Source organism: Streptomyces rhizosphaerihabitans, assembly GCF_025399795.1.
Classification (GTDB): domain Bacteria; phylum Actinomycetota; class Actinomycetes; order Streptomycetales; family Streptomycetaceae; genus Streptomyces; species Streptomyces rhizosphaerihabitans.
This window is the reverse complement of record NZ_JAODTZ010000062.1, coordinates 1-44,516: the sequence shown is the minus strand read 5'-3', so window position 1 is coordinate 44,516 and position 44,516 is coordinate 1. Positions and strand designations below refer to the sequence as shown.

Genomic DNA, 44,516 nt, shown 5'->3' with positions numbered 1-44,516 from the left:
GTACCTCGAACTGGGTGTACAGGTAGGCCTGCTGGTCGACGGGGTCGACGAACCGGTGGAGGCCCTCACCGGTGTTGGTGTAGGCGCAGTCGGCCACGACTCGGACGACGTTGCGCCCCTGAAGGAGCCCGGGGAGCGCGATCCGCGAGTCCTTGAAGACCTCGGCCGTATCGAGCGGGTCACCGTTGAGGGTGACTTCGTGGACGGTCGGGGCCACCAGGTCGATGAACGACTCCGCGCCGGTCTCGGCGGAGTCGAAGCGCACCGTGGTCACGGACCGGTAGGTGCCGCCCTCCTGCGCGCCGGAAAGGTCGAGATCGACCTCGTACGAGTCAACGGTGAGCAGCTTCGCCCGCTGCTGCGCCTCTTCGCGGGTCAGGTTTGTGCCAGGCACGCGGTCATCTCCTCGTTATGTGTGGGTTGCGCCATCCTTCCACGGGACCCACACGGAACGCGATGTCCGTTTCCCGCCGGTGCCGGGCCGTCGCGGGCACGAGCCTGGACGTATGACGACGTACACCGCACACCCCATCGGCCCGGCCGCCCTGAAGGAACTCCGCGACACCGACGACGCGGGCCGCCGGCTCGCCCCGCTGACCGACGAGGAGGGCGGCGCCCCGCTGCGCTGCTGTCTGCGCCGCAGTGAGCCCGGCGAGCGCATCGCCCTGGTCTCCTACGCCCCGCTGCGCCGCTGGGCCGCGGAAACGGGCGCCGAACCGGGCGCGTACGACGAACAGGGCCCGGTCTTCATCCACGCGGACGCCTGCGCGGGCCCGGCCACGGACGCCCTCCCGTTCACGAACGCCCACCGCACGGTCCGCCGTTACTCGGCCGAGGGCCACATCCTGGGCGGGTATCTGGTCGAGACACCGACCACGTTCGACGAGGCCCTCACAGCGGCGTTCACCGACCCGGAGGTGGCACTGCTCCACGTACGGGCGGTGGAGTACGGCTGCTTCCTGTACGAGGTGCGGCGGGGCTAGGACCTCCGCTCGGCCCGGGGTATCGCTGTTGTTCAGCCTCAGAACTGTTCAGCCCTCGGAGCAGGGTGCGAGCGCGGAGGCTGTGGGGCCGACGGGGGTGGGGCCACTGGCAACGGGGGTGGGGCCGACGTCCTGGCCGGGGCCGACGGCTGTCGGGGCGGGGCCGACGGCGGTCGTACGCGCTCTCAGCTGGCCGAACACGGTCGCCCCGAACGCCAGCGTCATGCCCGCCGACTGCACCGGTGTCAGCGCCTGCCCCAGCGCCGCCCAGCCGATGACCGCCGCGGTCAACGGCGAGAGCGGGCCGAGGAACGTCACCTGTGTGGCGGTGAGCCGACCGATGCCCCGGAACCACAGCCAGTACGCGACCGCCGTGTTCGCCAGCGCGAGGTACAGGTAGCCGCCGATCGCCCGGCCGTCCAGTGGGGGCGGCCCGCCCTCGGCCACGAGGGCGACCGGCGCGATCAGCAGTCCTCCGGCGGTCAGCTGCCAGGCGGTCAGCGCCAGCGGACCCACTCCGTCCGGCCGCCCCCACCGTTTGGTGAGCACCGTGCCGGTGGACATCGAAGCGGTGGAGGCAAGCGCCGCGAGAACACCGACGAGGTCGAGGGCGCCCGCCGCCTTCAGGACGACGAGGCTGACGCCGAGGGCCGCGGTGATACCGGTGAGGAGCGTGCGGAGGGTCGGCCGGTCGCCGAGCAGCGCCACCGAGAGGCCCGCTACGAACAGTGGACCGGTCGACCCGACCACGGCCGCCATTCCGCCGGGCAGCCGGTACGCGGAGAGGAAGAGCAGCGGGAAGAACGCGCCGATGTTCAGCGCGCCCAGCACGGCCGCCTTCCCCCACCACACGCCGCGCGGCAGCACTCGCGCGAGCGCGAGGAGCAGCAGCCCGGCGGGCAGGGCGCGCAGCAAGGCCGTGAACAGCGGCCGGTCGGGCGGGAGGAACTCGGTGGTGACGGCATAGGTGCTGCCCCAGGAGATGGGGGCGAGCGCGGTGAGGGCTGTCAGGGCGGGTCGTTTCGCGTCCACGGGACACCCGGTTTCGGGGAGGCCGAACAGAAAGTAGGTCAGCAATAAGTAGCTTAGGTCTAAGCTACTTATTGTCAAGCCACTCTCTGGTGACCTGCTTCCCGGCGACCCACTTGCTTCCGATCCACTTGCTTGCGACCGACCTGCGACGCGGCGGATACTCGCCCCATGAGCACCCCCAAGGACCCGGTCGACGCGATCATCGAGCAGTGGGCCGCCGTCCGGCCGGACCTCGACACCGCGGCGATGGAGGTCTTCGGCCGCGTCTTCCGGCTCTCGCGCACCATGGGCGACCGGATGGAGAAGGCGTACGCGCGGTACGGGATCTCGCGCGGGGAGTTCGACGTGCTGGCGACACTGCGCCGCTCCGACGCCCCGTACACGCTCCCGCCGCGCCAACTCTCGGCCACGCTCATGCTGACCACGGGTGGGATGACCGGGCGCCTGGACAAACTGGAGCGCGCCGGACTGCTTCGCCGATCCCCCGATCCGCACGACCGGCGCGGCCTCCAAGTCACCCTGACGGACGAGGGCTTGAGGCTGATCGACGAGGCGGTCGGGGCGGGGCTGGCGGTCCAGACGGCCGCGCTCTCGGCCCTCGACAGCGGGCAGGCCGCCCAACTGGCCGACCTGCTGCGCCCGCTGCTGGCCGCCACCACCTCCTAGGACCTGTCCGGAGCGCCGACGGCCGCTGCGGGAGCCGGTCCGGCTCCGCGCGCAGCGACAGACGGCTCAGGACGGACCGGCGGCCGGGGCAGTCGGGTGAAACGCGGCGAGGGAGTCCCCGCACGCAATGGTGCGGAAACTCCCTCGGCGGAGAGTTGGTGCGAAGGGCGGGGCTCAGCCCTGCTTCGGCTGCTTGTGGGACTTGTCCAGGACCATCACGAGGCCGGCGATGGCCAGGAAAAGTGCGATCGGCAGCACGACGTAGAGGCCGAGCGTCTCGATCACGCTCAGGCCGGAGCCGGGGTCGTCGCCGTCGTCGCGGGTCAGCGCGAGCGCGGGGGACGACATGAGCAGCATCATCAGCGTCGTACCGGCGGCCAGGGCACCGGCGCGCAGAGCGTTCTTCTTGTCCACGGTGCAAACGTAGCGAACACCCGACGGGGCCGCGCGCCCGGGGTGCCGTACGGAGGTCACGGGGCACGGCGCGGGGGCCCCGGGGGGCTCCCGGGTGGGCCGGCCCGGCCGCTCTCGGCCCTCACCACGTCGATCAGGGCGTGCAGCCGGGGTGACGCGGCCAGTTCCTCCAGGGTCACCGGGCGGCCCTCGGCGTCGGCGATGGGCAGGCGCCAGTTGGGGTACTCGTCCGAGGTGCCGGGGAGGTTCTGCGGGCGGCGGTCACCGACCCCGTCCGGGAGCCAGACGCCGATCAGGTGGGCCGGGGTACGCAGCAGGAAGCGGTGCACGGCCTGGATCTCGGCCTCCTCCGCCGAGGCGGGGCCCCCGCCGTTCGCGCCACGCAGCAGCCCGAGCCGGGAGAGCAGCGCCAGCCACTCCCGGGTGTCCGCGGCGGCGGCCGCCCGTTCCTCGTCGAGGGATCCGGTCAACAGGCCGAGCCGGTCGCGGAGTTCGACGTGTTCACCGGTGAGCCGGGCCGCGGTGGGCGGCAGGTCGTGGGTGGTGGCGGTGGCCAGGCAGTCGGCACGCCAGCTGTCGGGCGGCAGGGGCAGGCCATCGCCGTCCCAGTCGCGTTCGAACCACATCACCGACGTCCCCAGCACTCCGCGTTCCTGGAGCGTCTCGCGCACCCCGGGTTCGACCGTCCCGAGGTCCTCGCCGATCACCAGTGCGCCGGCCCGCGAGGCCTCCAGTACCAGGATCGCGAGCATCGCCTCGGCGTCGTAGCGGACGTACGAGCCCTCGGTGGGCGGCTGTCCCTGGGGGATCCACCAGAGCCGGAACAGGCCCATGACGTGGTCGATGCGCAGGGCGCCGGCATGCCGCAGGAGTGCGCGCAGCAGGCGGCGGTAGGGGGCGTATCCGGAGGCGGCGAGCCGGTCGGGCCGCCAGGGCGGCAGGCCCCAGTCCTGGCCGCGCGCGTTGAAGGCGTCCGGGGGCGCGCCGACGGACATACCGGCCGCGAAGTGCTCCTGCTGGGCCCAGGCGTCGGCTCCGTCGGGGTGGACGCCGACGGCGAGGTCGTGCACGAGTCCGACGACCATGCCCGCGTCGCGCGCGGAGCGCTGGGCGCGCGCGAGCTGGGCGTCGGTGAGCCAGGCGAGCCGGCTGTGGAAGTCGACGCGGTCCATCAGTTCGCCCCGCGCGCGGGCGGTTCCGGACGAGCGGGGGTCGCGCAGGGCCGCGGGCCAGTTCCGCCAGTCGGAGCCGTACACCTCGGCGAGCGCGCACCAGGTGGCGTGGTCCTCCAGCGCCTGGCCCTCCTCGGCGAGGAAGTCGGCGTACGCCGCCTGCCGGCCGGGCCCGAGGGGCACCGCGCGGACGGATTCGAGCGCCTCGCGCTTGAGGTCCCACACGGCGTCGCGGTCGATCAGCGCGCCCTTGCGCAGAACGGACTCGCGCAGCTGTTCGGCGCGGTCCAGCACCGTACGCAGCCGGTCGCGGTCCTCGGCGTACGGGTACTCGGGGATGTCCTCGACGCGCAGGTGCACCGGGTCGGGGAAGCGGCGGGAGGACGGCCGGTACGGGGAGGGGTCGGCGGGTTCGCCGGGCACTGCCGCGTGCAACGGGTTGACCTGGACGAATCCGGCGCCGAGCGCGCGCCCGGCCCAGGCGGTCAGCTCGGCGAGGTCACCCAGGTCGCCCATGCCCCAGGAGCGGCGGGAGAGCAGGGAGTAGAGCTGGACGAGCAGACCGTACGTGCGTCCGGGCGGCGCGGGCAGCCGGGTGGGGGCGACGACGAGGTGGGCGTCGGCGGTGCGGCCGTCGGGGGCGGTGGCGTGCAGCGTGTGGACGCCGGGCGGGAGGCGGTCCGGTGAGGTTCGGGTCTCGCCCTGTTCGGTGGTGATCCGCAGCCGGGTGGCGTCCGGCAGTCCGGCGAGCTCGGCGGGGGCGAGGCCGCCCCAGCACACCAGCGTCGGCGGCAGCAGCCGGCCCGCCGTCTCGGCCTCGTGGAGCGCGAGGGCGGCGCGTACGGCGTCCGGGGTGCTCGCGTCGACGCCGAGCGCCGCCAGGATCGCGACGAGTGCCGTGTCCGGGGCCGCGACCGTGCGGTCCGGGGAGGGGTTGTGGAAGGGGGCGACACCGTGCAGTTCGGCGAGCCGGGACAGGGGCGTCCGCGGCGCCGGCTCCGGTGCCGTCCGCGGCGGGTCGGCGGGCCCACTGGGTGCCATCAGACCCCCGACGCGGCGCCGGTCGAGGTGGGCTCGCTCGTCAGATGCGCGGCGTCCGCGAGCGGCGGCTCACTGGTCAGCGGCTCGGCGTCGGGCAGCGGCGGCTCACTGGTCAGCGGCGCCTCGGCGCAGGATCCTTCCGAGCTGAGCGGACACACCTGGGCGCCCTCGGGTTCGGCGGACGCCCGGCCCGCGCGCGGGCCGGGGACGGACGGCTCCGCTCCGCGTTTGGACAGGGCCGAGAGGAGAAGGTGTGCCGATGCGGCCACGGGGGCCTCCTTGTCGAGGTCGGGTACGGCGGCCGAGGGCATTCCGGCGGATCGTGCCGGAAACGGATGCCCTGGCGGTCACCGCAGCCCTACCCCGTGGGCGCGACGACAGACGCACACGGACGGACAACGTGCTTCTGGTCACATTCTGTCGCCGTCCCGCATGTCCGGGCCGCCCCTCCAGGCTGGGGTAATCCCGGCACATCGGCCACTCTCGTTGACACCTTCACCACCCGGATGGTGGGCTCGACGTCACTCCGACGCCGCAGCCGGGGTGGCGGGCTACGAGGGGGAACCGTGCGACTCGGGCGTGGAAGAGGAGCGACCGCACTCGCGTTCGCGGTGGTCGCGAGCGCGTTCGGCACGGCTCCCGCGGCTGTCGCGGCGACCCACGGCCCGGCAGCCTCCGCGGACGACCGGAAGCCTGTCGGGAGCGGTGTGCCCGCCGTCTGGCCCCGCCCCCAGTCCCTGCGCGCGAACGGCACCCCGGTCGGGGTCACGGACGAGGTCGTCCTGGTCAGCGGTACGACGAACCCGGCGGCGTCCGGCTCGTTCGGCAGCGCGCGCTCCGGCTCGTACTCTCCTGGCGCACCTCTCACCCCGTACGCCCCCGGCGTGAGCATCGACGCGAACACAACGGACAGCGCACTCGACCCGTACGCCCTCGAAGCGTTGCGCGACCTGCTGCGGCAAGCCGGCGCCCGCACGATCACGACGGCGCGCGACGGTGACGCGCTCCCGGCGCACGCCCTGGTGGTGCGGGTGGGCACGGACTCCGCGAACACCGGTCGGCAGGGTGCGGGTTCCTTCGCCGGCGCGCCCGCCGCGTCGGGCTCCCTGGAGCGGGCGCTCACATCGCTCGGCGCCGCCCCCCGCGCCGATCTCCCCTCCGGCGGCTACCGGCTGGCCGTCGGCCGCACCGACGGCCGCGACACCGTCGCCCTCGCGGGGGTCGGCGAGGACGGGCTGTACCACGCGGTGCAGACGCTGCGTCAATTCCTCGGCGCCGACGGCAGGATCGCCGGTGCCGTCGTCCGGGACTGGCCCGGCACCGCCGTGCGCGGCACCACCGAGGGGTTCTACGGCAGCCCCTGGACCCCCGAACAGCGCCTGGCGCAGCTGGACTTCATGGGTCGGACCAAGCAGAACCGCTATGTCTACGCGCCCGGCGACGACCTCTTCCGGCAGGCGCGCTGGCGCGAGCCGTACCCGGCCGGAGAGCGCGCCCACTTCCGGGACCTCGCGGAGCGGGCGCGCCGCAATCACGTCACACTGACCTGGACGGTGGCCCCCGGGCAGGCGATGTGCTTCTCCTCGGACGCCGACGTGAAGGCGCTGACGCGCAAGCTGGACGCCATGTGGGCACTCGGGTTCCGGGCCTTCCAGCTGCAGTTCCAGGACGTCAGTTACACCGAGTGGCACTGCGGGGCGGACGCGGACACGTTCGGCTCCGGCTCCGAGGCGGCGGCGAAGGCGCAGGCGCGGGTGGCGAACGCCGTGGCCCGGCATCTCGCCGCCCGGCACCCGGAGGTGGCCGCGTTGTCCCTGATGCCGACGGAGTACTACGAGGACGGTTCGACCGACTACCGCCGGCAGCTGGCGAGCGCCCTGGACGAGGGCGTCGAAGTCGCTTGGACGGGTGTCGGTGTCGTGCCCAAGACCATCACGGGCGGCGAACTGGCGCGTACCCGCGAGGTGTTCGGCAGCCACCCGCTCGTCACCATGGACAACTACCCCGTCAACGACTACGCGCAGGACCGGGTGTTCCTCGGCCCCTACCAGGGGCGCGAGCCGGCGGTGGCCACGGGCTCGGCGGCTCTGCTGGCGAACGCGATGCCGCAGGCCGAGGCCTCCCGCATCCCGCTCTTCACCGCGGCCGACTACGCCTGGAACCCCCGGGACTACCGGCCCCAGGAGTCCTGGGGGGCCGCGATCGAGGACCTCGCGGGCGGTGACGCCCGCGGCGCGGACGCGCTCCGCGCGTTGGCCGGGAACGACGCGTCCTCCGTCCTGGGCGGCGAGGAGTCGGCGTATCTGCGCCCGCTCATGGAGGCGCTCTGGCAGGCGCGGACGACCACGGACCGGGCCGCGAACGAGAGCGCGGCCGAGCGGCTGCGCGCCGCGTTCACCGTGATGCGCGAGACGCCGAAGCGGCTGGCGGGGCTCTCGATCGCCACCGAAGTACAGCCCTGGACCGAGCAGTTGGCGCGCTACGGCGAGGCCGGCGAGACGGCCGTCGCGCTGCTGAGCGCCCAGTCGAGCGGCGACGCGACGGCGGCGTGGACGGCGTACCGCACGCTGAACCGGCTGCGCGCCGAGCTCGCGGCGAGCGGGGTGACGGTCGGCAAGGGCGTGCTCGACCCGTTCCTGACGCGGGCCCGCACGGCGTACGAGAAGTGGGCGGGCCTCGACAACGAGCCCTCCACCGGCCGCGACACCCCGAAGGACTCCGGAACGACGGGGGGCGGCGGCACGGGGACCGGCGACGACGGACGCGCGGACGGCGGCGGTCCTGCGGACAACGGCGGGACCGCCCAGGACGGCCGGCCACAGGACGACGGCACACCGGAGGCCGGCACCGGGCAGGACCCGCGCACCCTCCGCCTCCCGCACCCCCGCACCCTCACCGCGCTGAGCGTGCTCACCGACCCCGGCACGACGGGTTTCGTCGAGGCGCATGTCCCGGGCGGGGGCTGGCGGTACCTCGGCGCGCTCGCGGCCGGGGGCGCGACGGAGGTCGGCGCGGCGGAGGTCGGCACGGCGGGCGTGCGCGCGGACGCGCTCCGGGTCACCGGTCCGGAACGCTCACAGGTCCGCCATCTCGTGCCGTGGTTCGCCGACTCCCCCGCCGTGGCACTGGAGTTGGCCCGATCCGCGACGGACGTGGAGATCGGCGGCACACAGCGGATCACGGCCCGGCTGACGTCGCTGCGCCCCACCGGCATCAGCGGTGAACTGACCGCGCGGGCCCCGAAGGGCATCGAGGTCAAGGTCTCGCGCCCTGCGCCGACCCTTCCACGCGGCGCCGTCGTCGACAGCATCGTCGAGGTCACGGTCCCGCCGGGAACGCCGTCGGGCACGTACGAGGTCACGGTCACCTTCGGCTCGCAGACCCGCGCTCTGACCGTCCGCGCCTTCCCACGCACCGCGGGCCCCGACCTGGCCCGCACCGGCACGGCCTCCTCGTCCGGCGACGAGACCCCCGACTTCCCGGCGTCGGCGGCCAACGACGGTGATCCGGCGACCCGCTGGTCCTCCTCCGTCGACAACGGCGCCTGGTGGCAGGTTCAGTTCGCCGAGCCGGTGCGCCTCGGTCGGCTCGTGCTGAGCTGGCAGGACGCGTACCCCTCCGCGTACCGCGTCCAGGTCTCCGCCGACGGACGCGTCTGGCGCACCGCGACGACCGTGGACGACGGCCGCGGCGGCCAGGAATCCCTCCGCTTCGACGAACGCGACGTCCGCTACGTGCGCGTCCAGGGGATCAAACGGGCCACGCAGTACGGGTACTCGCTGTGGTCGGCGGAGGCGTACGCGGTCGCGGACTGACGCCCGGTCAGGACCACGCAGCGGCTCGCCCGAGCGACCGGAACACCTGATCGGCACGGCGGTGCGACACGGCGGGTCGGCACGGCGACGCGACACAGCGGGGCGACACAGCGGGGCGGCACAGCGGGGCGGCACAGCGGGGCGGCACCTTCCCACGATCGACCATCGGTGATCTTCAGCCATCTTCCATCACCTATTCACTCAGTACATATCTTGAGTACATACTGATCTCCATGAGCACCCGTCACATCCTGTTGGGGCTGCTCGCCGGAGGCCCCAGCCATGGGTACGACCTCAAGCGACGGCACGACGAACGCTTCCCGCAGGCCCGGCCACTGGCCTACGGGCAGGTCTACACCACCTTGCAGCGCCTGGTCCGCGACGGTCTCGCCGCGATCGACGGCACCGCCTCGGACGGCGGTCCGGAGCGGACCCTGTACCGCTCGACCGACGACGGATCGCGTGAACTCACCCAGTGGGCGGGCGAGATCGCACCGCCCGCGCCCTTCGTGACGAACGAGATCTTCGCCAAGGTCGTCGTCTCGATCCTCGCCTCGGCGGACCCGGCCGGCTATCTGCTGGCCCAGCGCGCCGCCCACATGGCGCGGATGCGCGAGCTCACGGCGGTGAAGACGGCGCCCGGCGCCGATCTCGCGACCGTCCTCTCGGCCGACTACGCCCTCAACCACCTCGACGCCGACCTCCGCTGGATGACCACCACGGCGGACCGGCTCACCAACCTCACCGCGGAGGTCCACACAGCATGAGCACCCCCCTTCTGACCGCCCGGGACCTGGTCAAGGCGCACGGTCCCACCCCGGCGCTGCGCGGCGCCTCGCTGGAGCTGGCCGCGGGCGAGGTTCTCGCCGTCACCGGGGCCAGCGGCAGCGGGAAGTCCACCCTGCTCCACTGCCTGGCGGGCATCGTCAAACCCGACAGCGGCACGGTGGAGTACGCGGGCGAGCGTCTCGACCTGCTGCCCGAGAAGCGGCTCAGCGAGCTGCGCCGTACGGACTTCGGGGTGGTGTTCCAGTTCGGCCAGCTGATCCCGGAACTGACCGCCGCCGACAACGTTGCGCTGCCCCTGCTGCTCGCGGGCACTTCCCGGGCGGCGGCGCGGGAGCGGGCCGGCGAGTGGCTGGAGCGGTTCGGCGTACGGGGCCAGGAGGCGCTGAGGCCCGGCGAGCTGAGCGGCGGGCAGGCCCAGCGGGTGGCGCTGGCGCGGGCCCTGGTGACGGATCCGAAGGCCGTCTTCGCGGACGAGCCGACCGGCGCGCTCGACTCCCTCGCCGGGGAGCAGGTGATGACCGCCCTGATCCACACCGCCCGGGAGTCCGGCACGGCGGTCCTGCTGATCACGCACGACGCCCAGGTGGCGGCGTACGCGGACCGGGAGGTGTCGTTGCGGGACGGCACCGTGGCCGACCCCGGCGCCCTGCCGGCGGGCTCCGCGACCTCGGCCGCGGCGGAGGTGTCCCGGTGAGAACCGACCTTCGGCTCGCGCTGCTCCTGACCCGCGGTTCCGACCGGCGGGAGGGGTGGCGGGTCACGCTCACGGCCGTGGGAGCGGCACTCGCCACGGCGCTCTGCCTGGCCACCGTCGCCGTCGCCTCGCTCCAGGGGCAGTACCACTCGGCCCTCGCCGCCGGCCTGCTCGAGCAGCCCGGCGAACGCGCGGGCGTGGTGCTCACCCTGCTGCTCCTGCTGGTGCCGGTGCTCGGCTTCCTCGGGCAGTGCGCCCGCATCGGCGCCGTGCACCGCGACCGGCGGCTGGCCGGGCTGCGCCTGGCGGGGGCCTCCCCGGCTCAGGTGCGGCGGATCGCCGCACTGGAGGCGGGCCTCGCCTGCCTCATCGGCTCGGCAGTCGCCACCATCGTCTGCACACCGGTCCTGCTGCGCCAGTGGCAGAACCCGCCTGTCACCGTCTGGGCCGACTGCGCGGGGGTCGCGCTCGCCGTGCCCGTGGTGGGCGCGCTGGTGAGCACGCTCGCCCTGCGCCGGGTGGTGGCCTCGCCGCTGGGCCTGGTGCGCCGGGTGCGCCCGAGCGGCGGGCGGCCGGGTCCTGGCCTCGCCGTCCTCACAACCGCTCTCGTGATGCTTCTCACCGGGCTCGCCATCGCTCCGCGCAGCTTCGGCGGGTTCCAGACGGCCCCCGTGCCCGTCTTCACCGTGGTGATTCTCACCGGCCTCGGAGCCGTCTGGGCGGTGGGCGCGAGCGCCCGTCCGACCGGCCGGCTGCTCGCCGGGCGGACCGGGAACCCGGCGACCCTGATCGCGGCCGAGCGGCTGCGGGACGATCCGTGGGCGGGCGCCCGCACGCACGCGGCGGTGCTCCTGGTGACCGTCGTGGGGACGGGCTTCGTCGGCGTACGCCAGGTGCTGCTCGACGACCTCACCGGTCGCGACGCCGACTCGTTCCCCACGAACCTGTCCTTCTACACCACCGGTATCGACCTCACGGGTGCCGCGATCCTGCTGGCCCTCGCGATCACGCTCTCCGGGCTGGCCGTTGGGACCGCCGAATCGCTGGCCACCCGCCGCCGCGGCCTCGCCGCACAGGCCGCCGCCGGGGTGCCGCAGGCCGTGCTCGGCAGGGCCCTGCTCCTGGAGACGGCCCTGCCGCTCGCCCCGGCGGTCGCGCTGGCCGGTGCGGGAGGCCTCGGGATCGGCGTCTGGTACGGGCAGCTCGCGGGCGGCGGAACGGTACCGGTGCTGCCGGTGGTCGTCCCGGTGGCCGTCTACGCGGCCTGTCTGCTGGCCGCGGCCACCTCGCTGCCCCTGCTGCGCCGCTCGGTGCGCCCCGCGGAGCTGCGTCACCAGTGACCCCGCCCCGTCCTGCCCACGGGCAGGACGGGCTCCCCGGGAGGCACGGGGGTCCTTCTGGGGAGCCGGAACTGGCGGCGGCCAAGAGTGCCGCCGCCAACACAAAAGCCCGGATCGTCAGGCTGAAATGCCGTCGATCCGGGCCATGGCATCGTCCGCGCCGTACGGTTGCAGGTAGGGCATCCAGCGTGGGTCCCTGTGCCCTGTTCCGATGATGCGCCATGCGAGCCCCGTCGGCGGGGCGGGTTTGTGGCGCAGGCGCCAGCCGATCTCGACCAGGTGGCGGTCGGCCTTGGTGTGGTTGCAGCGGCGGCAGGACGCCACCACGTTGTCCCAGGCGTGCTGACCCCCGCGGGAACGCGGGATGACGTGGTCGACGCTGGTTGCGACGCCACCGCAGTACATGCACCGGCCGCCGTCGCGGGCGAACAGAGCTCGCCTGGTCAGCGGGACGGGCCCTCGGTAGGGAACCCGTACGAACCTCTTCAGCCGGACCACGCTGGGTGCGGGGACAGTAACGGTCGCGCTGTGCATGAAGGCGCCGGACTCCTCGAGAGAAACGGCTTTGTTCTCAAGGACGAGGACGAGCGCGCGGCGGAGCGGTACGACGCCGAGCGGCTCGTACGACGCGTTGAGGACCAAAACGTGCGGCACGGATGCCTCCTTGTACGCCGGCGGCGCGTGGCTCGCGCCGGGACGATCTGCAGTCAGTCTCCCCTCATGCCTGGTGGAAGCGCCACCATGTCCCGGTAACGGGCTGGGAGTGTTTTCGACCACATCCCCTTCATCCCCAGGTGAGCACGGTCTCTCCCCTGAGCATGGCAACGAGCCTCGCGCTTTGCCCCGTTAGGGTTGTGGTTCTGCCCGAACGGCGCCCCTCTTGTGTCCGGCCGCGGGCAGACCGCTACGCCTGGAGGTACCTGCCGTGTCCCTGCCCGTCCTATTGGCCCTGGCCGCCGGTTCGACCCCGTCGCCGTCTCCCTCGACGTCGACCGGTCCGGTGACCCCAACGCTTCAGGACGCCCAGGAAAGTGCGACCCACGCGGCCAGCTGGGTCGAGGAGAACTGGTCGACCTGGCTGGCCATAGGTCTGCGCGTCCTGCTGATCCTGGTGGTCGCCGCCGTACTGAGAGTGTTCGTACGGCGGGCGATCACCAAGCTCATCGATCGCATGACCCGCACCGTCCAGGCCGTCGACGGTACCGCGCTCGGCGGTCTGCTGGTGAACGTGGAGCGCCGCCGGCAGCGCTCCCAGGCCATAGGGTCGGTGCTGCGCTCGGTCGCGTCCTTCCTGATCATGGGTACGGCCGCGCTGATGATCCTCGGCACGTTCGAGATCAATCTGGCCCCGCTGCTCGCCTCGGCGGGTGTGGCCGGTGTCGCGATCGGTTTCGGTGCCCGCAACCTGGTCACCGACTTCCTCTCCGGCGTCTTCATGATCCTTGAGGACCAGTACGGCGTCGGTGACGTGATCGACGCGGGCGTCGCCTCCGGCGAGGTCATAGAGGTGGGCCTGCGCGTGACCAAGCTGCGCGGCGACAACGGCGAGATCTGGTACGTCCGCAACGGCGAGGTCAAGCGGATCGGCAACCTCTCCCAGGGCTGGGCCACGGCCGGAGTGGACGTCACGGTCCGCGCCTCGGAGGACCTGGACCACGTCCGGGCCGTCATCGACGACGTCGCCCAGACCATCAGCAAGGAAGAGCCCTGGAACGAGCGTCTGTGGGGCCCGATCGAGATCCTGGGCCTGGACAGCGTCCTGCTCGACTCCATGGTGGTCCGCGTCTCGGCCAAGACCATGCCCGGCAAGGCCCGGTCCGTGGAGCGCGAGCTCCGCTGGCGCATCAAGCGCGCCTTCGACGCGGCCGACATCCGTATCGTGGGCGGCCCCACGGTGCCCCCGGAGGAGGAGCCCCTCGACCCGACGTCCGCGGTGGCGGCCCCGTCGGCCCTGGGCAACCCGGCTTCTCCCCAGTCGGAGGCAACGGCCCCCATCCCGGCCCCCGGCTCGGTCCCGGCTCCGTCGGGCGCACCGAAGTAGGACGGCTGCAGTCAAGAGGCCGGGATCGCTCCGGCTGTACGTGAGAAGGGGCGGGCGCCCGGGTGTTCGGGGCGCCCGCCCCTTCGTCCATGCGAGCGGGCCCGCAACCCTCGGCGGAAGGCACCGCCGGTGACGACGTAGGGGAAACACAAGCCCGAGGAACGGTTTCAGCACTCTCGTTCGAGTGAACGGTCGGGGGCATCCGGCGCCGTGGGGGCGCCGGATGCCCCATCGTCCTGCCGGGGCACCCGACGCGGGCTTAGCCTGGCACCAGCGTGACAAGGAGACCGAGCGATGAGCGCGGAACCGATCATGGAGCCGGTGATGACGCACGTGGACCCCATCGACCTGTTGATCGCGATCGAAGAGGCGTCGCCCATGCCGATTCGACCCGAGTACGTCGAGGGGATGGCCATCGTGCCGCCGCAACCGAACGACAACCACAACGACGGTGCATTCGAGTTGAGTTTCCAGTTCCGCGCGGCTGGATTCCGTCTCGTGGGCATGGGCAACGGTTACCGTGCCGCTCACAAGGACGGCACGACCATGGCCCTGATCATTCCGGACTTCTACATCCGCCGGCGCAGGCCGACCGACCTCGACGAGTCCTACCGCAGAACCCACAAGGGCTGGTACCCCATCGACGTGATCGCCCTCGTGGGCGAAGTCACTTCCACCAACCACGAAACGGACACCGGCCCCAAACTCCGCACGTACGCCGCCGCCGGCGTCCCCGTCCACGTCCTGATCGACCGCCACACCGGGACGGCCCACTGCTACGCGGACCCCGTCCTCCCCGGCGACGACCCCACCGAGGCCTACTACGGCGCCGACACCAAGGTGGACCTGGGCGACCCGCTCCCCCTCCCGGCCCCGTACCCCGCCCTGGACACGAGGCCCTTCCTCAGCGACTGAGCGGACCACACGTCAGCCGGTACGCCTCCTGGATCCAGGGCTCGTTGACGGGGTTCACGCCACAGGCCAGGGAGTCACTTGTGTGGCCCCGGAGTCAGGTGGTCACGCTGCCGAAGACGTCATGGCCGGAGCAGGTCGCAGTGAAGCCCGCGTCGACGACCTGGATGCCCTCGGCCCCGACGAAACGCCCCGCGTGCCCAAGGGAGTCGACCTTGACGGGATGGCGCTCGCGGTCGGCGGACTTCTCCCCCGGAGCGGCCAGTTCCTCGGTGTCCCACCGCTTGAGGCGCTTGGCGAGAGCGTCGAGGACGAGGACGAGGTGGGCGGACACGCGGAGTAACCGCCCCCACATCAGGGGGAACACCCGCGCATCGTCCGGCACAGCACGACGCGCGGACAGGGTGACGCGCCTGTGCCCGCATCCGCACGCGGGCACAGGCGCGGGCGCGGAACAGATCCTCTTCACACACCCCCCGCATTTCAGCCACATCCGGCGGCCGTCTACTGTCGCCCCAACAGCGGGCCCTTGTTCTGGAGCTCAACGCCCGGGGGCCCGCCTCGAATGTGGGGAATCCATGCGCAAGTACGCCATAGGTGCCGTCGTTTCCGGTGCCCTGGCCCTGTCCGCCCTGGCCGTGCCGTCCGCGTCGGCCGCCACTCCGGACCTCACCTTCTCCAACGTGGTGGTCAACAACGGCAAGGCGATCGTCGTCGGCACCGCCGCCACGGTGAACGTCCCGGTCAAGTACACCCTGGTCCGCCCGGCCGGCCTCGTCCTCGACGGCTTGACGAACGACGCGGGCATCGCGCTGTACCGCGGAACGTCGCTCTCGAGGCTGCAGAACGAGATGGAGTCGGACGACGCCGCGAGGTGCACCACGACGGCCACGACCGCCACGACGGTCACCGCGTCCTGCACCGAGGTCATCTCCATCGCGCCCCAGGACTACTTCTTCGACGCGGCGGACGCCGGTACCTGGAAGGTGGCCGGCTTCTACGGCCGCTCCACCTCGACCACCGAGGACTCCGGCAACCACATCAGTTTCAGCTTCGGCTACGACATGTGGGGCCTCCCCGGCACCGCCCAGGTCAAGCGCGCCGCCAAGCTCACCACCAATGCCACCCCCGAGCCGGTGAAGAAGGGCAGCACCCTCACCGTCAAGGGCACGCTGACCCGCGCCGACTGGGCGACCACCAAGTACGCCGGCTACAAGGGCCAGCCGGCCGCCCTCCAGTTCAGGGCCAAGGGCGCGACCGCCTACAAGACCGTCAAGACGGTGACCTCCGGCACGGCGGGCGCCCTGACCACCACGGTCAAGGCCGCCGCCGACGGCACGTACCGCTACACGTTCGCGGGCACGACCACCACGGGCACCGCCACGGCCACGGGCGACTACGTCGACGTGAAGTAACCGAGTCCGCCCCCCCGGGCCGACCCCTCCCCAGGTCGGCCCCGAGCCGCCCCCGCAGCAGACGAGTCCGTCAGCGGCGGGGGCGGCTTCGCGACTTCTTCGGCCGGGTAGGACCGCAGCGTTCCCCGCCGCCCGGCTCCCTCACCCGACTCGACCGCCCCAACCCCAACCCCCGCCCCCCAGGTAACGACTCTGTTGCCCAGGGGGCGGTTTCTCTTGACGCCTCCGACCAGTCCGGCCTACCTTCCTCGCACAGCAATAGGAAACTTTCCTAACAATGATCTTGCGGTGGACTTCCGAAGGCACCTCGGGGGAAGCTGGTCGGCCAAGAAGGGCAGGTGGCGACAGACATGACAGGAACCGCCGGTACGCCGGGCACCCCTCGCGTCCTGCGCGCGATGAACGACCGCGCCGCCCTCGATCTGCTGCTCGCGCACGGACCGCTCTCGCGCACCCGGATCGGGAAGCTCACCGGGCTGTCCAAGCCCACCGCCTCGCAGCTCCTGGCCCGGCTGGAGGCCGCCGGGCTCGTCCTGGCCACCGGCACCAGCGAGGGGCGGCCGGGCCCCAGCGCCCAGCTGTACGAGGTCAATCCGGGCGCCGCCCACGCGGCGGGCCTGGACGTCACCCCCGAGCGCGTCCTCGCCGCCGTCGCCGACATCACCGGCCGGACGGTCGGCGAGTACGAGCTGCCCGCTCCGGGCCGCCGCCGGTCCCAGCCCGTCGTACGCCAGGTCACCGACGCCCTCGACGGCGCGGTGAAGGCGGCCGGGCTCGCCCGGGACGACGTCCGCCGCCTCGTCATCGGCACCCCCGGCGCCTTCGACCCCAACACCGGCCGGCTGCGCTACGCCTCGCACCTGCCCGGCTGGCACTCGCCCACCCTCCTCGACGAGCTGGCGGCCGCGCTGCCGATGCCCGTCGAGTACGAGAACGACGTCAACCTCGTCGCCATCGCGGAGCAGCGGCTCGGTGCCGCCCGGGGGCACGAGGACTTCGTCCTGCTGTGGAACGAGGGCGGTCTCGGCGCCGCGCTCGTCCTCGGCGGCCGGCTGCACCGCGGCTGGACCGGCGGCGCGGGCGAGGTCGGCTTCCTGCCGGTGCCCGGCGCGCCCCTGGTGCGCCAGGTGACCCGGGCCAACAGCGGCGGCTACCAGGAGCTGGCCGGTTCGCAGGCCATCCCCAAGCTGGCGCGTGAGCTCGGCATCGAGGACCTGCCCGCGGGCCCCTACGCCGAGGTCGCGGCCACCGTCGTCGAACGGGCCGCCGCCGTCGACGAGGGCCCCTACCGGCAGCTCCTGGAGACGTACGCGACCGGACTCGCCACCGGTCTGGCCTCCCTCGTCTCCGTGCTCGACCCCGAACTCGTCGTCCTCAGCGGATCGTCGCTCACCGCGGGCGGGGAACCGCTGCGCGCCCTGGTCCAGGCCGAGTTGGAGGAGCTGGCCGCGTCCCGGCCGCGCCTCGTTGTCGGCGACGTACACGAACACCCCGTACTGCGCGGCGCGTTGGAGAGCGCCCTGGCAGCCACCCGCGACGAGGTCTTCGACACCTCCCGCTGACCCCGCCCTCAAGCCCGCAACTCCCCCGTCCGACCCGTCCCTCACAGGGAGATCTCGCCATGCCCGGAATGTCCCGAAAGGCGGCCGTCGCGCTCGCCGCCTCCGCCTCGATAGCCCTCCTCGCCACCGCCTGTACCGGCCAGTCCGACGCGGGCGGAAGCGACGACGCGTCCAAGGAGCAGACGATCAACTTCTGGCACGCCTGGAGCTCGGAGAACGAGGTCAAGGCCGTGAAGTCGCTGGTCGCGGGCTTCGAGAAGGCGCACCCCAACATCCACGTGAACGTCGTCGGCAACATGACCGACGACAAGATCAACCAGGCGCTGCGCGCGGGCGGCGACAAGGCCCCCGACGTGGTCTCCTCCTTCACCACGAACAATGTGGGCAAGTTCTGCTCGTCCGGCGCCTTCATCGATCTGAACCCCTTCTTCAAGAAGGCGCACATCGACCCGCAGACGACGTTCCCGAAGGCGATGAACGAGTACACCCAGTTCGAAGGCAACCGCTGCACGGTGCCGCTGCTCGGTGACGCGTACGGGCTCTACTACAACAAGGACGCGTTCAAGAAAGCCGGGATCAGCAGCCCTCCGAAGACCTGGTCGGAGTTCGAGACGGACGCCAAGAAACTCACGATCTCCAAGGGCGACTCCTACTCCCAGCTCGGCTTCATGCCGGACTACCACGGCTGGGAGTCCACCACCGAGCACTACTTCGGGCAGTTCTCGCCGACGTACTTCGACAGCAGCGGCAAGTCGAACATCGCCAAGGACCCCGCTTTCACCGCCGGGTTCACCCTTCAGAAGAAGCTGGTCGACGAACTCGGCGGCTTCAAGAAGCTGGAGACCTACCGTTCCAAGCTCGGTGACGAGTGGGGTATCAAGCACCCCTTCCACACCGGTCAGGTCGCCATGCAGCTCGACGGCGAGTGGCGGCTCGGGATGGCCGAGGAGGCCAAGCCGGACTTCGAGATCGGCGTCGCCCCGCTGCCCGTCCCCGACGACCGGGCGGACCAGTACGGCAAGGGCTACATCACCGGCACCATCGCGGGCATCGCGGCCACCAGCAAGAAGCAGAACGCGGCCTGGGAGCTGGTCAAATACATGACCACGGACACGGACGCGGTGGTCGGCTTCGCCAACGACATCCACAACGTGCCCTCGACGCTCGCGGCCCTCAAGTCGCCGAAGCTGAAGTACGACCCGCGGTTCAAGACGTTCCTGGACATCGCCTCGAACCCGAACTCGACGACGACCCCGGCGTCCATCAACGGCGGCACCTACCTCGTGACGATCCAGCAGTTCGGATACGACTACGAGAGCGGCAAGTCCACGGATCTGAAGGCGGGTCTGGAATCCACCGCCCAGCAGATCGACACGGACATCGCGCAGGCGAAGTAGCCGCACGCCGATGAGTACTGTCACGCTCACCTCCAAGCGCCGCCGTTCGGCGCTGCGGACCCTCGCCTTCATGTCGCCCTGGCTGATCGGGTTCGCGGTCTTCTTCGCCTATCCGCTGATCTCGACCGTCTACTTCTCCTTCATGCACTACGACGGCTTCAAGCCGCCGACGTGGAGCGGAACGAAGAACTGGAAGTACGTCTTCGAGAACTACCCGCTGTTCTGGCCCGCGTTGCGCAACACCCTGTGGCTGGTCCTCGTCATGGTGACCCTGCGGGTGCTGTTCGGACTCGGTGTCGGACTGCTGATCACGAAGATCAAGACAGGTACGGGTGTCTTCCGCACCCTCTTCTATCTGCCCTACCTCGCCCCGCCGGTGGCGGCCACCATGGCCTTCGCCTTCCTCCTCAACCCCGGTACGGGGCCGGTCAACTCGCTCCTGGACAAGGCCGGCATCTCGGCTCCGGGCTGGTTCAACGACCCCTCCTGGTCCAAGCCGGCCCTGACCCTGCTGGCCCTGTGGGGCATCGGCGACCTGATGGTCATCTTCATGGCCGCGCTGCTCGACGTGCCGACCGAGCAGTACGAGGCCGCCGAGCTGGACGGCGCCTCGGCCTGGCAGCGCTTCCGTTACGTCACCCTGCCGAACATCTCGCCGATCGTGATGTTCGCCGTGGTGACCGGCGTGATCCAGACCATGCAGTACTACACGCAGCCGCTGATCGCGGGGAAGGTCGCCTCGGGCGTCATCCAGGGCGCCGGCACGCAGTTCGAGCCCGGCTATCCCGACAAGTCGACGCTCACCCTGCCCCAGCTCGTCTACAACCTCGGCTTCCAGCGCTTCGACTACGGCTCCGCCTGTGTGGTCGCGCTCGTGCTGTTCGCCCTGTCCATGGTGTTCACCGCGTTCCTGATGCGGCGCCGGGGCGGTCTCATCCAGGCAGGTGACTGACCGATGACTCAAGTACTCGACAAGCCGGTGGAGTTGACCGCGCCCGTCTCTCCAGCCGAGCGCACCGCACGCCGCAGGGCCCTCCTGGAGTGGGTCGCGATCCACTCCCTCGGCGTCGCGGCCGCCCTGTTCTTCGTGCTGCCCTTCGTGTTCGTGTTCCTGACCTCGCTGATGAGCGACAGCCAGGCGCTCAGCCGCGATCTGATCCCGCACACCTGGGAGTGGGGCAACTACAAGAAGGTCTTCGAGACCCCGGGCTTCCTCACCTGGTGGAAGAACACCCTGCTGTACGCGGGCTTCGGCACCGTACTGACCGTCGTCTCGTCGATCCCGGTCGCCTACGCCCTCGCCAAGTTCCGCTTCCGCGGCCGGAATCTGTCACTGATGCTGGTCATCTCGATGATGATGCTGCCGCCGCAGGTCGTGATCATCCCGATGTACCTGTTCTGGGCGAAGCAGCTGGACCTGTCCGGCACGCTGTGGCCGCTGATCATCCCGATGGCGTTCGGGGACGCGTTCTCCATCTTCCTGCTGCGCCAGTTCCTGATGACCATCCCGAACGAGTACCTGGACGCGGCCAAGGTGGACGGGTGCGGGGATCTGAGGACCCTGCTGAAGGTCGTCCTGCCGATGGCGAAGCCCGGCATCGCGGCCGTCGCGCTCTTCCAGTTCTTCTACGCCTGGAACGACTACTTCGGCCCGCAGATCTACGCCTCCGAGAACCAGAACGCCTGGACCCTCTCGTACGGCCTGGAGTCGTTCAAGGGCGCGCACCACACCGACTGGAATCTCACCATGGCCGCGACCGTGCTGGTCATGGCCCCCGTGATCCTCGTGTTCTTCTTCGCGCAGAAGGCGTTCGTCGAGGGTGTCACGCTCACCGGAGTGAAGGGCTAACCATGAAGCTCACCGTGGTCGGCGGAGGGTCGACCTACACCCCCGAACTCATCGACGGTTTCGCGCGGCTCAGGGACACCCTGCCCGTCGAGGAGCTGGTCCTCGTCGACCCGGCCGCCGAACGCCTGGAACTGGTGGGGGGCCTGGCCCGCCGGATCTTCGCCAAGCAGGGCCACCCGGGCCGGATCGTCACGACGTCCGACCTGGACGCGGGGGTCGAGGGCGCCGACGCGGTGCTCCTCCAGCTGCGCGTCGGCGGCCAGGCTGCCCGCGAGCAGGACGAGACCTGGCCGCTGGAGTGCGGCTGCGTCGGGCAGGAGACGACGGGCGCGGGCGGCCTGGCCAAGGCGCTGCGGACCGTTCCGGTGGTGCTGGACATCGCCGAGCGGGTCCGCCGGACCAACCCGGACGCGTGGATCATCGACTTCACCAACCCGGTGGGCATCGTGACGCGCGCCCTTCTCCAGGCCGGCCACAAGACGGTCGGCCTGTGCAACGTGGCGATCGGCTTCCAGCGGAAGTTCGCCGGACTGCTCGGGGTCTCCCCCGCCGATGTGCATCTCGACCATGTGGGCCTCAACCACCTCACCTGGGAGACCGGTGTGCGCCTGGGCGGTCCCGAGGGCGAGAACGTGCTGCCCAGGCTGCTCGCCGAGCACGGCGGCGCCGTCGCCGAGGACCTGCGCCTGCCGCGCGCCCTGGTCGAGAGCCTCGGCGTCGTCCCCTCGTACTACCTGCGCTACTTCTACGCGCACGACGAGGTCGTCCGGGAGCTGCGCACCAAGCCCTCCCGGGCCGCCGAAGTGGCCGAGATGGAGCGGCAGTTGCTGACGATGTACGGCGACCCGGCGCTCGACGAGAAGCCGGAGCTGCTGGCGAAACGGGGCGGCGCCTACTACTCCGAGGCGGCCGTCGACCTCGCCGCCTCGCTGCTCGGCGGGGGCGGCAGCCCCTACCAGGTGGTGAACACGTACAACCGGGGAACCCTGCCGTTCCTGCCGGACGACGCAGTGATCGAGGTGCAGGCCGCGGTCAACGCCAAGGGGCCCTCGCCGCTGCCGGTGCCGGCCGTGGACCCGCTGTACGCGGGACTCATGGCGAACGTGACCGCGTACGAGGACCTCGCGCTGGAGGCCGCCCTGCGCGGCGGGCGCGACCGGGTCTTCCGGGCACTGCTCGCGCACCCCCTGGTGGGCCAGTACGCCTACGCCGACACCCTGACCGACCAGCTGATCGCGCACAACCGGGAGCACCTCGCGTGGGCATGACCTCGACGGAATCCGGCGCCGGGACGGCCGCCGGGTCCGGCCCCGCCGGCCTCGTGCTGGCCATCGACGCGGGGAACAGCAAGACCGACGTCGCCGTGGTGGCCGCGGACGGCCGGGTGACCGGCACCGCGCGCGGGGGCGGGTTCCGCCCCCCTGCGGTCGGCGTCGAGACGGCGGTGGACGCGGTCGCCGACGCCGTGCGGCGGGCCTTCGCCGAGGCGGGCGTCACCGCGGTCGACCATGTCTCCGCCTGCCTCGCCAACGCCGATCTGCCGGTGGAGGAGGAGCAGTTGGCGGCCGCGCTGCGCGCACGGGCATGGGGCGCGGGAGTGGAGGTGCGCAACGACACCTTCGCGATCCTGCGGGCCGGGATCGCCGAACCGCGCGGTGTCGCCGTCGTCTGCGGGGCCGGCATCAACTGCGTCGGCATGCGGCCCGACGGCCGCACCGCCCGCTTCCCCGCCATCGGCCGTATCTCCGGTGACTGGGGCGGCGGCTGGGGTCTGGCGGAGGAGGCCCTGTGGCACGCGGCGCGGGCCGAGGACGGCCGGGGCGGACCGACCGCGCTGGCCCGCACGCTGCCCGCGCACTTCGGCCTGGACTCCATGTACGCGCTCATCGAGGCGCTCCACCTGGAGCACATCGGCAACGCGCGGCGGCACGAGCTGACCCCGGTGCTGTTCGCCACGGCGGTGGACGGCGATCCGGTGGCCCGCGGACTCGTCGACCGGCTCGCGGACGAGGTGGTCGCGATGTCCACGGTGGCCCTGACCCGCCTCGGCCTGCTCGACGAGGAGACTCCGGTCCTGCTCGGCGGCAGCATCCTCGCCGCCCGCCATCCTCAGCTCGACGACCGCATCCACGAACTCCTGGCCGCCCGCGCGCCCAAGGCGGTCCCCCGGGTGGTCACGGCCCCGCCGGTGCTGGGGGCGGCGCTGCTGGGCCTGGACCACGTACGGGCCCAGGACGAGATCCACGCGCGCGTGCGGGCCTTCTACGAACGGGGCTGAGGAGGCCGGCGGGGAACGGGACCGACGAGGCGCCCGGGGCGGGTGGTTCCGGTGCCGGCGCACGCCGGCCCCCGGACCGCCCATGACCTGGCGTGAAGGGGCGGGAACCAAACAGAACCGGAACACGTGTTCATGGGAGGGGGTGGCGCGGGGGAATCGTGCTGCGCCGTGATCCGAACAAGATCCAGGCAAGGCCTGTGCGGATGCCGGTCCCGGCGGCGATACTTGCCGCCGTGCACGTACGCCGGTGGGCCGCGCTTCCCGCGTCCGCGGCGAGCGCGACCGACCGGATGACCATGGGGGAGGTCAACAGTGACACACCCGCCGAAGGGCAGCGCGGCGCCACCGGAGCGAGGTGCGCCCACGATGCCGGCCGTGCCGGCGCAGTCCGGGCCTCCCGGGCCGCCGGGCGGATTTCCCCTGCCGCAGGCCGGGTTCGGCGCCCCGCAGAGCGTCCCCCCGGCTCCCGGCGCCCCGCCGCGGCGTACGGCGTGGGCCGAGGGTGTGGACCGGCTGCGTACCGCGGCGACGACGGAGCCGGGGCGGCTGCGGATCATCGGCGCAGTCCTCGCCCTGCTGGTCGTCGCGTTCGGCGCCGTCACCGCCTGGCAGATGACGGAACGTTCGGCCGCCGCGGACAACGTGCTGCACAGCAGCCAGCCGCTGAGCGCGAGCGCGGCGGACATCTACCGCTCCCTCGCCGACGCCAACACCGCGGCCTCCAGCGGCTTCCTCGCGGGCGGCCAGGAGACGAAGGCCTCCCGCGACCGCTACGAGGGGGACATCAGGACGGCGGCCGCGAAGCTGATCACCGCGGCCAACAGCGCGGATCCCGGCTCCCCTTCGGCCAGGACCATCTCCCAGCTGAACGAACTGCTGCCCGAGTACAAGGGTCTGATCGAGCGGGCCCGCGCCAACAACCGGCAGGGCTACCCGCTGGGCGGCGCGTATCTGCGGTACGCGAACGACAAGATGCAGCACGACATGCTCCCGAAGGCCGGACAGCTCTACGACAGGGAGAACCAGCGGCTGAGCGCCGACTACGCCGACGCGAAGCCCTACCCGTGGGCCGCGATCGCCCTCGGTCTCGTCGTGCTCGGCGCCCTCGCCTGGGCCCAGCGGCGCAACTACCGCCGTACGAACCGGGTTCTGAACCAGGGCATGGCCGCCGCCACCGCGGCGTCCCTCGTCGTGCTGCTGTGGCTCACCGTCGGGCACACGGTCGCCCGGTCCGGGCTGAACGAGTCCTACGACCACGGGGTCCGTTCCCTGAACATGCTGCACGCCGCCCAGATCGCGTCCCTGAAGGCCCGCGGCAACGAGAACCTCACCCTGGTCAGCCGGGGCGCCCAGACCAAGACCCTGGCCGACGGCAAGACGACCGTGGACCTGTACGACTACAGCTTCGACCAGGACATGAAGACGCTCACCAAGAGCCTCTCGGTGGCCGCGGGCCTCGCGGACGACCAGGCGGGCGAGAAGCCCGTACAGGCCGCGACGGCCAACATGAAGGTCTGGGTGCAACGGCACAAGGAAGCCCGTAGGGCCGACAACGACGGCAAGTACCAGCTCGCGCTGGACCGGGTCATCGGCTCCGCCGACAAGAAGCCCACGGGCGACTGCTTCGACGGCGTCGACAAGAACCTGAAGCTCGCGCTGACGCACGAGGAGAGCGAGTTCCAGCGGGCGGCGAGCAACGGCCTGGGTGCCATGACCGGTCTCCCGGTCGGCGCCGCGGTCCTCGCCGTGCTGGCCGCGGCGGGCGCCGTGTTCGGCATCGGGCGCAGGCTTTCGGAGTACCGGTGAGAGGGGGAGCGGCGATGATCGCACGACGCCTGAGGGCGAGCCTGAGGGGCTGGGGCGGCGTGGGCGCGATGGCCGTCGCCTGTGCGACGGCCCTGGTCCTCGCGCTGCTGCTGCCGGACTCCGCGCGCGGGGACGGCGACACGGGCGTCGGCGGGCAGGGCCTGGTCCGGGGCACCCAGGCCAGGGCCACCCGGTGCACCGACCCGCAGAACCTGAGTCCCGCCCCGTCGGACGCGGACGGGACGACGATCGAGGCCATCAAGAACCGCAAGGACCGGCGGCTGATCGTCGGCGTCGACCAGAACAGCTACCACTGGGGCTACCGCGACCCGAACAACCCGGAGGCCGGCAGCGACCTGGAGGGCTTCGACATCGACCTGGTCCACGCGATCGCCAAGGACATCCTGGGCGACGAGAACGCCGTCCAGTTCCGGGCCGTCCCGACCAGCCAGCGCATCCCCGCGATCCAGAGCGGCAAGGTCGACATGGTGGTCCGCACCATGACGATCACCTGTGACCGTCTGAAGCAGGTCGCTTTCTCCGCGCCCTACTTCAAGACCGGCCAGCAGGTGCTGGCCCCGGCGAAGTCCGGAATCACGGGGTACGACAAGACCCTCGCCAAGAAGAGGATCTGCTCCGCGAAGACCTCCACCGCGTACGACCGGCTCACGGCTGACCGGAAAACGGGCAGGCTGGTCTCCTCCGCAGACATCGCCCCTCCCGTGCCCAACCAGCTCGACTGTCTGGTGCGTCTCCAACTGGGCGAGGCCGACGCGGTGGTGACGGACGGCGCGCTCGCCGCGAGCCAGGCCGCCCAGGACCCCACGGTCGAGCTCAAGGGCCACACGTTCACCACCGAGTACTACGGCGTGGCGATGAAACAGGGCTCCGAGGATCTGGTACGCCGGGTCAACCGGATCCTCGCGGACTACCGCAAGGACGGCTGGCAGCAGTCGTACGACAAGTGGCTCGCTCCGACCCTCGGGGCGAACGCCCCCTCGGAGAACCCGCCCGTCGCCCAGTACAAGTGACCGACCTGATACGACTGGAGAGTTGCCCGGCCGCTCGCACCGAGCGCGCGGGGAACGCACGAGAACGAGAGGTGATCGATGGGCGTCACGGGACCCCCCGGGCCGGTGATGGACCGGGACGAGGCGGACCGTGCGCTGGCGCGCCTCGGCGCGGAGCACGAGGCCATCGAGACCTCGCTCCTCGCCCTGCAGGACCACGCGGGCCGCAGACTCCTGGAAGGCGCCGAACTCACCGGCACGACCAAGGAGCGCTGGGCGTCCGCGGAGGCGTCGATCACCTTGCTGTGGGCGTACTTCGACGCGTACGCGGACGCGCTGCGCTCCGCGCGCGAGATCCGTTCCCGCAGACGCTGGTCCAGCCGTGAGGACCTGGTCGAACTGACCGAGCTGCTGCGCGGTTCGGGCATCACGGTCGCCGGTTCCACCACGGCCACCGCGAACGCGCCCACCCTGGCCGGCACCGGCAAGCTCAGCGAGCGGTTCTCGCTGGCCGCGCTGGTGGACCGGATGAACGAGCTGTACGCGACCTCGCTCGACATGGTCGTGACCGCGGACGCGGTGTGGTCCGCGCTGCCCGCCCGGATCGATTTACTGGCCGCGGAGCTCCAGCGCACCCGCACGCTCGCGCACTCCGTGGGCGTACGCCCCGGGGAGCACCCTTCGGGCGACGACCTGGAGCGGATCACGCGGACGCTGACCACCTTGCGCGAGCGGGTGGTCTCCGATCCGCTGGCCTTCTGGGTTCCCGCGCAGGGGAGTTCGGCCCCGGGCGGCGGACGCCCGGACACGACGGTGTACGACCGTGAGGCGCGCGCTCTGGAGGAGGTGCGCCGGGAGATCGACGCGGTGCTCACCGTGCGGCAGGACGCGGAGGCACGGCTGGTGAAGCTGCGGGACGTGCTCAGCCGCGCGGACCGCACGCTCGCCGAGGCGCGCAGTGCCCGCGGTGAGGTGCTCGCGAAGATCGCCGCGTCCGAGGTACCGGCCGTCAGCGGTCCGCCGACGGCTTTGCAGGAACAGCTGGCCACGGCCGCGGAGTACCGCAGGCACGCGCAGTGGCACCGCCTCTCGCCCCTTCTGGAGGCGCTGGAGGAGAAGGCCGAGGACGAACTCCTGCGCGCCCGCGAGTCGTTGGGCGCGGTCACCCAGCCACTGGCGGTCCGCGCGGAGCTGCGCGGCCGGCTGGACGCGTACAAGGCGAAGGTCGCCCGGCACGGCTTCGCCGAGGACCCGTTCCTGGTGGAGCGCTACGACGCGGCCCGGCGCATGCTGTGGAGCGCTCCCTGTGATCTGCGGGTGGCGGAGGAGGCGGTGCTGCGCTACCAGCGGGCGGCCGCCGAGCTGCTGAGCCCGCAGGTGCCCGAGCAGGGCGGGCCTCATGACCGTGCGGACCGGAGGGGGCCCGACGCGTGAGCGTTGAAGGGGATACGGCGTGAGTGAGCAGCCGGTGAGTGAACAGAAGTGCGCGCGGCCCGGTTGTGAGGGGTCGTACGAGGACATGGGCGGCGGCGAGCTGTACTGCGACACGTGCGGGCTCGCCCCGGTCGTACCGGCATCGGGGTCCACCCGGTCCGGAAGCGTGCCCGCGCCGGGTGCGGGCGAGCAGCCGGTGAGTGAGCGGACGTGCGGTCGGCCCGGTTGCGAGGGGTCGTACGAGGACATGGGCGGCGGCGAGCTGTACTGCGACACGTGCGGGCTCGCCCCGGTCGTACCGGCATCGGGGTCCTCCCGGTCCGGGAGCGGCCAAAAATCCGGCGAGGGCATGGTGAGTTCGCCGCCGACCGGTTCGTCCGGGGGCGGCCGTGGTTCGCGCGGCTCCGACAGCAGCAGCGCGCGCGGCGGTTCACGCGCCAGCGCGCGCACGTCGTCGCGCTCCTCGCAGTCGCGGCGCTCGGTCTCCGGGCGGCTGTCGCGGTCCCTGTCGTTGTCGGGCGGTTCGACGGGCCGTTCCGTGTCGGTGCGCAGCTCCGGCTCGACGGCGGCCTCCTCCGGGCGGGGCCGGCTCGGTGCCGGGCTCGTGGAGGTACCGGGGGTGCCGCGGCCCGACCCGCGCGAGATGGTCCTGGAGAACCCGGAGGTGCCCGAGCGCAAACGGTTCTGTTCGCGCTCCGACTGCGGTGCCCCGGTGGGGCGTTCACGCGGAGAGCAGCCCGGTCGCACCGAGGGGTTCTGCACGAAGTGCGGCCACCCGTACTCGTTCGTGCCGAAGCTGCGCACCGGTGACATCGTGCACGGCCAGTACGAGGTGATGGGCTGTCTGGCGCACGGCGGGCTCGGCTGGGTGTACCTCGCCGTCGACCGCGCGGTGTCCGACCGCTGGGTGGTCCTCAAGGGTCTGCTCGACACGGGCGACCAGGACGCGATGGCGGCCGCGATCTCCGAGCGGCGCTTCCTCGCGGAGATCGAGCACGCCAACATCGTGCGGATCTACAACTTCGTCGAGCACCTCGACCAGCGGACGGGTTCGCTGGACGGGTACATCGTCATGGAGTACGTGGGCGGCAAGTCGCTCAAGGAGCTCGCCAACGGGCGCCGTACGGCGGACGGCAAGCGCGACCCGCTACCGGTGGAGCAGGCCTGCGCGTACGGTATCGAGGCCCTGGAGGCCCTCGGTCATCTGCACAGCCGCAACCTGCTGTACTGCGACTTCAAGGTCGACAACGCGATCCAGACCGAGGACCAGCTCAAGCTGATCGACATGGGCGCGGTGCGCAGGATGGACGACGAGGAGTCGGCCATCTACGGCACGGTGGGCTACCAGGCCCCCGAGGTGGCCGAGGTGGGTCCCTCGGTCGCCTCCGACCTCTACACCGTCGCCCGTACGCTCGCCGTCCTCGCCTTCGACTTCCAGGGCTACACGAACGTCTTCGTGGACTCCCTGCCCGACCCCGACAACATCGAGGTCTTCCGCCAGTACGAGTCCTTCTACCGGCTTCTCGTCCGGGCCACCGACCCGGACCCGGCCCGCCGTTTCGCCTCCGCGCAGGAGATGTCCGAGCAGCTGACCGGCGTGCTGCGCGAGGTGGTCTCGCTCCAGACGGGGCGTGCCAGACCGGCGCTGTCGACGCTGTTCGGACCCGAGACCAAGGTCACGGACACGGAGCTGTTCGGGAAGGCGGCCGAGGACGTGTCGCGACTGGGGGCCCGCGTGGTCCCCGTACGGGTGAGAAAGGGCGCGCCTTCGCTGCCCGCGGGGACGAACGGGACCCGTCCGCTGCCTCCTGGGCCGGCCTCCACCGCCGTGGTCAAGTCCGTTCAGGCGGTGGCCACCGCGCTCGCGCTGCCCGTCCCCCGGGTGGACCCGGGCGACCCGAACGCCGGTTTCCTCGCGGGGCTCATCGCGTCCGCGCCCGCGGAGCTGATCGCCGCGCTGCGGGCGGCGCCGGCCGGTTCACCGGAGCTGCGGCTGCGGGAGCTGCGGGCCCGCCTGGAGATGGGTGAACTGAGCGGCGCGGGCGCGGCCGTCGAGGCGCTGGAGACGGATCACCCGGACGACTGGCGGGTGGTCTGGTACCGCGGTGTCACGGCGCTGGCGACCGGCCAGAACGAGATCGCGGCGCTGTCCTTCGACGCGGTCTACGACGCCTTCCCCGGCGAGCCCGCGCCCAAGCTGGCGCTGGGCGTCTGCGCGGAGGTGCTCGGTCAACTGGACAACGCCGCCGAGTACTACCGTTTGGTGTGGACGACCGACCCCAGCTATGTGAGCGCCGCGTTCGGGCTGGCCCGGGTGCAGCTCGCGGCGGGGGACCGCCGTGGCGCCGTACGCACCCTGGAATCCGTACCGGAGTCGTCGATCCACTACACGGCGGCCCGAGTCGCCGCCGTGCGGGCACGGCTGCGGCAGCGGCCGGCCGCGGAGACGGCGGCGCCGCCCTTCCTGAACGATCTGACGGCGGCCGCCGGGCAGGTGGAGGCGCTCGACGGATTCGGTCTGGACGCCGTACGGCGCGAGCAGTTGTCGACGGAGGTCCTCGGCTGCGCGCTGGACTGGGTACTCTCCGGTAGCCAGGGTTCCGCTCCGGCCTCCGGCGGTGGACCTGCGCTGCTCGGCAGCGCGTTGGACGAGCGCGGCCTCCGTTTCGGCCTCGAACGTTCGTACCGGACGCTGGCCCGGCTCGCGCGGGGCGGCGAGGAGAGGATCGACCTGGTGGAACGTGCCAACCGTTACCGCCCCCGGACGTGGGTGTGATTGATGTCCCAGATGCCCCAGCCGACGGCCCTTTCGCGGTGCCCCAGTTGCGAGGAGCCGCTGGAGGCGGCCGACCGTTTCTGCGGTGCGTGCGGCTACGACCTTTCGGCGGTGTCCGCACCGCCGCAGGACCACCCCACGATCACCATGAACGGAACCTCGGCCGGCCTTCCGCCGGCCGCCCCGTCCGTGGACTGGCCCCTGGCGCCCGAGGTCGACAGCGCGGACGTGTCCGCGCCGGTGCACCGCGCCGCCGATATCCGGGGCACCGATTCGGGTGGTTCCGAACTGCCGCATCCTGAGCACCCGGAACACCCGCACGGGGATCCGGCGGGGGTCCGGCCGTCCGTCGCCAAGCGACCCGCCGGACAGCCCTCGGGCGTACGGTTCGACCGGCCGTCGGAGCCCGACGAGTACCCGCTCGCTCCGCCGGCCGGCGAAGTCCGGACCGCTGAGGGCCACCCGGCCGACGGCCCGGACCGCGAGGTCCCCGCCGATCCCCGGACCGCCGACCTCCCGGCGCCCCCCGCGGGCGCCAAGGTGTGCGTGGCCTGCCGTTCGGGCCAGGTGGACACCGACGGCTACTGCGAGAACTGCGGACACGCGCAGCCACGGGAACGGGACCACATGGAACAGGAGTTGGGCGCCGTCGCCGCGGTCAGCGACCGGGGTCTGCGCCACCACCGCAACGAGGACGCGTTCGCGATCTCCTCGACCGCGCTGCCCGACGGCTCCCCCGCGGTCGTCGCGGTCGTCTGCGACGGGGTCTCCTCCGCGACCCGCCCGGACGAGGCCTCGCTCGCCGCGTCCCGTGCGGCCAACGAGTCGCTCCTGGCGGCTCTTCCGCTGGGCACGCACCCCCAGCAGGCCATGCACGAGGCGATCGTCGCGGCCTCGGAGGCCGTCAACGCGCTGGCGGATCCGTCCACCGCGCAGGGCGAGCACGCTCCGCATGTGAACGCGCCCGCCTGCACCATCGTCAGCGCCGTCGTCACGTCCGCCCTGCTGATCGTCGGCTGGGTCGGCGACAGCCGCGTCTACTGGATCCCCGTCGACCGCTCCTCACTGCCGGCCCGGCTCACCGAGGACGACTCGTGGGCCGCGCAGATGGTCGCCGCGGGCCTGATGAACGAGGCGGAGGCGTACGCCGACGAGCGCGCCCACGCGATCACCGGCTGGCTCGGCGCCGACGCCTACGAACTGGAGCCGCACACCGTCTCGTTCAAGCCGGACCGGCCGGGTGTGGTCGTGGTGTGCACCGACGGTCTGTGGAACTACGCGGAGGCGGCCGAGGACATGGCCGAGGTCGTCCCCCTCGACGCCGCCGAAAGGCCGCTGCACAGCGCCCAGGTTCTGGTCGGCCACGCCCTGGACGGCGGGGGCCACGACAACGTAACAGTGGCCGTCATGCCGTTCCCCGCCCCCTCGCAGGGGGCAGGATCGGCCTGAGGCCGCGAACGAACGGGGGCGGCCGCGGACCGGAGGGGACCGGTCCGCACACAGTCAGCACCTCCGCCAGAGCCGGAGGCCCGAGGGGGACAGAGAAGGCATGGCCAATTTCTCGAAGTCGAACGTGCCGCAGTTCTCGGTCGACGTGTACCAGAACGAATACCTGCCGGAGGGCGGTCGCGAGGTCAACGCGATCGTCACCGTGAGCGCGACCGGCGGCGGCACCATCGGAAGCGCGGTCGCCGCGCCGCACCTGTACACGGCGGGGCAGGGCCCGGACGCCGCCGTGGCGATCATGGTCGACTGTTCGGGCTCGATGGACTACCCGCCGGCCAAGATGCGCAACGCCCGTGACGCGACGGCCGCCGCGATCGACACCCTGCGCGACGGAGTCCACTTCGCGGTGATCGGCGGCACACACGTCGCCAAGGAGGTCTATCCGGGCAACGGACGGCTCGCGGTGGCGGACACCGCCACCCGCGACCAGGCCAAACAGGCACTGCGCAAGCTGAGCGCGGGCGGCGGGACGGCGATCGGCACCTGGCTGCGGCTCGCCGACCGGCTGCTGTCCTCGGCGGAGGTGTCGATCCGGCACGGCATCGTGCTCACCGACGGCCGCAACGAACACGAGTCCCCCGAGGACCTGCGGGCCGCGCTCGACTCCTGTGCCGGACGTTTCACCTGTGACGCGCGTGGAGTCGGCACGGACTGGGAGGTCAAGGAGGTCACCGGGATCGCCTCGGCGCTGCTCGGCACCGCCGACATCGTCGCCGACCCGGCCGCCCTCGCCGCCGACTTCACGCACATGATGGAGACGGCCATGGGCAAGGAGGTCGCCGACGTGGCTCTGCGACTGTGGACGCCGGTCGGCACCGAGATCAAGTTCGTCAAGCAAGTGGCGCCCACGGTCGAGGAATTGACGGCCCGTCGCGCCGAGGCCGGCCCCCGCGCGGGCGACTACCCGACGGGCTCCTGGGGCGACGAGTCCCGCGACTACCACGTGTGCGTCCAGGTCCCGACGGCCGCGGTCGGCCAGGAGATGCTCGCCGCCCGGGTCTCGCTGGTGATCCCGCAGGGCGACGGCAGTGTGCAGAACCTCGGCGCGCAGGGGCTCGTACGGGCCGTATGGACCGACGACATGGTCGCCTCGACGTCCATCAACCCACAGGTCGCGCACTACACAGGTCAGGCCGAACTGGCACAAGTCATCCAACAAGGTCTGGATCTTCGCAAAGCGGGAGATGTGGACGGAGCAACGGCCAAGCTGGGACGGGCCGTTCAGCTCGCCGGAGCCTCCGGAAACGCCGATACCGCGAAACTGCTCGCGAAGGTGGTGGACGTGGTCGACGCCGCGGCAGGTACTGTGCGATTGAAAGCAAGGGTCGCAGAAGCTGACGAGATGACCCTCGAGACACGGTCCACAAAGACTGTTCGTGTAAAGAAGTAGCGAGCCCGGTTCCCATGGGGAGCCGGAGAAACCCGGTCACAACGGCCGGAAAAGGAAAGGGGGAAGCGCCGACATGCCGACATGCCCGAACGGACACCAGTCGGGTTCCGACGACTGGTGCGAGGTCTGCGGTCACCGCATGGCCGGTACCGTGCCCCCGCTCCCGCCGCCGCCCGGCGCCGGTTACGGCTATCCGACGCCCGGTTCGCCGCAGCCCGGCCCCGGCGGCCACCCCCACCTGTCCGGCATGCCGGGCGCCGACCCGGAGCTCTGCCCGCAGTGCCGTACGCCCCGTGAGGGCGCGGCGCCGTTCTGCGAGGAGTGCCGGTGGAACTTCCTGACCAACACCGCGACGTCGTACACACCGGCGGCACCGCGTCCGCCCGCCGGCGGGCCGGGCGGTCCTGGTGGGCAGTCACCGTACGGCGGTCCTGGTGGTCCGGGCGGTCCCGGTGGCCAGAATCCCGCGCCGCGGTACCAGCAGCCGGGACCGGGACAGCCGGGCGGTCCGGGTGCCGGTGGCCCCGGTCACGACCCGTTCGAGTACCAGAGCTCGCGGCCCTCGCAGATGAACCGGCCCGCCGAACCGATCCCGCCGGGCCCGCAGGCCCAGCCGTACGGCGGCCCCCAGGGCTTCGGCGGCGACCCGTCGCGTCAGGCGGCACCGCCCGCTCCCGGCGGCCCCGGCGCCCAGCAGCAGGCCTACACCCAGCAGCCCGGCTCGCCCTTCACCCAGGGCGGACCGCCGCAGCAGGGCGGACCGCAGCCCGGCGGCCCGGCCTTCGGCGGCGGTGACGACGACTGGGTGATCCCCCCGCCGTCGTCCGGTCAGCCCGGCGGCCCGGGCGGCCAGGGCGGTCCGAACGGCCCCGGTCAGGGCGGCTACGGCTACCCGCAGCCCGGCGCCACCCAGGCCCCGCCCGGTCCCGGCTACCAGCAGCAACAGCAGCAGTCGCGGTCCTGGAGCGCGACGATCGCGCCGGACCGCGAGTACTTCATGGCGATGATGCAGCGCTCCGGGCCCGAGGCCGCGGGCCTGAACCTGCCCGCGTACTCGCCGGAGCTGCAGCGCCCGCTCCTGGGCAACCAGATCACCATCGGCCGCCGCCGGCACTCCACCGGCGAATCCCCGGACATCGACCTGTCGGTGCCCCCGGAGGACCCGGGCGTCTCGCATCAGCACGCGGTCCTGGTCCAGCAGCCGGACGGAACCTGGGCGGTCGTCGACCAGAACTCGACGAACGGGACCACGGTCAACGGCGGCGAGGAGCCCATCCAGCCGTTCGTGCCGGTGCAGCTGCAGGACGGCGACCGGGTGCACGTCGGCGCCTGGACGACGATCACCATCCGCCGGGGCTGAGCACCACCCGGGCACCCCGGCACCCCGGCGCCCCGGGGGCCGGATCGCCGCGGCTGCCACCCCGGGGCCGAATCGTCAGCCCTGCGATCACCGCAGGGCTGAATCGTCCTGCGATCGTCCCGGGGGCTGAATCGCCGCGGCGGCCTCCCCTGGGCTGGAATACGTCCTTGCGGTCACCCCGGGGGCCGGATCGTCCCTGCGGCGCCCTCAAGGGGTGAATCGTCCCTGCCGATCGCCCAGGAGCTGAAACCGCCTCCCGGGGGCCCAGCACGGCTTTCACGGCGGCTCCGGGCGGATTCCTCCGCCAGGGGCCGCTCCCGGCCGCCGCACGGAACCCCGGTCGCGGACGGCTCACGGCAGCGGCCAGGTGTACGGCCCCTCGGGATCGTCCAGCCAGGCCCGGGCACCCTCTTCGCCGACCGTGATCCCGTACCGCTCGCGCTGCGGCCGCCCCTCGCGCTCCCACAGCGCGTAGGCGTCGGACGGGTCCAGGCTGCCCGCTGTCAGGGCCAGCAGGAACCGGAACAGATCGTGGCCGCGGGCCCGGCGCGGCAGGTCGCCGAGCCGCGCCGGCTCCGGCTCCGGCCCGGACCGGGTGGCACCGCGCAGCGGTACGAAGAAGGCGGACGTGTGCAGGAAGCGTCCCTCGGCGTGCTCGGAGTCCTGGACCTGCAGCGCGATCAGGCCGGTGGCCAGCGGCGCGAGGATGCGGGCGCCTGGGACGCATTGGGGCAGCCAGGGGCGCGGGATCGTGGTCAGCGTGCAGGTGGCGATGATCCGATCGAAGGGAGCGCGTTCTGGGACCCCGCGGGCGCCGTCGCCGGTGACGACGGTCGGGTGGTACCCGGCGACGGCCAGATGCCTTCGCGCGGCCTCGGTGATCTCCACCTCGAGGTCGACCGTGGTCACCAGGCCGTCGCCGAGACGGTACGCGAGCAGGGCCGCGTTGTAGCCGGTCCCGGCGCCGATCTCCAGGACGGCGTCCCCGTCCCGTATCGCCAGCTCGGTCAGCATCGTCGCCATCAGGGACGGCTGGCTGCTGGAGGAGACCAGTTCCCCGTCCCGCACCCGGGTCGCCAGCGGAGTGTCCGCGTAGGCGCCGCGCAGCCAGCGGTCCCTGGCCCGCGGGTCCGGGTCCTCACCCCACACGCGCTCGAAACCGCCGGCGGCGCCGATGTAGTAGTAGGGAACGAAGAGGTGGCGAGGGACGGCCTCGAAGGCCTCCCGCCAGACCGGGTCGTTCTCCCAGGCCCCGCTCCGGTCGATCCCGCGCACCATGGACGCCCGCGCCGCATCGGCGAGGTCCTCGGGGCCCGGGTCGGGGCCGGTGTCGAGAGCGTGTGCGCCCATACCTCCACTGTGCTGCCGGACGGGCCGTGAGGCGAGCGCCGGACCGGCCGGACCGGCACGGACGCGTCCGCTGCGCCGCGTGAGTGGTCCTAAGCCTTGAGTCCTCGGTCACCCCGTCTGAGAGCATGGGGGCGTGAAAGAGATTCGGCGCGGCACGCTTCAGGAGCAGACCTTCTACGAGCAGGTCGGCGGCGAGGAGACCTTCCGACGCCTCGTGCACCGTTTCTACGAGGGTGTCGCCGGGGATCCGCTGCTGAAGCCCATGTATCCCGAGGAGGATCTGGGCCCGGCCGAGGAGCGCCTCACGCTGTTCCTGATCCAGTACTGGGGCGGCCCGACGACGTACAGCGAGAACCGCGGCCACCCCCGGCTGCGGATGCGGCACGCCCCTTTCAAGGTCGACCAGGCCGCGCACGACGCCTGGCTCAAGCACATGCGCGTCGCCGTCGACGAGCTCGGCCTCTCCGAGGAGCACGAGCACACGCTGTGGAACTACCTGACGTACGCGGCCGCTTCGATGGTGAACACGGCCGGCTGATCGCCCGCTTTCGACGGTGAACACGGCGAGCTGATCGCCTGGTTTCAACGGTGATCACAGCGAGCCGACCACCGGTCACGGGCGCGCGGATTCCGGTCGTACGACGTCGGATTCCGGTCACAATCCGGTCAAGGCGGCCTTGCAGGCGCGCTGATCGTCGGTGCCGACGTCCTCTCCGCCGGGCGGGCCGCCACCATCCGCGCGGTCCGCGAGGAGGCCCGGCGCGCCTTCGACGCTCCCAGCCGGTACCGGGCATGCCGCAGGACGTCTCGTGGAACACGCCGCCGGTTCCCGGTCACCGCGCGCACCCTGGTGCGCACGGGCCCGTACGCGCTCCCCCGGCCCCTCCAGGCGCCCGCCCACGCGGTCCGGGACCGGGCGCATCACGGCGGCGGACCAGGAGAATCCGGTGGCTCCGGCGGAAACCGGAGCGCGGGGTCAGCGAACGCTGACGTCCAGCGCCCCGAGTCCCGCCCGGCGGACGGCGACCGACCCGAACGGCGTCCGCAGACGCAGCCAGGCACCCGACGAGTACAGCGCCAACGGACTGTCACTCACGGGAGTGTCGCTCAACGAGCTCTCGCCCGAGGGGACTTGCTCTGCGACGGACGCGGCCGCGGGCGGTACGGGCCGCAGGAATCCCAGCGCCTGCGCGGCATGCGCGGCCCGCACGGGAAGGGCGGTGTCACCGATCGGCCGGGACCATATCTCCCGTCCGACACGGTCGAGTTCGGCACGCGTCCGCAGCTCGGGCGCCAACTCCTCGGTGCGCGACCGGAATTCGGCCACCGCAGCGGAGACCTTCGCCCGTACGGCGTCCGGGGCGGGCAGCCCCGGCTCCTGCCGCCAGCCGCCGCGGGGCGGCAGCACCCCGGCCCACGGGGGCCCGGTGACGGCGCCGGGAACACCGGCGGTGGCCGCCGACTCCTCGACGGACTCCAGGAGTTCACCGGCGGAGACGGTCACGTCGAGGGTGACGTCGAGCCCGTTCTCGTACGGCTTGGCCAGCCGCGCCGTACGGATCGCGAGGACCTCGAACGACGGCGGCCGGCCGAAGACCGCGAGCGTGCCACCGTGCGCCTGGAGGCGTACGGCGGCCGCGCGGTCGTAGTGGACGAGCCGGGAGAGGAAGGCGGCGAGATCGGCCGCCTCCCCCGCGTCGGCGAGGTGCAGGACGGTCATGCCGCGACGGCCTCGTCCTCGTCGTCGCGGTACGACTCCAGGAAGTCGCGCTCCTCTGCCGTGATCCGGCGCGGACGCTGCCGCTCGAAGTCGAACGGCACGATCACCGTGGCGGCCGTGACGTAGACCTGGTCCGGGTCCTTCACCTCGTAGGCGATCGTGAAGGACGCGGCCCGGATCTGCGTCACCCAGAGCTCGATGTCCACCGGCGCGTGCCGGTGGACCAGCTGCCGCTTGTAGTCGATCTCATGGCGCGCCACCACGGACCCCTGCTTGAAGTCCTTCTCCGGGCGGAACAGGAAGTCGATACGGGCTTCCTCCAGGTAGCGGAGGAACACCACGTTGTTGACGTGGCCGTACGCGTCCATGTCCGCCCAGCGCAGCGGGCAGCGATAGATGTGGCGCAAGATCGATCAGCCCCGGGTCAGCTTCTTGTAGGTGGCTCGGTGCGGGCGCGTGGCGTCCGCACCGAGCCGCTCGACCTTGTTCTTCTCGTACGACTCGAAGTTGCCCTCGAACCAGTACCACTTCGACTCACCCTCGTACGCGAGGATGTGCGTCGCGACCCGGTCCAGGAACCAGCGGTCGTGGGAGATGACCACGGCCGCACCGGGGAACTCCAGCAGCGCGTTCTCGAGCGAGGACAGCGTCTCGACGTCGAGGTCGTTGGTGGGCTCGTCGAGGAGCAGCAGGTTGCCGCCCTCCTTGAGGGTCAGCGCCAGGTTCAGCCGGTTGCGCTCACCACCGGAGAGGACGCCTGCGGGCTTCTGCTGGTCCGGGCCCTTGAAGCCGAAGGCGGACACGTAGGCCCGCGACGGCATCTCGACCTGACCGACGTTGATGTAGTCGAGCTCGTCGGAGACGACGGCCCACAGCGTCTTCTTGGGGTCGATGTTGGCGCGGCTCTGGTCGACGTAACTGATCTTGACCGTCTCGCCGACCTTGATCGCGCCGGTGTCCGGCGTCTCCAGACCCTGGATCATCTTGAACAGCGTGGTCTTGCCGGCGCCGTTCGGGCCGATGACGCCCACGATGCCGTTGCGCGGCAGCGTGAAGGACAGGTCGTCGATGAGGACCTTGTCGCCGAACGCCTTGGAGAGGTTCTGGACCTCGACGACGATGGAACCCAGCCGCGGGCCCGGCGGGATCTGGATCTCCTCGAAGTCCAGCTTCCGCATCTTGTCGGCCTCGGCCGCCATCTCCTCGTAACGGGCGAGGCGGGCCTTGGACTTGGTCTGACGGCCCTTGGCGTTGGACCGGACCCACTCCAGCTCTTCCTTGAGCCGCTTGGCGCGCTTCTCGTCCTTGCGGCCCTCGACCTTGAGGCGGGAGGCCTTCTTGTCGAGGTACGTGGAGTAGTTGCCCTCGTAGGGAATCGCGCGGCCGCGGTCCAGTTCGAGGATCCACTCGGCGACGTTGTTCAGGAAGTACCGGTCGTGAGTGACGGCGACGACGGCGCCCGCGTACTTCGTGAGGTGCTGCTCCAGCCAGTTCACCGACTCGGCGTCGAGGTGGTTGGTGGGCTCGTCGAGGAGGAGCAGGTCCGGAGCCTCGATCAGCAGCTTGCAGAGCGCCACGCGGCGCTTCTCGCCACCGGAGAGGTTGGTGACCGGCCAGTCGCCGGGCGGGCAGCCCAGCGCGTCCATGGCCTGCTCGAGCTGCGCGTCGAGGTCCCAGGCGTTGGAGTGGTCCAGGTCGTCCTGGAGCTTCCCCATCTCCTCCATGAGCGCGTCCGAGTAGTCGGTCGCCATCAGCTCGGCGACCTCGTTGAAGCGGTTGAGCTTGCCCATCAGCTCGGCGGCACCGTCCTGGACGTTCTCCAGAACCGTCTTGGACTCGTCCAGCTGCGGCTCCTGCATGAGGATGCCGACGCTGAAGCCGGGCGACAGGAACGCGTCACCGTTGGAGGGCTGCTCGATGCCCGCCATGATCTTGAGAACGGTGGACTTACCGGCACCGTTCGGACCGACCACACCGATCTTCGCACCCGGGATGAAGCTCAGGGTGACGTCGTCGAGGATCACCTTGTCGCCGTGCGCCTTGCGCGTCTTGCGCATGGTGTAAATGAACTCAGCCAAGAGAAACCGTCCGGACGCTTGAAATCGGCAGTGGGCAGATACACCCCATCTTGCCTGACGGCTACCCCTCGGGGGAAACGCGTTCGGCCCCGGGGCCGTGAACTGGCCTTTCCCCTCCCTCGCTCGTAGCTGATCTGTCACTGGTTGTCGCCGTCGGTCACCGCCGAGCGCCTTCGCACGGCCCAGGGACGGCCCAGCGATCGCGGGTCTGCCGACAACGGTGAGTATTTGATCAACTCCATGACTCCAAGGCATGGCCTGCACTGCTCCGGGTTGAAAGGCTGAGCGAGTGACTGAGGATGAGGTCGTCAAGGCGTTGAAGACCGTGGCCCGAGCCGGGACCTTGCCGCCGCCCGCGACACCGGAGGCTGTAGCCGAGGCGGAACAGATCATCGGGTTCCCCCTGCCTCCCCTCCTGCGACGTCTTTACCTCGAGGTCGCCAACGGCGGCTTCGGCCCGCGCGAGGGAATCCTTGGAGTGCGCGGGGGGCCTGTGCAGGCCAATTTCCGGGACATCGCCGAGCTGTACCAGGACGGTCCGGATCCATCCGGCGAGATCCCCGCCGGCCAGGTGCTGATCTACGACTGGGGCTGCACCATCTGGTCACTGGTCGACTTCGCCGACCCCGCGGGCGGCATGTGGTGCACCCATGACGGAGCGCACTGGGCCCAGGGCGTCACCCTCGTGGAATGGCTGGCCGGCACGGTGACGGGAACCCTGGAGCTGGATGCATTGCTGGAGAGTCAGCCAGCCAGGCAGATCGACTGACCCACTGCTCCGGACCGGTACTTCTCTATCGAGGCGGCGGCATTTGAGCCCGCGACCTCTTCGTCCCAAAGCACTTGAGTGGATGCTCCACCCAGGACGGTGGGTTGCTTGCCTGCCGCGGCTGTCCGCAGGCGTGTGCCGTCATACGTCGGCGTTGTCACGCAGTCAGACCATCAGGCGCCGTTCGTTGATCGCTTGTCGGCGGTCAGGTGGTCCTGGTGTCGTCCGCCCGCTCGCCCTCGGCCTGGGACGGCTCGGTCCTGGGGACGTCGGGGTGCTGATCCATGGCTGCGCGCTCGGCCGGTTCGTCACGCTCGCCCTCGGCCTGGGAGGGGGTGTGAGAGTACAGCCAGCGGTCGTAGTCCGAGGCTCCGGTCTTCATGGTGGGCCTCCCTTGCTCACTCAACTCCTATGGTCCTCCCTCGACCGCAGCCAGGGCGAGAGCGCGGTGCAAAGGGGGCGCGAGGGTGTTCCATCATCGATGGATGGCCAGGCTGAACAGGGCCGGCTGACGCCGAGCTGTGGTCGGGTGGCCCGATCACAGCATCACAGGCGAGGTCCTACTCCTCGATGGACTCATAAATCGAACAGGTGGCTGAGTCACCCGGTTGGCTGGCTTGGTCGCCCACTGATCGACGTATAAGGGCAACAGTCCGGTCGCCCCTGACCAGGCGGTCGAGGGCCGTTCTCTTGTGCGCTGTCCGTCAACCACCGTGGCTCCCTGTCAGTTCCCGGTAGATCGAGTACGGCAGGGGCGCGGGCACCTTCTGATCCGTAGCTCTAGATAGATCGGTCAGTGACGGTCATACAGGCCGCACTTCGGGTCTATAGGGACGCTATGGGACGGGACCGGTTGCTGTGGTTGCTGTACTTTGCTGCTGTACCGCAACCTCAGGGCCTCATCCTTATCAGGCCGATCCCGGCGGCTAGAAGTGCTTGACTCATCGGCCTTCTGCCCGGACGGCTGGTCCCGTGAGGTTCGGCGCTGACCGCTGCTGTTCGTCCCTGTTGGTGTCAGCCGCTGGTGTCAGACGTTAGCGATCGACTTGACAGTCCGATTCCGGATCAGTACCGGGGCTCTTCAGCCGGTCTCGGACAAGCAGCAGCACGATGATCACGGTGACTAGTGCTGTGACCGCGAAGGTTCACCGGGTTGGGTCGTACTGATGGCTCCCTGCACCAACACAGTCGGCGCACGAGTGACGCACAGACTGCCGGCGGGACCATGGCAGCGGATGGTTTCACGGGCTTTCGATTGCGAGCCTGCTGGCAAACGCGATCATGGCAACTCCGCCGCTGGCTTTAAGAGCCCGAATACGGCGTGTTTTCCCCAGAAACCAGGTCCGCATGGATCCGGCGGCGCAGACCCAGATGGTTTCGATGAGTGCTTGGACCACGCCTCCAGCGAGGCCGAGGATCAGCATCTGGAGAATGAGGTTTCCGCGCGAGTGGTCGACGAACTGGGGCAGGACGGCTACCAGCGACACGACGCTCTTCGGGTTGGCGACACCGACAAGAAGGCCCTGCCGTACCGATCGAGCCCACGACGTCCTGCCGGGGTAATCGGCTGTGGCGAGGGGCTCAGTCACGGAGTTGGACCGAGCGGAGTGCAGAGCGCTGACGCCCAGCCAGAACAGGTAGCACGCACCGGCGATCTTGATTGCCATGAAGAGTTTGGCCGATGTCGCGACGATTGCTCCAAGGCCGGCGAGCACGAACGCTAGGAGTACCAGACCGCCCAGAGCGTTACCCAGCACGATCCACATCGCCGATCGACGCCCCACCGTGATGGCACGGCTGGTCTCGAGCAAGACAGATGGCCCCGGGATCACCGACAGAACTGCCGACAGAGTCAGGAAACCGACGACCAAGCTCAGGTTCACGGGCATAGGAACGGACGATAACCGCACGTGGATTCAGCAGGAAAGAGCAGTGCCCACTTTGGGACACGATCCCAAGACGCCGCCAGGATCAGATCAGACGTCGCTGCCCATTCACCAACGCCCCCTACCCACCGACCCGGCGAACCTTTCCGGCCACAGCACTAGCTGGGTCGCCGAGTCGAGCGCTGCTGAGAGCGCTGGCGATTTCGTGGACCGGTCATCAGTGAACAGACGGCCATGACGTCCCACCGGAGAAGAGCTGCTGGTGGAGGGCTGTGGCATGTTGAGCTCACTCCTGACCAGGCGTAACGGGGGCCAGTACCCGAACCATCGATCGGGCATATGCTGCCGCCGATCACGTGCGGGAAGCCTGAGGGGGCGTGTCATGGGTGCTGAAAGAGCGACGAGCGGTCGAGCCGTTTCGGACGGGGTGAACGAGGCTTTGTACCTGGATGACGTGAACGATACGGAGCGCGGCGGCTCCGCATTGCGGCGGCGTCTGTCCTGTCTGGTGGTCGCGGTGGCGATCCTCGCCCTGATGGCGGGCGGCTTGGTCTGGCTGTTCCGGGACGAGTTGTTCCATCCGTTCGGGGACGCCCGAGCTTGTGAGGGCAGCGACACGCAGCTGCCAGGCCTGATCGGCGCCGGGGGTGCACAGATTCCCGCCGGTGCTTCCGACATCCACTACTTCACCAGGAACGGCAGCGCTGAGGTCACCTTCGTGAGCAACCAGATACCGGATTACCTCCACCGCGCGGGGATCCTCCCGGATGGCAAGCCCCTGTTCGACGAGAAGTACGGCACCAAAGGGGTCGCCGATGACGAGATCGAGCTCCCCGAGGGTCTGTGCGGGTCTCCCCTGCGGGGCCCTGTCTGGATCTACCACTCCACAAGCGCCACCGGTTCGAGCGTCAACGTCATGGTCGAGGTCTCTCCCACGCTCCGCGACGATTTCCGCTTCCCGGCCCGCACAGTGGTCACCTACAGCCTCTCCTGACGCGCACTCGGAGCGATCTCCTTACGCGCGTCTGTGGATCATGGACGGCGCTACGAGGGCTGTCTCTGGCCGACTTATTGCCCTGACGAAGATTGATTCGTCGCTGAGCGCGCAGCAAGATCACTCCTCCGGCACGCGCCGCTTGCCCACGCGGTCGGTGGAGTCAATGGGTGAGTCAAGCCGCACATGGTCTTGAAAACCGTCGTGGCGCGAGTCACCGTGGGTTCAAATCCCACACCCACCGCCAGCAGAAACGGACCCTGACCAGGTAGATCGGTCAGGGGCCGTTGCGTTGCCTGCTGCCCGCGAGTGCCCGCGGTTCACCGCTGGTCCCCGCTCGATCGGGCACGGTTGGGGCACGAAGGGTGCACCCTCCGACCTATAGCAGTTCTGGCTGATCCAGAGGGGAGAGCGGGATGGCTGCTGCACCAGATAGGAGCGAACTCTTACCTGATGCCCTGCGCAGCGCAATCATTACTCCCCTATGGTCTTGGCATGGGCATTCTTATACCTGGGCCCGCGCCGACGGTGGTCGGCGTGGTGAGCTTCGCTGTTGTCTTCGTCTGCATGGCCAAGGTTCTCTTACCGCGCATCAACAAGGTCCTCGGCGAACGGAAGGACGCCATCGAGGGCCAGACTGAACGTGCTGAACAGTTGGCGGCTGAAGCCGATGAAGTCCTCGCCAAGTATCGCGAGGAGCTGGCTGAGGCCCGACACGAGGCGGCGCGCCTGCGCCAGAGGGCTTTGGAGGAGGGCGCGCAACTGATCGCCGAGATTCGCGCTGCGGGCCTGCGGGAACGCGAGGCGATGATTGTGGAAGCTCAGGCACGGCTCGCGGCCGATCGCGTCATCGCGGAGACAGAACTGCGGGGAGACATCGTGTCGTTGGCCACGGAGCTGGCTGGTCGGGTAGTCGGCGAGGCTCTCGAAAGTGTCGCCAACAGCGAAATCGTGGACCGCTTCTTCTCAGACCTCGACGCTCGAAGCGTGGCAGGTTTGCAGTAGTCCCCACCTCAACCCACCACTTCCCCAGCTCT

Annotated in this window: 38 protein-coding genes, 1 tRNA gene and 1 pseudogene; 27 read left to right on the top strand and 13 right to left on the bottom strand. The window is 71.0% G+C overall.

Annotation, left to right across the window (positions count from 1 at the left end):
• Positions 1-394, bottom strand: a pseudogene (locus tag N4G66_RS39080) (aminopeptidase N); the annotation flags it as partial.
• 112 nt (positions 395-506) lie between these two features.
• On the opposite strand from N4G66_RS39080, the gene N4G66_RS39075 reads away from it, so the two are divergent.
• On the top strand, positions 507-983 hold the full coding sequence (locus tag N4G66_RS39075; RefSeq protein ID WP_261709052.1) for a DUF1203 domain-containing protein: 477 nt from the start codon (positions 507-509) through the stop codon (positions 981-983).
• Between the two features lie 48 nt (positions 984-1,031).
• Here the strand turns inward: N4G66_RS39075 and N4G66_RS39070 are convergent, their stop codons facing one another.
• A complete protein-coding gene (locus N4G66_RS39070) occupies positions 1,032-2,015 on the bottom strand; it encodes an EamA family transporter (RefSeq protein ID WP_261709051.1) in 984 nt (327 codons plus the stop codon).
• Positions 2,016-2,183: 168 nt separating this feature from the next.
• Between N4G66_RS39070 and N4G66_RS39065 the strand changes: the two genes are divergently transcribed.
• The gene (locus N4G66_RS39065; RefSeq protein WP_261709050.1) at positions 2,184-2,681 is read left to right on the top strand and encodes a MarR family winged helix-turn-helix transcriptional regulator; all 498 of its coding nucleotides are present in this window, start codon (positions 2,184-2,186) and stop codon (positions 2,679-2,681) included.
• A 174-nt stretch (positions 2,682-2,855) separates the two neighbouring features.
• On the opposite strand, the gene N4G66_RS39060 is transcribed toward N4G66_RS39065, so the two are convergent.
• Genes N4G66_RS39060 through N4G66_RS39050 form a run of 3 tightly spaced genes read right to left on the bottom strand, consistent with a single transcriptional unit; the run spans position 2,856 to position 5,577 of the window.
• Positions 2,856-3,095, bottom strand: a complete 240-nt coding sequence (locus N4G66_RS39060; protein ID WP_261709049.1) for a hypothetical protein — start codon at positions 3,093-3,095, stop codon at positions 2,856-2,858.
• Between the two features lie 56 nt (positions 3,096-3,151).
• A complete protein-coding gene (malQ, locus tag N4G66_RS39055) occupies positions 3,152-5,308 on the bottom strand; it encodes a 4-alpha-glucanotransferase (RefSeq protein ID WP_261709048.1) in 2,157 nt (718 codons plus the stop codon).
• Positions 5,308-5,577, bottom strand: a complete 270-nt coding sequence (locus N4G66_RS39050; RefSeq protein ID WP_261709055.1) for a hypothetical protein — start codon at positions 5,575-5,577, stop codon at positions 5,308-5,310. Before N4G66_RS39050 ends, malQ begins: the two co-directional genes overlap by 1 nt.
• Positions 5,578-5,919: 342 nt before the next feature.
• Between N4G66_RS39050 and N4G66_RS39045 the strand changes: the two genes are divergently transcribed.
• From N4G66_RS39045 to N4G66_RS39030, 4 genes are all read left to right on the top strand, one after another.
• On the top strand, positions 5,920-9,123 hold the full coding sequence (locus tag N4G66_RS39045; RefSeq protein WP_391858962.1) for a beta-N-acetylglucosaminidase domain-containing protein: 3,204 nt from the start codon (positions 5,920-5,922) through the stop codon (positions 9,121-9,123).
• Between the two features lie 233 nt (positions 9,124-9,356).
• Entirely contained in the window at positions 9,357-9,890 is a 534-nt protein-coding gene (locus tag N4G66_RS39040; protein WP_261709047.1) for a PadR family transcriptional regulator, read from the top strand.
• Positions 9,887-10,606: an ABC transporter ATP-binding protein gene (locus tag N4G66_RS39035; RefSeq protein ID WP_261709046.1), complete on the top strand. Its 720-nt coding sequence runs from the start codon at positions 9,887-9,889 to the stop codon at positions 10,604-10,606. Before N4G66_RS39040 ends, N4G66_RS39035 begins: the two co-directional genes overlap by 4 nt.
• Complete coding sequence (locus tag N4G66_RS39030) at positions 10,603-11,946, top strand: FtsX-like permease family protein (protein WP_261709045.1); 1,344 nt, start codon at positions 10,603-10,605, stop codon at positions 11,944-11,946. The genes N4G66_RS39035 and N4G66_RS39030 overlap by 4 nt, the downstream gene beginning before the upstream one ends.
• Positions 11,947-12,063: 117 nt before the next feature.
• Here N4G66_RS39030 and N4G66_RS39025 read toward each other — a convergent pair whose 3' ends face one another.
• A complete protein-coding gene (locus N4G66_RS39025) occupies positions 12,064-12,600 on the bottom strand; it encodes an HNH endonuclease (protein ID WP_261709044.1) in 537 nt (178 codons plus the stop codon).
• Between the two features lie 271 nt (positions 12,601-12,871).
• Between N4G66_RS39025 and N4G66_RS39020 the strand changes: the two genes are divergently transcribed.
• Positions 12,872-13,987, top strand: coding sequence for a mechanosensitive ion channel domain-containing protein (locus tag N4G66_RS39020; RefSeq protein WP_261709043.1), 1,116 nt, complete (start codon positions 12,872-12,874; stop codon positions 13,985-13,987).
• 294 nt (positions 13,988-14,281) lie between these two features.
• Complete coding sequence (locus N4G66_RS39015; protein ID WP_261709042.1) at positions 14,282-14,902, top strand: Uma2 family endonuclease; 621 nt, start codon at positions 14,282-14,284, stop codon at positions 14,900-14,902.
• Positions 14,903-14,996: 94 nt separating this feature from the next.
• Here the strand turns inward: N4G66_RS39015 and N4G66_RS39010 are convergent, their stop codons facing one another.
• The gene (locus N4G66_RS39010; protein ID WP_261709041.1) at positions 14,997-15,233 is read right to left on the bottom strand and encodes a hypothetical protein; all 237 of its coding nucleotides are present in this window, start codon (positions 15,231-15,233) and stop codon (positions 14,997-14,999) included.
• Positions 15,234-15,477: 244 nt separating this feature from the next.
• On the opposite strand from N4G66_RS39010, the gene N4G66_RS39005 reads away from it, so the two are divergent.
• The 14 genes from N4G66_RS39005 to N4G66_RS38940 all read left to right on the top strand — a co-directional run bounded on the left by N4G66_RS39005 (position 15,478) and on the right by N4G66_RS38940 (position 34,682).
• Complete coding sequence (locus N4G66_RS39005) at positions 15,478-16,314, top strand: hypothetical protein (protein WP_261709040.1); 837 nt, start codon at positions 15,478-15,480, stop codon at positions 16,312-16,314.
• 350 nt (positions 16,315-16,664) lie between these two features.
• Positions 16,665-17,876 (top strand): ROK family transcriptional regulator, encoded by a 1,212-nt coding sequence (locus tag N4G66_RS39000; RefSeq protein ID WP_261709039.1) that lies wholly within the window; start codon positions 16,665-16,667, stop codon positions 17,874-17,876.
• Between the two features lie 59 nt (positions 17,877-17,935).
• Positions 17,936-19,273, top strand: a complete 1,338-nt coding sequence (locus tag N4G66_RS38995) for an ABC transporter substrate-binding protein (RefSeq protein WP_261709038.1) — start codon at positions 17,936-17,938, stop codon at positions 19,271-19,273.
• 10 nt (positions 19,274-19,283) lie between these two features.
• Positions 19,284-20,225, top strand: a complete 942-nt coding sequence (locus N4G66_RS38990; protein ID WP_261709037.1) for a carbohydrate ABC transporter permease — start codon at positions 19,284-19,286, stop codon at positions 20,223-20,225.
• A gap of 3 nt (positions 20,226-20,228) precedes the next feature.
• Positions 20,229-21,122, top strand: a complete 894-nt coding sequence (locus tag N4G66_RS38985; protein WP_261709036.1) for a carbohydrate ABC transporter permease — start codon at positions 20,229-20,231, stop codon at positions 21,120-21,122.
• A gap of 2 nt (positions 21,123-21,124) precedes the next feature.
• Complete coding sequence (locus N4G66_RS38980) at positions 21,125-22,390, top strand: 6-phospho-beta-glucosidase (protein ID WP_261709035.1); 1,266 nt, start codon at positions 21,125-21,127, stop codon at positions 22,388-22,390.
• Positions 22,387-23,400 (top strand): N-acetylglucosamine kinase, encoded by a 1,014-nt coding sequence (locus tag N4G66_RS38975; protein ID WP_261709034.1) that lies wholly within the window; start codon positions 22,387-22,389, stop codon positions 23,398-23,400. The genes N4G66_RS38980 and N4G66_RS38975 overlap by 4 nt, the downstream gene beginning before the upstream one ends.
• A gap of 366 nt (positions 23,401-23,766) precedes the next feature.
• Positions 23,767-25,206 (top strand): hypothetical protein, encoded by a 1,440-nt coding sequence (locus N4G66_RS38970; RefSeq protein ID WP_261709033.1) that lies wholly within the window; start codon positions 23,767-23,769, stop codon positions 25,204-25,206.
• Positions 25,207-25,220: 14 nt separating this feature from the next.
• Positions 25,221-26,237, top strand: coding sequence for a glutamate ABC transporter substrate-binding protein (locus N4G66_RS38965; RefSeq protein ID WP_261709032.1), 1,017 nt, complete (start codon positions 25,221-25,223; stop codon positions 26,235-26,237).
• A 78-nt stretch (positions 26,238-26,315) separates the two neighbouring features.
• Positions 26,316-27,650, top strand: coding sequence for a hypothetical protein (locus tag N4G66_RS38960; protein ID WP_261709031.1), 1,335 nt, complete (start codon positions 26,316-26,318; stop codon positions 27,648-27,650).
• 85 nt (positions 27,651-27,735) lie between these two features.
• Positions 27,736-30,426, top strand: coding sequence for a serine/threonine-protein kinase (locus N4G66_RS38955; RefSeq protein WP_391858961.1), 2,691 nt, complete (start codon positions 27,736-27,738; stop codon positions 30,424-30,426).
• Positions 30,427-31,875 (top strand): PP2C family serine/threonine-protein phosphatase, encoded by a 1,449-nt coding sequence (locus N4G66_RS38950; RefSeq protein ID WP_261709030.1) that lies wholly within the window; start codon positions 30,427-30,429, stop codon positions 31,873-31,875.
• A gap of 100 nt (positions 31,876-31,975) precedes the next feature.
• Positions 31,976-33,322 carry a vWA domain-containing protein gene (locus tag N4G66_RS38945; RefSeq protein ID WP_261709029.1) on the top strand — a complete coding sequence of 449 codons (1,347 nt, stop codon included), beginning with the start codon at positions 31,976-31,978 and terminating at the stop codon, positions 33,320-33,322.
• Between the two features lie 73 nt (positions 33,323-33,395).
• Positions 33,396-34,682, top strand: coding sequence for an FHA domain-containing protein (locus tag N4G66_RS38940; RefSeq protein ID WP_261709028.1), 1,287 nt, complete (start codon positions 33,396-33,398; stop codon positions 34,680-34,682).
• A gap of 351 nt (positions 34,683-35,033) precedes the next feature.
• Here the strand turns inward: N4G66_RS38940 and N4G66_RS38935 are convergent, their stop codons facing one another.
• Positions 35,034-36,032: a methyltransferase domain-containing protein gene (locus tag N4G66_RS38935; RefSeq protein ID WP_261709027.1), complete on the bottom strand. Its 999-nt coding sequence runs from the start codon at positions 36,030-36,032 to the stop codon at positions 35,034-35,036.
• Between the two features lie 133 nt (positions 36,033-36,165).
• On the opposite strand from N4G66_RS38935, the gene N4G66_RS38930 reads away from it, so the two are divergent.
• Positions 36,166-36,570, top strand: coding sequence for a globin (locus tag N4G66_RS38930; protein WP_037618889.1), 405 nt, complete (start codon positions 36,166-36,168; stop codon positions 36,568-36,570).
• A 438-nt stretch (positions 36,571-37,008) separates the two neighbouring features.
• Here the strand turns inward: N4G66_RS38930 and N4G66_RS38925 are convergent, their stop codons facing one another.
• From N4G66_RS38925 to ettA, 3 genes are read right to left on the bottom strand one after another with little or no spacing between them, the layout of a single operon-like run.
• Complete coding sequence (locus N4G66_RS38925) at positions 37,009-37,752, bottom strand: hypothetical protein (protein WP_261709026.1); 744 nt, start codon at positions 37,750-37,752, stop codon at positions 37,009-37,011.
• The gene (locus tag N4G66_RS38920) at positions 37,749-38,159 is read right to left on the bottom strand and encodes an acyl-CoA thioesterase (RefSeq protein WP_261709025.1); all 411 of its coding nucleotides are present in this window, start codon (positions 38,157-38,159) and stop codon (positions 37,749-37,751) included. The genes N4G66_RS38925 and N4G66_RS38920 overlap by 4 nt, the downstream gene beginning before the upstream one ends.
• Before the next feature lie 6 nt (positions 38,160-38,165).
• A complete protein-coding gene (gene ettA, locus N4G66_RS38915) occupies positions 38,166-39,830 on the bottom strand; it encodes an energy-dependent translational throttle protein EttA (RefSeq protein ID WP_261709024.1) in 1,665 nt (554 codons plus the stop codon).
• 289 nt (positions 39,831-40,119) lie between these two features.
• Between ettA and N4G66_RS38910 the strand changes: the two genes are divergently transcribed.
• Positions 40,120-40,599 carry an SMI1/KNR4 family protein gene (locus tag N4G66_RS38910; protein ID WP_261709023.1) on the top strand — a complete coding sequence of 160 codons (480 nt, stop codon included), beginning with the start codon at positions 40,120-40,122 and terminating at the stop codon, positions 40,597-40,599.
• 205 nt (positions 40,600-40,804) lie between these two features.
• Here N4G66_RS38910 and N4G66_RS38905 read toward each other — a convergent pair whose 3' ends face one another.
• Both N4G66_RS38905 and N4G66_RS38900 read right to left on the bottom strand, forming a co-directional pair.
• Positions 40,805-40,981 (bottom strand): hypothetical protein, encoded by a 177-nt coding sequence (locus N4G66_RS38905; protein ID WP_261709022.1) that lies wholly within the window; start codon positions 40,979-40,981, stop codon positions 40,805-40,807.
• Positions 40,982-41,840: 859 nt separating this feature from the next.
• Positions 41,841-42,488 (bottom strand): LysE family translocator, encoded by a 648-nt coding sequence (locus N4G66_RS38900; RefSeq protein WP_261709021.1) that lies wholly within the window; start codon positions 42,486-42,488, stop codon positions 41,841-41,843.
• Positions 42,489-42,939: 451 nt separating this feature from the next.
• Here N4G66_RS38900 and N4G66_RS38895 point away from each other — a divergent pair, with 451 nt between their 5' ends.
• The 3 genes from N4G66_RS38895 (at position 42,940) to N4G66_RS38885 (ending at position 44,484) form a co-directional block, all read left to right on the top strand.
• Complete coding sequence (locus N4G66_RS38895; protein WP_261709020.1) at positions 42,940-43,479, top strand: hypothetical protein; 540 nt, start codon at positions 42,940-42,942, stop codon at positions 43,477-43,479.
• 156 nt (positions 43,480-43,635) lie between these two features.
• Positions 43,636-43,726: transfer RNA gene (locus N4G66_RS38890), tRNA-Ser, on the top strand.
• A 206-nt stretch (positions 43,727-43,932) separates the two neighbouring features.
• The gene (locus N4G66_RS38885) at positions 43,933-44,484 is read left to right on the top strand and encodes a F0F1 ATP synthase subunit B (protein WP_261709019.1); all 552 of its coding nucleotides are present in this window, start codon (positions 43,933-43,935) and stop codon (positions 44,482-44,484) included.
• Positions 44,485-44,516: the final 32 nt, after the last annotated feature.

Coding starts and splice junctions, on each gene's coding strand:
- N4G66_RS38995 (WP_261709038.1), top strand. CDS start 17,936: ATGCCCGGAATGTCCCGAAAGGCGGCCGTCGCGCTCGCCGCCTCCGCC.
- N4G66_RS39000 (WP_261709039.1), top strand. CDS start 16,665: ATGACAGGAACCGCCGGTACGCCGGGCACCCCTCGCGTCCTGCGCGCG.
- N4G66_RS39035 (WP_261709046.1), top strand. CDS start 9,887: ATGAGCACCCCCCTTCTGACCGCCCGGGACCTGGTCAAGGCGCACGGT.
- N4G66_RS38905 (WP_261709022.1), bottom strand. CDS start 40,981: ATGAAGACCGGAGCCTCGGACTACGACCGCTGGCTGTACTCTCACACC.
- N4G66_RS38925 (WP_261709026.1), bottom strand. CDS start 37,752: ATGACCGTCCTGCACCTCGCCGACGCGGGGGAGGCGGCCGATCTCGCC.
- N4G66_RS39040 (WP_261709047.1), top strand. CDS start 9,357: ATGAGCACCCGTCACATCCTGTTGGGGCTGCTCGCCGGAGGCCCCAGC.
- N4G66_RS38975 (WP_261709034.1), top strand. CDS start 22,387: ATGACCTCGACGGAATCCGGCGCCGGGACGGCCGCCGGGTCCGGCCCC.
- N4G66_RS38970 (WP_261709033.1), top strand. CDS start 23,767: ATGCCGGCCGTGCCGGCGCAGTCCGGGCCTCCCGGGCCGCCGGGCGGA.
- N4G66_RS38985 (WP_261709036.1), top strand. CDS start 20,229: ATGACTCAAGTACTCGACAAGCCGGTGGAGTTGACCGCGCCCGTCTCT.
- N4G66_RS38885 (WP_261709019.1), top strand. CDS start 43,933: ATGCCCTGCGCAGCGCAATCATTACTCCCCTATGGTCTTGGCATGGGC.
- N4G66_RS38960 (WP_261709031.1), top strand. CDS start 26,316: ATGGGCGTCACGGGACCCCCCGGGCCGGTGATGGACCGGGACGAGGCG.
- N4G66_RS38945 (WP_261709029.1), top strand. CDS start 31,976: ATGGCCAATTTCTCGAAGTCGAACGTGCCGCAGTTCTCGGTCGACGTG.
- N4G66_RS39015 (WP_261709042.1), top strand. CDS start 14,282: ATGAGCGCGGAACCGATCATGGAGCCGGTGATGACGCACGTGGACCCC.
- N4G66_RS39065 (WP_261709050.1), top strand. CDS start 2,184: ATGAGCACCCCCAAGGACCCGGTCGACGCGATCATCGAGCAGTGGGCC.
- malQ (WP_261709048.1), bottom strand. CDS start 5,308: ATGGCACCCAGTGGGCCCGCCGACCCGCCGCGGACGGCACCGGAGCCG.
- N4G66_RS38980 (WP_261709035.1), top strand. CDS start 21,125: ATGAAGCTCACCGTGGTCGGCGGAGGGTCGACCTACACCCCCGAACTC.
- N4G66_RS38965 (WP_261709032.1), top strand. CDS start 25,221: ATGATCGCACGACGCCTGAGGGCGAGCCTGAGGGGCTGGGGCGGCGTG.
- N4G66_RS38990 (WP_261709037.1), top strand. CDS start 19,284: ATGAGTACTGTCACGCTCACCTCCAAGCGCCGCCGTTCGGCGCTGCGG.
- N4G66_RS38955 (WP_391858961.1), top strand. CDS start 27,736: ATGGGCGGCGGCGAGCTGTACTGCGACACGTGCGGGCTCGCCCCGGTC.
- N4G66_RS39075 (WP_261709052.1), top strand. CDS start 507: ATGACGACGTACACCGCACACCCCATCGGCCCGGCCGCCCTGAAGGAA.
- N4G66_RS38940 (WP_261709028.1), top strand. CDS start 33,396: ATGCCGACATGCCCGAACGGACACCAGTCGGGTTCCGACGACTGGTGC.
- N4G66_RS38900 (WP_261709021.1), bottom strand. CDS start 42,488: ATGCCCGTGAACCTGAGCTTGGTCGTCGGTTTCCTGACTCTGTCGGCA.
- N4G66_RS38935 (WP_261709027.1), bottom strand. CDS start 36,032: ATGGGCGCACACGCTCTCGACACCGGCCCCGACCCGGGCCCCGAGGAC.
- N4G66_RS39005 (WP_261709040.1), top strand. CDS start 15,478: ATGCGCAAGTACGCCATAGGTGCCGTCGTTTCCGGTGCCCTGGCCCTG.